The sequence below is a fragment of the Bdellovibrio bacteriovorus genome (assembly GCF_048286975.1).
GTDB classification, from domain to species: domain Bacteria; phylum Bdellovibrionota; class Bdellovibrionia; order Bdellovibrionales; family Bdellovibrionaceae; genus Bdellovibrio; species Bdellovibrio bacteriovorus_H.
This window is the reverse complement of record NZ_JBLVRT010000004.1, coordinates 226473-284143: the sequence shown is the minus strand read 5'-3', so window position 1 is coordinate 284143 and position 57671 is coordinate 226473. Positions and strand designations below refer to the sequence as shown.

The 57671-nt window shown below is 50.8% G+C and carries 57 protein-coding genes (2 of these 57 cut by a window edge); 22 read left to right on the top strand and 35 right to left on the bottom strand.

Annotated features, from left to right (window positions below; genetic code table 11):
• On the top strand, positions 1-246 hold the 3' end of the coding sequence (gene ychF, locus ACNQKP_RS14275; protein WP_417865400.1) for a redox-regulated ATPase YchF. The gene continues 855 nt to the left of window position 1, outside the view; 246 of the gene's 1101 nt are visible here — the last part of the coding sequence; its start codon lies off the left edge, out of view; the stop codon is at positions 244-246.
• A 51-nt stretch (positions 247-297) separates the two neighbouring features.
• A complete protein-coding gene (locus tag ACNQKP_RS14270; RefSeq protein ID WP_417865398.1) occupies positions 298-1767 on the top strand; it encodes an amidase in 1470 nt (489 codons plus the stop codon).
• A 1-nt stretch (position 1768) separates the two neighbouring features.
• Here ACNQKP_RS14270 and ACNQKP_RS14265 read toward each other — a convergent pair whose 3' ends face one another.
• The 3 genes from ACNQKP_RS14265 to ACNQKP_RS14255 are packed head-to-tail and all read right to left on the bottom strand — an operon-like array spanning position 1769 to position 5891.
• A complete protein-coding gene (locus ACNQKP_RS14265; RefSeq protein ID WP_417865396.1) occupies positions 1769-2593 on the bottom strand; it encodes an ABC transporter permease in 825 nt (274 codons plus the stop codon).
• Positions 2590-3477, bottom strand: a complete 888-nt coding sequence (locus ACNQKP_RS14260) for an ABC transporter permease (protein WP_417865394.1) — start codon at positions 3475-3477, stop codon at positions 2590-2592. Before ACNQKP_RS14260 ends, ACNQKP_RS14265 begins: the two co-directional genes overlap by 4 nt.
• A gap of 41 nt (positions 3478-3518) precedes the next feature.
• Positions 3519-5891 carry a transglycosylase SLT domain-containing protein gene (locus tag ACNQKP_RS14255; RefSeq protein ID WP_417865392.1) on the bottom strand — a complete coding sequence of 791 codons (2373 nt, stop codon included), beginning with the start codon at positions 5889-5891 and terminating at the stop codon, positions 3519-3521.
• A gap of 69 nt (positions 5892-5960) precedes the next feature.
• Here ACNQKP_RS14255 and radA point away from each other — a divergent pair, with 69 nt between their 5' ends.
• From radA to ACNQKP_RS14240, 3 genes are all read left to right on the top strand, one after another.
• A complete protein-coding gene (gene radA / locus ACNQKP_RS14250) occupies positions 5961-7352 on the top strand; it encodes a DNA repair protein RadA (RefSeq protein WP_417865390.1) in 1392 nt (463 codons plus the stop codon).
• Between the two features lie 25 nt (positions 7353-7377).
• Positions 7378-7770 (top strand): Crp/Fnr family transcriptional regulator, encoded by a 393-nt coding sequence (locus ACNQKP_RS14245; protein ID WP_011165107.1) that lies wholly within the window; start codon positions 7378-7380, stop codon positions 7768-7770.
• Between the two features lie 64 nt (positions 7771-7834).
• Positions 7835-8878: a substrate-binding domain-containing protein gene (locus ACNQKP_RS14240; protein WP_417865388.1), complete on the top strand. Its 1044-nt coding sequence runs from the start codon at positions 7835-7837 to the stop codon at positions 8876-8878.
• A 30-nt stretch (positions 8879-8908) separates the two neighbouring features.
• Here the strand turns inward: ACNQKP_RS14240 and ACNQKP_RS14235 are convergent, their stop codons facing one another.
• The 3 genes from ACNQKP_RS14235 to glpK all read right to left on the bottom strand — a co-directional run bounded on the left by ACNQKP_RS14235 (position 8909) and on the right by glpK (position 11918).
• Positions 8909-9643 (bottom strand): beta-sandwich domain-containing protein, encoded by a 735-nt coding sequence (locus tag ACNQKP_RS14235; RefSeq protein ID WP_417865386.1) that lies wholly within the window; start codon positions 9641-9643, stop codon positions 8909-8911.
• 81 nt (positions 9644-9724) lie between these two features.
• Positions 9725-10432 carry a flagellar brake protein gene (locus ACNQKP_RS14230; RefSeq protein WP_417865383.1) on the bottom strand — a complete coding sequence of 236 codons (708 nt, stop codon included), beginning with the start codon at positions 10430-10432 and terminating at the stop codon, positions 9725-9727.
• A 4-nt stretch (positions 10433-10436) separates the two neighbouring features.
• On the bottom strand, positions 10437-11918 hold the full coding sequence (gene glpK / locus ACNQKP_RS14225; RefSeq protein WP_417865381.1) for a glycerol kinase GlpK: 1482 nt from the start codon (positions 11916-11918) through the stop codon (positions 10437-10439).
• 27 nt (positions 11919-11945) lie between these two features.
• Between glpK and ACNQKP_RS14220 the strand changes: the two genes are divergently transcribed.
• Positions 11946-12716, top strand: a complete 771-nt coding sequence (locus ACNQKP_RS14220; protein ID WP_011165112.1) for a lysophospholipid acyltransferase family protein — start codon at positions 11946-11948, stop codon at positions 12714-12716.
• A gap of 17 nt (positions 12717-12733) precedes the next feature.
• Here the strand turns inward: ACNQKP_RS14220 and ACNQKP_RS14215 are convergent, their stop codons facing one another.
• From ACNQKP_RS14215 to gpmA, 9 genes are all read right to left on the bottom strand, one after another.
• Positions 12734-12913, bottom strand: a complete 180-nt coding sequence (locus tag ACNQKP_RS14215) for a hypothetical protein (protein WP_038449975.1) — start codon at positions 12911-12913, stop codon at positions 12734-12736.
• A 13-nt stretch (positions 12914-12926) separates the two neighbouring features.
• Entirely contained in the window at positions 12927-13334 is a 408-nt protein-coding gene (locus ACNQKP_RS14210; RefSeq protein WP_417865378.1) for a hypothetical protein, read from the bottom strand.
• A gap of 125 nt (positions 13335-13459) precedes the next feature.
• Positions 13460-14704 (bottom strand): imidazolonepropionase, encoded by a 1245-nt coding sequence (hutI, locus tag ACNQKP_RS14205; protein WP_417865376.1) that lies wholly within the window; start codon positions 14702-14704, stop codon positions 13460-13462.
• A 49-nt stretch (positions 14705-14753) separates the two neighbouring features.
• On the bottom strand, positions 14754-15200 hold the full coding sequence (locus ACNQKP_RS14200) for an Hsp20/alpha crystallin family protein (RefSeq protein WP_417865374.1): 447 nt from the start codon (positions 15198-15200) through the stop codon (positions 14754-14756).
• 139 nt (positions 15201-15339) lie between these two features.
• The gene (locus ACNQKP_RS14195) at positions 15340-16494 is read right to left on the bottom strand and encodes an EF-hand domain-containing protein (RefSeq protein ID WP_417865372.1); all 1155 of its coding nucleotides are present in this window, start codon (positions 16492-16494) and stop codon (positions 15340-15342) included.
• A gap of 25 nt (positions 16495-16519) precedes the next feature.
• Entirely contained in the window at positions 16520-17497 is a 978-nt protein-coding gene (locus ACNQKP_RS14190; RefSeq protein ID WP_417865370.1) for a pilus assembly FimT family protein, read from the bottom strand.
• Positions 17494-17982, bottom strand: a complete 489-nt coding sequence (locus ACNQKP_RS14185) for a type II secretion system protein (protein WP_416480246.1) — start codon at positions 17980-17982, stop codon at positions 17494-17496. The genes ACNQKP_RS14190 and ACNQKP_RS14185 overlap by 4 nt, the downstream gene beginning before the upstream one ends.
• Positions 17979-20684, bottom strand: coding sequence for a hypothetical protein (locus ACNQKP_RS14180; RefSeq protein ID WP_088564671.1), 2706 nt, complete (start codon positions 20682-20684; stop codon positions 17979-17981). Before ACNQKP_RS14180 ends, ACNQKP_RS14185 begins: the two co-directional genes overlap by 4 nt.
• A 262-nt stretch (positions 20685-20946) precedes the next feature.
• Positions 20947-21693: a 2,3-diphosphoglycerate-dependent phosphoglycerate mutase gene (gene gpmA / locus ACNQKP_RS14175; RefSeq protein ID WP_041577864.1), complete on the bottom strand. Its 747-nt coding sequence runs from the start codon at positions 21691-21693 to the stop codon at positions 20947-20949.
• A gap of 166 nt (positions 21694-21859) precedes the next feature.
• Between gpmA and ACNQKP_RS14170 the strand changes: the two genes are divergently transcribed.
• Genes ACNQKP_RS14170 through lpdA form a run of 3 tightly spaced genes read left to right on the top strand, consistent with a single transcriptional unit; the run spans position 21860 to position 27258 of the window.
• Complete coding sequence (locus tag ACNQKP_RS14170; protein WP_417865368.1) at positions 21860-24565, top strand: 2-oxoglutarate dehydrogenase E1 component; 2706 nt, start codon at positions 21860-21862, stop codon at positions 24563-24565.
• A 21-nt stretch (positions 24566-24586) separates the two neighbouring features.
• On the top strand, positions 24587-25846 hold the full coding sequence (odhB, locus tag ACNQKP_RS14165) for a 2-oxoglutarate dehydrogenase complex dihydrolipoyllysine-residue succinyltransferase (RefSeq protein ID WP_417865367.1): 1260 nt from the start codon (positions 24587-24589) through the stop codon (positions 25844-25846).
• Positions 25847-25848: 2 nt separating this feature from the next.
• Entirely contained in the window at positions 25849-27258 is a 1410-nt protein-coding gene (gene lpdA, locus ACNQKP_RS14160) for a dihydrolipoyl dehydrogenase (RefSeq protein ID WP_417865365.1), read from the top strand.
• 112 nt (positions 27259-27370) lie between these two features.
• On the opposite strand, the gene ACNQKP_RS14155 is transcribed toward lpdA, so the two are convergent.
• The 6 genes from ACNQKP_RS14155 to ACNQKP_RS14130 all read right to left on the bottom strand — a co-directional run bounded on the left by ACNQKP_RS14155 (position 27371) and on the right by ACNQKP_RS14130 (position 33542).
• Positions 27371-29827, bottom strand: coding sequence for a cell wall anchor protein (locus tag ACNQKP_RS14155; protein WP_417865363.1), 2457 nt, complete (start codon positions 29825-29827; stop codon positions 27371-27373).
• Positions 29828-29835: 8 nt separating this feature from the next.
• Positions 29836-29991: a hypothetical protein gene (locus ACNQKP_RS14150; RefSeq protein ID WP_417865361.1), complete on the bottom strand. Its 156-nt coding sequence runs from the start codon at positions 29989-29991 to the stop codon at positions 29836-29838.
• Positions 29992-30169: 178 nt separating this feature from the next.
• The gene (locus ACNQKP_RS14145; protein ID WP_417865359.1) at positions 30170-31183 is read right to left on the bottom strand and encodes a DUF4421 family protein; all 1014 of its coding nucleotides are present in this window, start codon (positions 31181-31183) and stop codon (positions 30170-30172) included.
• Positions 31174-31623: a hypothetical protein gene (locus ACNQKP_RS14140; RefSeq protein WP_417865358.1), complete on the bottom strand. Its 450-nt coding sequence runs from the start codon at positions 31621-31623 to the stop codon at positions 31174-31176. Before ACNQKP_RS14140 ends, ACNQKP_RS14145 begins: the two co-directional genes overlap by 10 nt.
• A 93-nt stretch (positions 31624-31716) precedes the next feature.
• On the bottom strand, positions 31717-32133 hold the full coding sequence (locus ACNQKP_RS14135) for a hypothetical protein (protein WP_417865356.1): 417 nt from the start codon (positions 32131-32133) through the stop codon (positions 31717-31719).
• Complete coding sequence (locus ACNQKP_RS14130) at positions 32103-33542, bottom strand: hypothetical protein (RefSeq protein WP_417865354.1); 1440 nt, start codon at positions 33540-33542, stop codon at positions 32103-32105. Before ACNQKP_RS14130 ends, ACNQKP_RS14135 begins: the two co-directional genes overlap by 31 nt.
• Positions 33543-33637: 95 nt before the next feature.
• Here ACNQKP_RS14130 and ACNQKP_RS14125 point away from each other — a divergent pair, with 95 nt between their 5' ends.
• Positions 33638-33916, top strand: a complete 279-nt coding sequence (locus ACNQKP_RS14125) for a hypothetical protein (RefSeq protein ID WP_417865352.1) — start codon at positions 33638-33640, stop codon at positions 33914-33916.
• A 53-nt stretch (positions 33917-33969) separates the two neighbouring features.
• On the top strand, positions 33970-35859 hold the full coding sequence (locus tag ACNQKP_RS14120) for a hypothetical protein (RefSeq protein ID WP_417865350.1): 1890 nt from the start codon (positions 33970-33972) through the stop codon (positions 35857-35859).
• Positions 35860-35867: 8 nt separating this feature from the next.
• Here the strand turns inward: ACNQKP_RS14120 and ACNQKP_RS14115 are convergent, their stop codons facing one another.
• The 3 genes from ACNQKP_RS14115 to ACNQKP_RS14105 are packed head-to-tail and all read right to left on the bottom strand — an operon-like array spanning position 35868 to position 38172.
• Positions 35868-36431: a hypothetical protein gene (locus tag ACNQKP_RS14115; RefSeq protein ID WP_417865348.1), complete on the bottom strand. Its 564-nt coding sequence runs from the start codon at positions 36429-36431 to the stop codon at positions 35868-35870.
• The gene (locus ACNQKP_RS14110; protein WP_417865346.1) at positions 36428-37447 is read right to left on the bottom strand and encodes a hypothetical protein; all 1020 of its coding nucleotides are present in this window, start codon (positions 37445-37447) and stop codon (positions 36428-36430) included. The genes ACNQKP_RS14115 and ACNQKP_RS14110 overlap by 4 nt, the downstream gene beginning before the upstream one ends.
• On the bottom strand, positions 37438-38172 hold the full coding sequence (locus ACNQKP_RS14105; protein ID WP_417865344.1) for a hypothetical protein: 735 nt from the start codon (positions 38170-38172) through the stop codon (positions 37438-37440). Before ACNQKP_RS14105 ends, ACNQKP_RS14110 begins: the two co-directional genes overlap by 10 nt.
• 129 nt (positions 38173-38301) lie before the next feature.
• Here ACNQKP_RS14105 and ACNQKP_RS14100 point away from each other — a divergent pair, with 129 nt between their 5' ends.
• The 3 genes from ACNQKP_RS14100 (at position 38302) to ACNQKP_RS14090 (ending at position 40865) form a co-directional block, all read left to right on the top strand.
• Complete coding sequence (locus tag ACNQKP_RS14100) at positions 38302-39609, top strand: hypothetical protein (RefSeq protein WP_417865342.1); 1308 nt, start codon at positions 38302-38304, stop codon at positions 39607-39609.
• 9 nt (positions 39610-39618) lie between these two features.
• Positions 39619-40314 carry a hypothetical protein gene (locus tag ACNQKP_RS14095; protein WP_417865340.1) on the top strand — a complete coding sequence of 232 codons (696 nt, stop codon included), beginning with the start codon at positions 39619-39621 and terminating at the stop codon, positions 40312-40314.
• 248 nt (positions 40315-40562) lie between these two features.
• Positions 40563-40865 (top strand): hypothetical protein, encoded by a 303-nt coding sequence (locus ACNQKP_RS14090; protein WP_417865338.1) that lies wholly within the window; start codon positions 40563-40565, stop codon positions 40863-40865.
• Here the strand turns inward: ACNQKP_RS14090 and ACNQKP_RS14085 are convergent, their stop codons facing one another.
• From ACNQKP_RS14085 to ACNQKP_RS14060, 6 genes are all read right to left on the bottom strand, one after another.
• Positions 40866-41666, bottom strand: a complete 801-nt coding sequence (locus ACNQKP_RS14085; RefSeq protein WP_417865336.1) for an ABC transporter ATP-binding protein — start codon at positions 41664-41666, stop codon at positions 40866-40868.
• Positions 41666-42487, bottom strand: coding sequence for an ABC transporter permease (locus ACNQKP_RS14080; protein ID WP_417865334.1), 822 nt, complete (start codon positions 42485-42487; stop codon positions 41666-41668). Before ACNQKP_RS14080 ends, ACNQKP_RS14085 begins: the two co-directional genes overlap by 1 nt.
• Before the next feature lie 6 nt (positions 42488-42493).
• Complete coding sequence (locus tag ACNQKP_RS14075) at positions 42494-43525, bottom strand: ABC transporter substrate-binding protein (protein WP_417865332.1); 1032 nt, start codon at positions 43523-43525, stop codon at positions 42494-42496.
• A gap of 289 nt (positions 43526-43814) precedes the next feature.
• Entirely contained in the window at positions 43815-45461 is a 1647-nt protein-coding gene (gene hutU, locus ACNQKP_RS14070; RefSeq protein WP_417865330.1) for a urocanate hydratase, read from the bottom strand.
• Positions 45462-45527: 66 nt separating this feature from the next.
• Positions 45528-47063 (bottom strand): histidine ammonia-lyase, encoded by a 1536-nt coding sequence (hutH, locus tag ACNQKP_RS14065; RefSeq protein ID WP_011165142.1) that lies wholly within the window; start codon positions 47061-47063, stop codon positions 45528-45530.
• Between the two features lie 211 nt (positions 47064-47274).
• Positions 47275-47802, bottom strand: coding sequence for a hypothetical protein (locus ACNQKP_RS14060; RefSeq protein WP_417865328.1), 528 nt, complete (start codon positions 47800-47802; stop codon positions 47275-47277).
• Positions 47803-47936: 134 nt separating this feature from the next.
• Here ACNQKP_RS14060 and ACNQKP_RS14055 point away from each other — a divergent pair, with 134 nt between their 5' ends.
• On the top strand, positions 47937-48476 hold the full coding sequence (locus tag ACNQKP_RS14055) for an NUDIX domain-containing protein (protein WP_417865326.1): 540 nt from the start codon (positions 47937-47939) through the stop codon (positions 48474-48476).
• Here ACNQKP_RS14055 and rpe read toward each other — a convergent pair.
• The 4 genes from rpe to lptG are packed head-to-tail and all read right to left on the bottom strand — an operon-like array spanning position 48422 to position 51721.
• On the bottom strand, positions 48422-49054 hold the full coding sequence (gene rpe, locus ACNQKP_RS14050; RefSeq protein ID WP_374035877.1) for a ribulose-phosphate 3-epimerase: 633 nt from the start codon (positions 49052-49054) through the stop codon (positions 48422-48424). The two genes, ACNQKP_RS14055 and rpe, sit on opposite strands and share 55 nt — an antisense overlap.
• A 1-nt stretch (position 49055) precedes the next feature.
• The gene (fmt, locus tag ACNQKP_RS14045) at positions 49056-50012 is read right to left on the bottom strand and encodes a methionyl-tRNA formyltransferase (protein WP_417865324.1); all 957 of its coding nucleotides are present in this window, start codon (positions 50010-50012) and stop codon (positions 49056-49058) included.
• A complete protein-coding gene (def, locus tag ACNQKP_RS14040; protein ID WP_011165147.1) occupies positions 50009-50614 on the bottom strand; it encodes a peptide deformylase in 606 nt (201 codons plus the stop codon). The genes fmt and def overlap by 4 nt, the downstream gene beginning before the upstream one ends.
• 27 nt (positions 50615-50641) lie before the next feature.
• Positions 50642-51721, bottom strand: coding sequence for an LPS export ABC transporter permease LptG (lptG, locus tag ACNQKP_RS14035; RefSeq protein ID WP_011165148.1), 1080 nt, complete (start codon positions 51719-51721; stop codon positions 50642-50644).
• Between the two features lie 54 nt (positions 51722-51775).
• On the opposite strand from lptG, the gene ACNQKP_RS14030 reads away from it, so the two are divergent.
• From ACNQKP_RS14030 to ACNQKP_RS14005, 6 genes are read left to right on the top strand one after another with little or no spacing between them, the layout of a single operon-like run.
• A complete protein-coding gene (locus ACNQKP_RS14030) occupies positions 51776-52876 on the top strand; it encodes a response regulator (RefSeq protein ID WP_417865321.1) in 1101 nt (366 codons plus the stop codon).
• A 50-nt stretch (positions 52877-52926) separates the two neighbouring features.
• A complete protein-coding gene (gene nadC, locus ACNQKP_RS14025; protein WP_011165150.1) occupies positions 52927-53751 on the top strand; it encodes a carboxylating nicotinate-nucleotide diphosphorylase in 825 nt (274 codons plus the stop codon).
• Positions 53751-54506: a biotin--[acetyl-CoA-carboxylase] ligase gene (locus ACNQKP_RS14020; protein WP_417865318.1), complete on the top strand. Its 756-nt coding sequence runs from the start codon at positions 53751-53753 to the stop codon at positions 54504-54506. The genes nadC and ACNQKP_RS14020 overlap by 1 nt, the downstream gene beginning before the upstream one ends.
• A gap of 11 nt (positions 54507-54517) precedes the next feature.
• Positions 54518-55069, top strand: coding sequence for a thioredoxin family protein (locus tag ACNQKP_RS14015; RefSeq protein WP_417865316.1), 552 nt, complete (start codon positions 54518-54520; stop codon positions 55067-55069).
• A 4-nt stretch (positions 55070-55073) separates the two neighbouring features.
• Complete coding sequence (locus tag ACNQKP_RS14010) at positions 55074-55610, top strand: GyrI-like domain-containing protein (protein WP_417865314.1); 537 nt, start codon at positions 55074-55076, stop codon at positions 55608-55610.
• Complete coding sequence (locus tag ACNQKP_RS14005) at positions 55610-56314, top strand: hypothetical protein (RefSeq protein WP_417865312.1); 705 nt, start codon at positions 55610-55612, stop codon at positions 56312-56314. Before ACNQKP_RS14010 ends, ACNQKP_RS14005 begins: the two co-directional genes overlap by 1 nt.
• Here the strand turns inward: ACNQKP_RS14005 and ACNQKP_RS14000 are convergent.
• Positions 56311-57030 carry an SIMPL domain-containing protein gene (locus ACNQKP_RS14000; RefSeq protein WP_374030810.1) on the bottom strand — a complete coding sequence of 240 codons (720 nt, stop codon included), beginning with the start codon at positions 57028-57030 and terminating at the stop codon, positions 56311-56313. The two genes, ACNQKP_RS14005 and ACNQKP_RS14000, sit on opposite strands and share 4 nt — an antisense overlap.
• 161 nt (positions 57031-57191) lie before the next feature.
• Between ACNQKP_RS14000 and ACNQKP_RS13995 the strand changes: the two genes are divergently transcribed.
• Positions 57192-57671: the 5' portion of an OmpA family protein gene (locus ACNQKP_RS13995; protein WP_417865310.1), read on the top strand. The gene runs 165 nt beyond the window's last position; only the first 480 of its 645 coding nucleotides appear in the window; its start codon is at positions 57192-57194; the stop codon falls past the right edge of the window.

The window sequence follows — 57671 nt, the reverse complement described above, 5'->3', positions numbered from 1 at the left end:
TTCACTGCCGGTGTGACGGAAGTGCGTGCATGGACGATCCGTGCAAACACCAAAGCTCCACAAGCGGCGGGTGTGATCCACTCTGACTTTGAGCGTGGATTCATCAAGGCTGAAACTTACCACTGTGAAGACTTGTTCAAGTTCAAATCAGAGCAAGCGATCAAAGATGCCGGTAAATACCGCATCGAAGGCAAAGAGTACGTTGTTAAAGACGGCGACGTTTTGTTCTTCAAATTCAACGTTTAATTTCTTCTTAAGAAGGGAAAAAGGGGCCGCAAAGCCCCTTTTTTATTTTGTATGAATGAACTACTGAAATTATCCGCATTAGATCTGCATAAAAAAGTTCAAACCAAAGAAGTCTCCCCGTCTGAAGTTCTTGAGGCGCACATCACGCATATCGAACAGGTGAACCCCGCTTTGAACGCCATGGTCGAAGACGACTTCGTCCGTGCCAGAAAATTGGCGCACGAACAGACTGAAACTTTGGCGAAGAACAATTCGGATCTTCCGCCACTGTTCGGTGTTCCTTTCACCGTCAAAGAAATGTTTTCTTACCAGGGCATGAAACGCACCGGGGGCAGTATTCATCACAAGAATGATGTGATGGACTGGGACGCCACTGTTGTCGCGCGTATGAAAAAAGCCGGTGGCATTCCCATGGGCACCACCAATGTGCCGGAACTGGGATTCTGGTTTGAGTGTTTCAATCCCGTTTACGGTCGCACCAGCAATCCCTATGACCTGGGCCGCACTTGCGGTGGCAGCAGCGGTGGCGAAGGGGCTTTGATCGGCGCAGGCGCTTCTCCGTTGGGTCTTGGCAGTGATATCGGCGGCAGCATCCGCATGCCGGCGTCCTTCTGCGGGGTCTTTGGTCACAAGCCGTCTCGCTATTTGTTGCCACTGACTGGCCACTTCCCGTTTGAACAAAATGACTTCCGCACGCTGTTGCTGGATCAAAAGTACCCTTACACTTCTATGGGGCCGATGACCCGCAAAGCCGTGGATCTGGCGCCGATGATGAAGATCCTGATGGGTTCTGATGATATCGATCAGCACACGCTGAAAAATCCGACCATGGAAGAACTGTCCCAGGAATGGAAAGGCCGCAAGGTTTTGATTTGTCCTAACCCCGTCTTCCACCGCGCGCGCGGAACGGATGATGAAATGGTGCAAGTGGTGAAAAACTGCGGAAAGCTGTTTGAGGAACTGGGCGCCCACGTTGAAGAACTGGATCCAAGATTCTTCGTCCGTTCTGCCGAACTGTGGTTTGCGGCGGTGAAAAACTCGAAGAACAGAAACTTGTATGAAACCCTGATGGGTCCCACCCAGCATCTGTCGATTGGGAAAGAGATCCTGCAACTGACTTTCGGTAAAGGTAACTACACCCTGCCAAATCTGCTGGTGTCTTTGGCTGAAATTTTTGACACCCGCAAAAAAGACTTCACTGAAGAAATGCAGGCCTTGGCCAAGATGAAATCCGACCTGGATGAAAAACTGGGAGCGGACGGAATCTTGATTCTGCCTCCACACCCACGTGTGGCGCCGAAACACAGAGCTCCGCTATGGTCCCCGTTTGATTTCATTTACACGGCGATCTTCACGACGCTGGGGCATCCAGCGACGTCCGTGCCCATGGGCCTGAACGAAGACGGTATTCCATTGGGAGTTCAAGTGGTCGGTCCTTACATGAAAGACCATCTGACGCTGGCGTGTGCGGAATTCCTGGAAACGACTTTCGGCGGCTGGCAGCCGCCCAAAAACCTATAGCTTAAATACGGTATTTGGTGCGTAGATGATCCAAGATGATGTGGAAGCTCCAGACAGTCAGGAACAAGATCAGGCTTGGATACAAGATCAGATGCGGGAAGCTTGAAAGAGTCTTCCACCCTTCGCGCACCAAGATGCCCCAGCTTGTGTAAGGGGGATGAATTCCCAGACCGATAAAGCTCATGAAGCTTTCATACAAAATATTGGTCGGAATCTGCATCGCCACCAGAATCAGCAGTGTTCCCAGCATATTCGGCAGCACATGGCGAAGCATCACGTGCACACGGCTGCCACCAAGGGAAATTGCCGCTTCCACGTAGGGCTTGCGTTTGATTTCCAAAACCATGCCGCGGGTGACGCGTGCAAGACTCATCCAGTGGGTCACCGCAATACTGATGCACAAGCCGATCAATGCCCGAGTGAGCGGATCTTCAAATGGAAGCAGTAACTGCAGACTTAAACACATCACCGAAACCAGAATGAAACTTGGCACCGCCATCAGGATGTCACAAAAACGCATCAAGATGCGATCGACAATCCCTTCAGACCAACCGGCAATGGCCCCGTAAATAAAGCCCATCACAAAAGCCAGGAACGAACCCACCAGGCCCACCAGCAAAGAAATGCGCCCGCCCATCAAGACCCGGGCAAACAGATCCCGACCCAGGGTGTCCGTGCCGAACCAGTGTTCTGATCCCGGTGGTAAAAGAATGCTTTCGACGTTTTGTTCAAGCCCCGAGCTGTTCAATACCCACGGATAAAAAGCCGTGGCCAGCACCAGAGTTGAAAGGAACAAAATGGCAAAAACCAAAAGCACCTTTTTCATGCACGCTCCTGCAGGCGCGGATCCGCCAGCTTCAGCAGCACATCAATGAAGGAATTCACCACAATCAATAAAGCCCCATAGAACAACGTCAGGCCCACAATCAAAGTGTAATCCCGGTCGTTCAAGGCGGCGATAAATTCACTGCCCAAACCAGGCACGGCGAACAAAACTTCGACCAGGAAAGAACCTGACAGTAAGGACACCGTCAAAGGACCGACATAGCTTAAAAACGGAATCAGCGAGTTTTTAAGCACATGATGAATCAAAACTCCCCACACGCCGACGCCTTTGGCTTTGGCGGTGCGGGCATAATCCTGATTCAGATTTTCGTTCAGAGAGTTCTTGAGCAAACGAATCAAGGAGGCCAGCGGTCGCACACTTAAAGTCACCACGGGCAAAATGTAGTGCGCTGGAGAAGACAAGAACGCCACGGGCAAAAGATTCCAATAAAAACCAAAGGCGTAAATCAACAGAGGCCCCCAGAACAGGCTGGGTAAGGACAAGAACGCGATCACGGTCTGATCGACCAGATTTTCAAACCAGGTTTCACGGAATCTTACGGCGGCCACGGCGATCACAAAGGCGCCCACCAAAATCACACAAAGCGCGATGGCATTTAAGGTCAATGTGTTACCCAGGCCCTGGCCGATGATGTCCACCACCGTGCGATCCGGTTTCGACATCGAGACACCCAAGTCCCCTTGCACGACGGACAGAAGATAGTTCCCTATTTGGGAAGGAAGGCTTTGTTCAAGTCCCCAGTGTTGCGCCAGCTTTTCACGCACCACGGGATTCAGGGCCGTCTCTTCATCAAAAGGACCGCCCGGAAGAGCTTTCAACAGCACAAACGTCAACGCCGCTAGGACCCCTAGCGACGCTGTCATTTCCACTGTTTTTTTAAAGACGAACCGAAACGCGTTGTCGATCAAATGTCATCCCAGTTTTCTTTCCCCGCCAGCTCGGCCTGGAATTTCACCGGAACCGCGCCTGCCATGTATGGGAAAAGATCTTTCTTGTTGCCGTACAGTTGAGAATAAATATAAGCGTTTGAAACCACACGTTTCACATAGTTGCGTGTTTCCAGGAACGGGATGTGTTCAATGAACTCATCGGTTTCCAGGTTACCGAAAGACGACAACCAGTTTTTCACGCGGTGCGGACCGGCGTTGTAACCTGCTGCCACCAATGGAATCGTGTTTTCAAATCGATCCATCAGACGTTTCAAATAGCGGCTGCCGATTTTCACCGAAGTTTCTGGTTGCAGCAACAAAGGCGCTTTGAATTCTTTTTCACCCAAAAGTGTCGCCACTTTGTGACCCGTGAATGGCATGACCTGCATCAGACCCAACGCCCCCACCGGAGAAATCGCATCGCGACGGTAATGGGTTTCTGCACGCATGATCCCCCATACCAGCTCTTCTGGCACGGCGAATTTCTTGGTGTATTTTTCAACATGCTCAGAATATGCACGTGGGTATGCAAACTCCCAAAGGTAACGAATGCCTTCCACACCGTGCGCCGCTCTTTGACCGCCGAAATTAATCTGGGCGATGTAAGAAGAACGGTTGTAGTGACCGGCAGTATTGTATTCGCTCATCAACGTGCGCAGATATTCGCGGTTGGAGGTCTTTCTTTCAATGTCATAAAGATCCCAGCGCGCCCATTCGTTTTCACCCAGGATCATCATGTCGCGGGCTCTTTCAAAACGTTTCATCAGGGCCGGGTTCGAGAATGTGGTCACCTTCTCGCCGCTGGCGTCCGGAACTTCATCTTCAGAAGTTGCCACTTCCACGGATTTCAAATCCGGGTTGTCAGCAGCTTCCGCTTCTTCTTCCTCACCTTTTTCGTCATCCGCAGAATACTGGGTCAGAACCAGTGTTTCTTCCGATTCAGAATCATCCCCACGATAGCTGTCAGATGAGTAAGGCATCAGGAACTCGCCAGCGGAGAATCTGGAAATCACACGGGGCTGCGTTGGCAGACTGGATTCAGCCAAACGCGGCACTTTTATTTCTTCCATTTTCTTCAGACGGCTTTGAGCGGCGATAGAGTAATAACCCAGCAAAGGATCTTTCGCCAAAGAGGACATCATGGCCTTGGCTTGCTCGACTTTCCCCTGACGGAAAAGGCTCATCGCCATCCAGTACGTCACGCGATCTTCCGGGAAGGACTTCCAGGCTTTGCGGTTTTTCTTTTTCGCCGCATTCAAGTTCCCCAGAGCTTTGTAAGCGCCCTGATAGTCCCCTTTAAGATATTTCAACCACGCCAGGTGCCACTGGGCATCGCGGTTCAGACCGGAGCTTGGATACGCCTTCATGAACTCCTGGAAACGGCGGGCCGCCCCGTCGTAATCCTGGAACTGATAAGACAGGAACGCGGACTGATACAAAGCCTGACGACCTGTTTTGGATTTCGGGCTGAGTTTGTAAGCGGAATAATAAGAACCCACCGCCAATTGCACTTCACCCGCTCTTGCTGCAGAAGACGCAAACAGAATCAGGAAGTCGAAGTTTCTTTTGTTCGCCTCATAGTAAGGCTTCAGCAATTCGACCGCTTTAGTGACTTCACCCTCTTGCAGATAGAACTGTGCCTGAAGTTTGTCAGCCAGGTACTTGTCAGACTTGGCCACTTTGGATTTCATGATATTGATTTCGCCCTGGGCTTTTTGATCCAGACCAGCCCATAGCAGGTAACGAACGCGCGTGCGGAAATCTTCCGGCGTGACTTTGCAGTCTGTCGGTTTGCCTTCAAATTCATTGATGGCCAGGTCCACATTCCAGTCCGCCACTTTCGGGTAAGCTGGATAGCGCTCGTACAATTTCACCAGCCATTTGCACATCTGCCCGTGACGGTTCAGACCTTTTTCCGCGATCGCCAGATTGTAAATCACATCCGGATAATCTTCGGTGTTGCGGGTTCTTTTTTCAAGTTTCACAAACTGCGTGCTGGCCAGTTTGTAGTTCTTCTTTTCAAGCGCGATCTGCCCCATCAGGTTTGACGCCTCGATGGACATTTTCACGTTCGGTGAAAGATCCAGAACTTTTTTTAGCTCCCCTTCCGCATCATCCCATTTGGAAGTTTTCATATAGGATTGCGCCAGATAAAAGCGCACGTATTCTTCCAGAGTGGTTTTCTCTTTCAGAATATCCTGAAGTGCGGGAATGGCCTGATCGTATTTCGCTGCGCGGAACTGATCCAGGGCCTTTTTAAAGGGCTCAAGGTCATTTTTAGTAACTTGGGCGCCGGCCACCGGACCGAGCAAGAGAGAAAACACAATACATTTCAGGGAGACCTTCATGTCCACCACTCCAATACGAAAAGTTGTACAGTCCTTGTAACCGTCATTTAATAATGATACCGAATATCTATGGCAAAATCGAAAACTAAAACGATCTATACCTGTCAAAATTGTGGGGCCCAAAGACCAAGGTGGGAAGGCAAATGCTCTGACTGCGGCGCGTGGAACTCTTACGTTGAAGAACTGCAGATGCCGGAAGTGAAAACTCGAGGATGGTCTACAGGGTCTGGCGAACGCGAAAGCACAGGCTCTAAGCCAGTCGCGCTGGACCAAAGACTTGAAGAAGTGAAGTTGGATCGTTTTGATACAAGTTTTGAAGAGCTCAATCGCGTGTTGGGCGGCGGTTTGGCCAAGGGAAGTTTCGTGCTTTTAGGGGGATCTCCGGGCATTGGAAAATCCACTCTTTTGCTGCAAATGGCCGGTGGTTTAGCCAACAACAAGCACAAGGTTCTTTACATTTCCGGAGAGGAAAGCGTCTCTCAAACCGGATCTCGCGCTCACCGCCTGGGCATCCGTTCGCCCCTGATTGAGGTCGGCTGTGAAAGCAATCTGACGGCCGTGATGGAAATGGCGCGATTCAAAAAGCCGGATGTTCTGGTTGTCGATTCTATTCAAACGATGTTCCTGCCTGATTTGCAGGCAGCTCCGGGCTCTGTTTCCCAGGTGCGTGAATGTGCGGGGCACTTGATGGGCCTTGCCAAGCACGATGGCATCACCGTGATCCTGATTGGTCACGTCACCAAAGATGGCAACATCGCCGGTCCCAAAGTTTTGGAACACATGGTAGACTGCGTGCTGTCCTTTGATGGCGATATTTCCTACAACTTCCGCCTGCTGCGCTCTTTGAAAAACCGTTTCGGGGCGGCTCACGAGCTGGGTGTGTTCCAGATGAACTCCAAAGGGTTGGAAGAGGTTTCCAATCCGTCAGAACTGTTCCTGGAAGAGCGCGGGGATCAACTGATTGGTTCAGCCGTGTTTGCTTCGATGGAAGGCACAAGACCTTTACTGTGCGAAGTTCAGGCATTGACGCTTTCAAGCCCCATGGCGATGCCCCGTCGCACGGCTTTGGGTATTGATATCAACCGTCTGCATCTTTTGACTGCCGTACTGGATCGTCACTTGGATGTGCGCCTGGCCCACAACGACATCTTTATCAACGTCGTTGGTGGTTTGAAGCTGGTGGAACCGGCGTCGGATCTGGCGGTGGCTGCAGCCATCTTGTCAACAGAACACCGTCGTGATCTTGACGCCAAGACTTGTTACTTTGGCGAAATCGGCCTGACTGGCGAAGTTCGTGGCGTGTCCTTTGTTGAGCAACGAATCAAAGAGGCCGATAAACTGGGCTTTAAACATTTCGTCATGCCGTTTTCAAACAAACGTCACCTGGAAGACGTCAAGCTTTCCAAGGACAAGAAGATTTCGTTTGTCAAAAACGTGCATGATCTGAATAAAATCATCTAAGGACCCAACAAAAAGGATTTCTGGCATGGACGCACAGAGCGCGATCGTAAAAGAGACATACAAACCCGGTGACTTCATCTTCTTTGAAGGTGACATCGAAAATCACTTTTACATTGTCGAAAGCGGTGTGGTGAGTATTTTCACCAAAGATCAAATGGGCAAACGAATTCCCATTTGCGACATCGTGGATGGTGAATCCTTTGGCGAGTTTGCTCTGATTTCCAAAAGCCCGCGATCCGCTTCGGCCCAAGCCGTTACGGACGTTGTACTGGTGAAGGTCTCTGAAGAGGGGTTCCAGCAACTTCTGTCAGAATTACCAACCTGGGCGGAGTGCATGCTGAAGTCCTTTACGGACCGCTTGCAGAACATGACGGAAAAGATCCGCGAAGCCGAACAGTTCCGCAGACGAGAGTCCTAAAAATCTAAAAATTGTAATTTCATTGAGTTGGTTATTTTCTTTTCCTGCTTGTATGCTGGAGAAAATGCTTAGCTCATTTAAACATCTTTTCTTAACAGTAGCTTTGTGGCTTTTGCCACTGTCTTTTGGACAGGCTTCCGCTTTGGAAGCTCCCGTCTGGGAGGGGCCTGTCGCGGGCCCGAAGGCGCAAGAAGGCCGCAAGATCATCTTTATTGCCTCAGATATGAAAAATGGCGGAGCAGCGGCCGTCAGCGAAGGTTTTCTATCAGCTGGGCGGGCTTTGAAATGGAATATCACGATCCGTGATGGCCAGGGAAGTCGCGCTAAAATTCAAAAAGCCCTTAATGAGGCCATTCAAGCGGGCACCGATGGAATTGTACTTGGGGGATTTGACGCCGCCGACTTCCGCCCTGAGATCAAAAAAGCCCAGTCCGCTCACATCAAGATCGTCGGCTGGCACTCAGCTCCCCGTCCCGGAAGCTCCAACCTGATGTTCTCAAACGTGACCACGGATCCATTGGTCGTAGCTGAAAAAGCCGCCAACCTGGTGTGTGACGGTTCAGGAAAGTCAGGCGTCGTGATTTTTACCGATAATGACTTTTCCATCGCACGGACCAAAACCCTGCACATGAAGAAAATCATCGATGAGCATAAAAACTGCCAGGTACTGGATATTATGGATGTGCAAATCTCAAAAGCCGAACATCTGATGCCAGGGGCCGTTTCCAAACTGAACGAACGCTTTGGAAAAAAATGGACTCACAGTCTGGCGATCAATGACATCTATTTTGATCACATCAATTTCCCGCTAAAAAAAATCGGCCGGAAAGATCTAATCAACGTCTCGGCGGGGGATGGCTCGGCCACGGCCCTGCACCGAATTAAATCCGGGCTTTCCCAGCAACTGGCGACGATCGCCGAACCTTTGAAGGCTCAAGGGTGGCAGGTCGCAGACGAAATGAATCGCGCTTTTGCCGGCAGCAGCGAAAGCGGTTTTACAACCGAGCCTTTGGTGATCACTCAGGAAACTTTGAAGAATTTAAAAGATGGAAATCTTGAATCGAAGCTGAACTACAAAGAAGCTTACTCGAAAATCTGGTATCCCTGAGGCCCGCAAAGACCCCAGGGTTTTTTTTAACTAGTAACGGATTGGGTAGATGGAAGGCGCGCCGTAGCTGGAAGTCACAGTCACGTTCAGATCAGAATTCCCACCCATGGATTCAGCACGGATGTCGATCGCAGTGATGCGCTCCCCGGCTGTCAGGTATTCAGAAGTCAGGCTGTAGTAGAATGTACCAGTGTAGCTCAACTGACGAAGCTGGATACGACGACCGCTTTGCGTGATCGCATAAGTCTCATGCAGTTGAACGCCGTTGAAGTACGGGTTCACACGTACATAGTCCACGTAAGAAGCATAGTTGAACGCCACACGCAGCCACTCACCGCCACTGCGGCGGGAAACGCCGTAGAAACGCACCGTGGATTCGCCGTAGTTATTCGGCGGACGTGGTGGGTTCGGATATGGAGGATATGGATCTGGGCGGTGTGGAGGATACGGTTGTGGATAGGGATCAGGACGAGGCCCTGGTCTTACTGGTGGACGATCCGGACGAACACCACCATGGCGGTGATCATCTCTGCGATCATTTTCGTAACGACGGTCATCACGGTCATTGTATTGATCTGGTCCACGGCGATCATCGCGATGGTCGTCTCTGCGATCATCACGGCGATCATTGTCACGACGGTCATCACGACGCTCGTCATTGCCGCCACGATCTGGCGGATTCCCCGGGCGGATTTGCGCACCGGCTACGGGACCTTGCAGCAAAACGGCTGCGGTCAAAAGGGCACTCAACATTGGTAGTTTCATAAAGACTCCTTTTTTTGAAGACGAAGGAGTTATTCCAAGATCCGTGCCTGGACAAAGTGACACCAAAGGGCCTGTCTGAATTTATTTCTTAGGGTACTTTAAGAATAGTTCGCGCTGCAAATCCATCATCAGACTCAATAGGCGCGTTTCCAGGATGTTGGTGACGTTCAGGAACTGTAAACCAGCAGTCTGAACGACCTGCCCGTCAACCTCCCGCTTCTGGGCAAAACGCACCTCCACATCAAACTCCATGGCGCGACGAACCCCTAAACGCAAAGCGCCCTTGATCTGATCCCCGATTTTAAGATCGGGGGCCGCACCTTTAAATTCGATCTTCAGGCCTCCCGCGCTGATATCACGCACCCGGCTTTCGACGAAATGCACCTTACCGCCATAGTGAAGAATGCTGAAAATGGCGTCGTATTTGCCCGGAATATCGATGCGAGCGTTGGCCCGTCTTTGCAGTTGGAAAAGATCCACATCGGTCCTTAACACCGCCCAACCGACGCTGAAGCTGAGCTCGGTCTGAAAGAAATAGCGCTCGCTCTTAAACGGAAAATTCACGACCACTTTCTGAGGTTGCGTGACATCTTTAGAATCGGCCGTGTGATGGCAAAGCAGTGTTTCATCCTTGTCGGTTTGCACCGCGATCAGATGAAACACATCTTCATTCACCGAGCCCTTCATCGACAATTGCAATTTGTCGTCAGCAATTTCACGGAAAAGCATTTTCTTTTCCGACACCGCGACTTTCTTGAAAATGGTCTGACCTGGCATGTTCACGGCCATGGGACTACACCCGCTCCAAAGCCTGTGCCCAGCGCTGCAAACGCTCTTTGCGTGCCTTCGGGGTCATCTTTACTTTAAATTCCTTGTTCACTTTCCACACCCGCTTGATCTCTTTCAGATCTTTCCACACACCGGCGCCAAGGCCCGCCATGAATGCAGCCCCCAAGGCTGTGGTTTCAAGATTTTGCGGGCGAACCACATTCGCTCCACAGTAATCGGCCTGCATCTGCATCAACAGATCATTGGCTGCGGCACCGCCGTCGACGCGGACTCCACGCAGTTTTTTACCCAGATCTCTTTGCATGGTGTTCAGGATATCCACGTTTTGCAAAGCCATGGCTTCCAACGTCGCACGCGCAATGTGTGCTTTGGTACTGCCGCGGGTAAGACCGCAGATCAGTCCGCGGGCTTCCGGTTGCCAGTGCGGAGCTCCCAGTCCTGTCAGGGCGGGAACAAATTCCACCCCATCAGTTCCATCGACTGTTTTTGCCAGAGCTTCAACATCCGAAGACTGCTGGATCAACCCCAGGCCGTCGCGCAGCCACTGAACCGCAGCTCCACAGACAAAGGCGCCACCTTCCAGGGCGTAAGTCATTTCGTGATTTTTTAGTTTCCAGGCAATCGTGGTCAGCAGCTTGTTTTTGGATTTCACCGCTTTTTTGCCAGTGTTCAAAAGCAGGAAGCTTCCCGTACCGAAGGTGCACTTGGAGTCTCCGGTTTCGAAACACGTCTGGCCAAACAAAGCCGCCTGCTGATCGCCGACGATCCCGGTGATTGGAATTCCATCCGGCATAAAACCCAGACCTTGAGTCACACCGAAATCAGAGTTGGAAGGACAGATCTCTGGCAAAATGCGTTCAGGCACACCAAAGATTTTCAAAAGATCTTCATCCCACCAGCCGGTGTGGATGTTCATCAACATCGTACGAGAGGCATTACTTACATCCGTCTTATGCGAATGCCCTGCGGTCAGCTTCCACAACAAGAAGCTGTCGACGGTGCCTGCCAGAGCCTGCCCGTCTTTGGCCTTCTTTGCCGCGTTCGGGACATTCTTTAGCAACCACTGGATTTTAGTAGCCGAAAAGTAAGGATCCAGCACCAAACCTGTCTTGGCGGTGATGATCTTTTCTTTTTTGTTTTTCTTGAGCTTTTCACACAGATCCTGCGTGCGGCGACACTGCCAGACAATGGCGTTATGCAGGGCACGGCCTGATTTTGCGTCCCAAAGCATCACGGTTTCCCGCTGATTGGTGATCCCAATCGTGCGAATCTGCGATCCTTTGATTTTTGCTTTTTCCAGTGCAAGACGCATGGACCTTTGCGTGGAGTACCAGATATCTTCAGGATCATGCTCAACCCAGCCTGGTTTCGGGAAGATTTGTTTGAATGCCTCACGAGCCTCGGCGACAAGACCTCCGGCTTGATTGATAATGCATGTTCTTGAGCTGGTTGTCCCTTGGTCAATGGCCATGATAAAAGAAGACATAAACACTCTCCAATCGATGTATTAATAATGAAGAATTTCCTGAAGAAACCCAACGAAAAAATCTTTGGCTTACGATCTCTGGATCGTGACACTTTGATTTTCCGTGTGCTGCCGCGTTTTCTTTTGGAGATCCTGCGCAAGTACTTCCGCTTGGAGATTGAGGGTGTTGAAAACATCCCTCGCCGCGGGGCCGTGATTCTGGCACCCAATCACTCTGGCTACACCGGGTTTGACGCTTTTTTGCTGGGCCACGTAGTGCAACAGGAAGCCAAACGCATTCCCCGCGTGCTGACACATCACTTCTGGTTTCTGACCGAAACGACCGCAATTCCTGCGAACAAAATGGGTTTCACCGAAGCCACTTATGAAAATGGGATCAATGCGCTGAAAAAAGGAAATGCGATTGTTTTGTTCCCGGAAGGCGAACAGGGCAACTTCAAACCCACGACCGAACGCTATCAGCTGCAGGAATTCAAGCGGGGCTTTGTGCGCATGGCCCTGGAAGCCCAGTGCCCGATAGTTCCGGTGGTGATCTTAGGCGCCGAAGAAACTCATATTAATTTGAAAAAGCTCAAATTCACCAAGTTCTTGAAGGGCTCGGTGATTCCACTTCCATTGAACGTGATTCCCCTACCCGCCAAGTGGCGCATCCGCTTCCTGGAACCAATCACCCTTCCTTACAAGCCTTCTGCGGTAGATGATGCAGACCTCGTCCATGAAATCGCGCAAGACATCCAGGAACGGATGCAAACTGCGGTTGAGGAGGAAATCCAAAAACGCGGCAACGCTTTCCTTTGATTTGAAAATTTTCGGGTTTACTTCTTGTCAGGCAAGTCATCAGCGATGACTTGTAAGATATTCTGCCATTTCGCCACGAGGATGCCCTCATTGCCTTCTTCCCGACTGACAAGTCGGCTTACCAGCAAAGCAGCAAGACTGACGGCTAGGACGAGGAGGAGCACGTACTCCACCACGATTTGACCTCGTTTATTCATGTTTTAAATTGTATCACACTTCGGCAGGAGCGGAAGCTTTCAACATGGCGGCTGGACGCCAGTTTTCCATTGTGAGACGCAGAGACTCGACCAGCAGGTCCAAGTTCTCGTCTGCGATCGGCCCGCGAAGGCCAATCACCACATCATCATGCCATTTCTCTACTTCCAGAGGGCTGATGTGCTTGGCGCCATCTTCAAAAGACAGCAAGAAGCTGTCTTCTGTCGGGTAAACCATCACTAGGATATTTGCCCCGGCAGCTTTGGAAATCTCTTTTGCTTTCGCCATTTCCGCACTCAGTTTTTGCTGAATCAGGAAATAGATTTTCAAAGCCAAAGCTTCGTGGAACTGGGCAAAGTAGATACGAACAGGGCCATCAAAGATGGCACTATTAAAAGCAGGATTAAAATATTTCGACTGCATTAACGTGGTGTATGACGACCTCATGTTGTAGCTCCCCCCTCCACAGACACACCCCAAGACTAGGAAGAAAACCCTTCCTAATTCAAAGGAAATTTTAAGAATCTTAAATTTTCTGACGCATCAGATTATTTAAGAGTGCCAAAAACCTTCTTTCCTCTCGAGAAAACCACCTTCTCAGAGGCTTCCCCTACACTGTAGAACAGCGTCTGCCAGTCTTGATCTGTGCATAAAATATCAGCAGACTTCCCGACTTCCAGAGAGCCCACTTCATTTTGCATATTCAAAGCATACGCCCCACCAACGGTGTAGGCGGCAATGACTTCCGGCAAACTCATCTTCATTTCCAAGCGTGCCAGCAAACCTACAAGATTCAAATTCTGTGTCGGTGATGTGCCTGGATTGAAATCCGTGGCCAGAGCCACGCGCACCCCCGCATCGATCATCGCACGAGCCGGAGGATATTTTGTTTTGGTATAAAGATCCGCTGTTGGCAAAAGCACGCCGGTCACTTCGCTTTGTGCGAGCTTTTTGATTTCCTTGTCTTCGATTTGCAGCAGGTGATCCCCGGACAATGCTCCGAGGCGCACGGCGATTTCGCTCCCGCCACTTAGGGACATCTGATCGGCGTGAATCAGGATTTCAAAACCCAGCTCTTGTGCGCGACGCAGATACTTTTCAGAAGCATCCGGCGGGAAGAATCCTTTTTCGATAAAGACGTCCACCCTTCTTGCCAGTTTCTTCTTGGCAACGACTGGCAGAACTTCGTCTGCCAGGAAGGTCAGATAGGCTTCGTAGGATTTAAATTCCGGTGGCAAAGCATGTGCGCCCAGGAATGTATTGACCGTGCGAATGCCTGAAAGCTTTTGTGCCGCCTGAAGCATCTTCATCTCATCTTTCAGGTTCAGCGCGTAACCGGATTTGATTTCAACCGTTGTCACGCCCTGGGATACGAAATGATCCAACCGTTTCTGCCCGGTTTTCACCAAATCATTCAAGCTGGAAGACCGGGTCTTTTTCATGGTCGAAAGGATCCCGCCCCCTTTGGCGGCGATTTCCTGATAGCTGACGCCCTGATTGCGCATTTCAAATTCTGCTGCGCGATCACCCGCAAAAATCAAATGGGTGTGACACTCAATAAAGCCCGGCAGCACCGTGCGCCCCTTCATGTCATATTCACGCAGAGCTTTCTTTCTGGAGAATTCCTTGGGAAGTTTCTTTTGCGGGCCCACCCAGGCTATCTTTTCTTTTTCAATGACGATGGCGGCTTGTTGCAAAAGGCTTAGATCCTCTTCCTGGATGCGACGGCCTTGTTTTGCAGCGGCGCCTTGAAGAGTCAGAAGTGTCGATATATTTTTAAGCAAAATACCCATGAGCTTATTCAAGCACATGGGTTTCTGGGATCAAGCTAAAACAGAGTTCCTACATAATCTTGATACTATGACTGCGTGCGCCCTCTGATTTGGGCAAAGTCAGGTGCAAAACACCATCTTCAAAGTGAGCCTCAATCTTTTCTGTCTGTACTTTGACCGGCAAAGTGAAGGATCTTTGGAAGCGTCCATAAGATCTTTCTGAATAGTGCCCTTCCGACTTGGTTTCGCGGGTGCGCTCTCCGGAGATCGTCAGGATATTGTCGTTCAGCTCAACTTTGATGTCTTCTTTCTTCATGCCCGGCAGGTCGGCGCTGACCAGATAGGCATTGTCCTTTTCTTCCACATCCACCGAGGGAGAGAAGTCAAATCCGGCCCGGGTCAGAGAGTTGGATTCACCACGGTCGAACTCATTAATAAAATCCTCAAACTGACTGAAGAGATCCGAAGACGGCAGACGACGGCGACCGCCCCAGGGACTTAAGCTTCGCATTGGCATGGCATCCTCCTTAGTGAGATGCCTTTAACCTAAGAAGACAGTGGGAAAGCGTCAAGAATGCGCAAGGACCAGTGTCAAAAGTAAAAAGCCGGAGTGCTGTCAGACACTCCGGCTTTTCCGTTTTGATTATCAATAAGACTTATTTCATTTTCGGCGAGAACCAAAGGTCGATCACACGACCTTCTTTCTTTTTGCCTTTTTCAACAAAGACAAAGGTGCTCTTTTCACGGATCTGGGCACGGTCCGCGATGCCGCTCACTGCCGAGTCATCGTATTTCAGGGACACGGATTCGATGCGGGATTTCAGCGGCACAAGCTCGCCTTTTTGCACTTTGCCATCGCCGTTTTTATCAAACCACAGCTGAAGTTTTGCAAAATCCTTGTCGTTCCTGTCGATCACGTTGTCTTTGTTTGAATCAAATTCGCGCAAAGCCTCAAAGCCGTTTTTGAACTTGTCACCCTGATTACCAAACAGTTCATCTTCCGTTGTGATCTGACCATCACCATTGCGGTCCACCGCAATGAAGGCCCCCGGCGCACCGGCTTCAGGCCACATGGTTTTCCCGGTCGGATTCAATGGGAAGTCGGTCACCGCCGTGAAGTTTGGCATCTTGTCGTCGAAGAACACCATCAGAGGCGAGAAGTAACCGCCGCAATAGCCATTTTCACCCGGGAAGAAGGCGGACACACTGTATTGTTTGCCGTCTTTGGAGTTGCTGGTATACACGGACGCAGAAAGCGGTCCGTTATAACCCATGTACTCCCCGCCTTGCTTTTGACCAGGCGCAAACACCTGCTCAAAGCTGACGGCTTCAAGCTTGGCTTCAAAGTCATTGGAGATATTGCCCTCTTCATCCACTTTCGTGGTGAAGTTCACCGGCAAAGTCACGCGCACACTGTTGCCTGCATACTGAGCTTTTACCCCTGCCGTGACATCCGAAACCTGCGTCACTTGCGCATCGTTACCCGCTTGGGTCACGACATTGGCGGGATATTTCACGGTATACGTTTTTAGCGCCCCTTTTTCCCGCAATGTCAGTTTAACTAACACGCTGGAAACCGGAGAAAGCGGATTGGAAACGTGTCTTAAGTTTGTACCAAAACACGTGTTTGAAATATTCACTGTGATTCCATCGACCGAAGCCCTAGCGGCCTGGCCAGAAAGAACAACCCCTTGAAAACCTGCTGAGCCCCCGGCTCCCGAATTCACGGCTGCAGGCTGTTGTTCAGTCTGTGCATACGCAGTGGATGACACCACCATGGCTGATGCACAAGCCCATCTTAACCAAAACATACAAGCCCCCTTTTGGTTTCCCCTTTTATTTCTTATCATTGCGCACGATCTTGAAATAAATCAAAGCATCGTGAGCACTCTTTCTGGAAAACTCCACTTTCGCCACATCCGAAGCGAAGAGCTGTCCAGGGCCGAATGCGCGACCGGTGTACATAGACCGATACACATTGACCTGATTCCCCTTAGAATCCTTCTGTAGATAATACTTGATTATACTGACCACTTTCAAGCGCACCAACGGGGCTGCTCCCCCCATAGGCGGTATATCCCTTAAGAACTTATCTTCATCACCGATTGTCTCAGATGGATACATCGGATTTGTCGTATTAATGAAACCCGGGATGTTCAAAGGTAACAAACGTGTGGCACCCGGAGCCTGCACACTGCCCAGGAAAATGGGCGATCTTGCAGGCTTGCTATAGTCAGGCCCACTGGCCGTCATCTGACGAACCATTGTTGGAGTATCCAGCATCAGCACGTTCCCCACCTGCCAGTAGCGTCCCAGCCCCTGAGGATCTGAAAACTGCACGATGCTGTCTTTATTTAAAGAAACAAATGTCAAAGAAGCCGCCACGAACGGATCCCCTGGAGGGTTTCCCACCTGATAGGCGTTCGAGGGAGCATACATCATTGAACCACCCATTTTTTCATTGGTGGCGATAAAGATAAATTCATTGCGACGACCCGCCTCAAGCGTCAATTTTCTGGGCGCATTGTCCACTGCGGACTGGGTCACATCGGCAACATAGTCAAAGAACTGACGGCCATTGTCGTCAGTAATAATAACGTTATTAAATGATGGCTCGGAATACTTCAGATCCCGCAGAATCATTCGCTCTGCCAGGATATTGTCGACCTTGTCTTCGATCTCGTTGGTGATTTCTTTTTTAGTCTTTGCAGTGAAGACAAAGAAAGAAGCCGCGACCATCCCCATGATCCCCATGAGGGCCACACCGACAATCATCTCTGCTAAAGTTAAACCGCGATTATTCTTAATCATCATTGTGAGTTCACCACGAATTGATAGTCCACATACCCATAAGACTTGGCATCACCGGCTGTCGCTGCCTTCTCGCCTTGCGCCCAATCCCGGTGGGTCAAACGCACGGTGACCAAATACAAACCTTTCATGCCAGGATAGGCCTGAATCACAAAGCCATAGCGCCCAGGACAGCCCGGGCAGTCTTTCGCCGTCGACATCATCCCGTTGCCCCACGCCATTGGAAGGTCTCCGGGATTCAGGGCATTTTCCCGCTCTTTGTCGGTCGTGAAATAGTTGATCTGATACATACGCACATTCGGACGAATGTTTTCGATAACGTCATTGATTTGTTTGTACAACGAGTTCTTGGTACCACTGTCCATGGCGACCTTTTTCATGCTCAGAATCCCTGAGATAAAGAAAGACCCAACCAGCGTGATCATCGCCAGACCCAGCAGCACTTCAAGGATCGACATCCCTTTTTGGTTTGATGCTATTTTCATCATATGCCGGACTCCCTGGAGACTTCGAGAACATAGAATCTCATCAGACGGTTTTTACACATTGTTGAGTTGCTATTGTTGATCAGACCACAATCCGGATCCACCGCCGTCCAGCGGAATGGATCGGCTTTGGCCCGCAACGACAGTGAATTACATTTATAAAGATTCGAAACGTCACGCATGCTCGGATATGGATGCCATACCGGATAACGGTTGATGGTCGTACAATCCTGCGCATTCAGACCTTTTAAGATTCCCGCCCGACGAAGCTCAAACGTCGCCATCGGATGATAGATCGTGCTCCAGCGAATGCCGTGTTTGTAGGCCTGCTCATCCACTTCAATACCCTGGGACACGATGATACTGCCGATAATTCTCAACTCAGAAGAACGGCTTTTGATCACCAGCTTTTCACAGTTCAGGAAACCACTGACCAGATTGGCGTCCGGCTCAATGATACAGCTCTTGGCCATGGAAACCACATGGAAGACTGCAGTCCCCGCCCCTCCCTGAGGTGCATAGGCATTACCAGCATTAAAGATGAGGTCCTTGCGATCTTCGTACTTGTTCGTAAACGACCAGGAATGCTTGGAGTTTGGTGCGAAGGATTTCGACCAGTCCGTTCCGGCAAAGGCCGAAGTGTTAGTACCCAGTGTTTTACAGGCCAGATCCAGGTTCACGTATGGATCTTCACCGTCTGGCAAACCACCTTTGGACTGCCCGCGGGAATCCAACAGAGTTTGCGACACATCAAAGCCGCCACCATCTGGATTAAACACCAAAGCTCCGCGGTTGTTATTAGACCACGGACGCATGGAATAACCTTTATAGTAAGCCACATCAAAGGCTTCAAATTCGAAAGACACAGGAACACGTTCTCCGTTGGAGTTCACCAACGCATGCCCATTTTCAAATTTAATTTCCAAATCCTTGAAAGAAGCATTGGTGTTTTCCGGATTGTCGCCCGCTTTCACCGGATTCTTCATAGTGATGTTGATTTTAGGCTGAATACCCATATTCGCACGAACTTCACTCAAGTCACCACGCAACGAAGACACACGCTTTTCGGCGTTCTCAACCTGCTGCTCCAAACGGTTCTTGTTGGCTTCTGCATTTCGCAGGTCATTCTGTGCGTTCGCCAAAGCATTTCGAGCCTGGTTCACTCTGCCTGGATCTGCTGGAACACGTCTGCGTGCGCTTTCCAGCTCATCTTCAGCATCATTAACATCGCGACGGGCTCTTTCCACGGCTCGCGCGGCCTGGTTCAAATCACGACGGGCATCATCCAGACCACCTTCAGCAGCACTCAGTTGACGCTCAATACTTCTTTCCAGGGGACGAAGATCGATTTTTGGCTCCAGGGTTACAGTTCCATCCAGAGGAACTTCCCCCTCCACTTCCAGGTTACCAAATCTCATGGTGAACTTGCTCACCGGTGTCGCACGACTTGTCAGACCCCAGTCTTTCAACAAATCACGAGAGAAGAAGTTTTTCACAGAAGGCCGATCGACTTCTTTGGTCTGCGGATTGAACAAGTTCCCGTCCGTCAAAGCCAGACGGTAGTTGTACTTGCCACCACTTTTACTAAGCAAAGCCCCCGTCAACTGACTGTTAGCGGTCGTATTTAGATTGTACTTGCGATCCTCGTGACGTTTACAAAGCGCCATCAAATTGGCGCTTGGATTACCAGCTCCGCTCGCATAACCGGACAAATAGTCCAGTCCCAAGTCACGCTCTCCGTCCACTTCAACACCTTTTTGGAATCCACCAAACTGACGGATGTTGGACCAGAACTGATCGACCTCATTTCCTGCCGAACGCGGACGGAACTCGACGTTTTCACGCTTGATCGGACCATACCCCAGAATGACTTTGTCTTTGAAAGTGACTGGCGTATAAACCGTGTCGCCCTCGGCAATGTCCACTGCCAGATCCGGAGCCTTGGGCAAATGAATCGCCCCATTCACAAACACCGGGGATTCAAAGGTTAGACCCGGATATTTGATCGTCTGTGCACGAGAGCCGTGCTGCTTAAAGTAAGCTCCCCCAACCCCAAGGTCAGAAGCGCTTTCCTTGTCCAGACGAAGATCTCCGGCCACCAGCAGGGCAAAACTTCCCACTTCACGAGGATACACACCAACAAAAGAGGTTGTCTCAAGCTTGCTGGAACCGACTTCGATAATCTTCTTCTGACTGTTCAAAAGACTCACAACAACTTTAAGATAGACCTCACGGCCGTATTCAGGAATGGCGGCACGAACATCGCGAGTGATTTTGATTTGAATGAATTCAACTGTGTAGCCCTTCAAATCTGCCACGATCTTGTAAACCGGATGCATCGTAGAAAAATTTGAAATATTAATGGTCTGATTAATCCCGTCCTTCAAAGGCACTTTTTCCGGATTGGCAATACCTATCGCACGCAGGAAATCCACGGACTCCTGCTTCATCAGCAAACGCTCAACCGAACGGGGGTGACTTAAAATCTCAATGGCTTTTGGAGGCGTGCTTGATCCACAACTTTCCTGCATCCAGGATTCAGAAAAACACCAGCGCTGACGGATACCGAAAAGTGTGTAGTCCACCATCGAATGCAACGCCAAACGTGCGGTGATGATGGAAGCAGTCTTGGTCACCTGACTGCGGTGTTTGATAACGGTAGGAGAAAGGAAGTAAATCATCACGCCGACAACGCCGACAGCCACAAGGGCTTGGACGAAGGCACTTCCTCGATTATTGGAGACTGTACGTCCCTTTGATCTGCAAGATTTCACGGTGGTTTCTCCCTGTATCTTGTATCGACATTTATCGTATCAAACTTAAGATTTCAGAGTGTGGAGCGACCCGTTTCAGAGCAAAAGGTGTCTCAGATCAGAACAATTATTGTATCAATTTTAGCTTGTTTACATAAAAAAAGCCCACGACCTGAAGGCGGTGGGCTTTGGGAAGAAATTTGCAATAAAAGGCTTACTTCGCCTTACCCTGGTTGGCCACAGCCTCAATCGCCGCCTTGACCTCGTCCGGATCGCCAATGAACTCCTTTTTCAGGACCTTCAAGTTTGCGTCCAATTCATACATCATCGGGATCCCGGTCGGCATATTGACGCCCATGATCTCATCAGGGGTCATCCCTTCCAAATGCTGCATCAAGGCGCGCAAACTGTTCCCGTGAGCCACGATGAGCACTTTTTTGCCTGATTTTACAGCAGGTGCGATCGTGCCGTCCCACAGAGGAAGGAATCTGGCCACGGTGTCTTTCAAGGATTCGTTGCTAGGCAAAAGTTTGGCGTCGACATTTTTGTAGCGAGGGTCATGGGAAGGATGACGAGGGTCGCTCACCTCCATTGGTGGTGGCGGAGTGTCGTAGCTACGGCGCCAGATCTTTACCTGCTCCTCGCCATGACGAGCCGCAGTCTCAGCTTTGTTCAAACCCTGAAGGGCTCCGTAGTGTCTTTCATTCAAACGCCAGTCTTTGTGGACTGGAAGCCACACTTGATCCACTTCATCCAACACGAAATTCAGAGTTTTAATCGCTCTTTTCAGCACGCTTGTGTAAGCCACGTCGAAACTGAAGCCTTTTTCACGAAGAGCTTTCCCACCCTTTAGAGCTTCCGCTCGACCTTTCTCAGAAAGATCTACGTCCTGCCAGCCAGTGAAGCGATTTTCCTGGTTCCACACACTTTCGCCGTGTCGAATTAGCACCAACTTATACACGCTTAAACTCCTTCATTTTGGATAGAAAAAGAGCTATCATGACAGCGTTTTAAATAACATCAATAGCTAGGCGTTTTGCTACGCATTAAGACGTGTCAAACCCCCGAGTTTTTGAAAAATTAACGAGCGTAATTTAACTACCCATTGCGACGTTTGAGGTTTAATCGTGAGCAACAGCGGCATCAACAGTGCGAATCTAGAATATATCGAACAACTCTACTCTGATTTCAAAGCGAATCCAGATTCCCTGGCAGTTGAATGGAAAAGTTTTTTTGAAGGTGTTGAGTTTGCCCAAGGTGGCAAGTTCGGAATGTCCGACAAGGAGCTGGCCGTCTTCCAACTGATCCAGGCGTATCGCGCTGACGGCCACACAGAAGCAAACCTCAATCCACTCTATGCTCCTCAAGCGGGTGAACTTCTTTCTTTGAAACGTTTCGGTCTGACAGAAAAAGATCTGACCGCGAAATTCCAAATCGGCTCTGTGATTGGCAAAGCCAATGCCACTTTGAGCGACATCATCAATCATCTGAAAGCCACTTACTGCGGAACTCTTTCTTTGCAGGCAGCCGACGCTTCCCCGAAAGAAGTGCAATGGCTGACTCAGCAGTTTGAAAGCAATCCGGCGAAACTGGCTTTGGCTGACAAGAAAGACGCCCTGTCTTCTTTGACCAAAGCTGAGACTCTGGAAAAATTCGTTCACACCCGCTATGTGGGAACCAAGCGTTTCTCTGTCGAGGGTGCTGACTCCATCTTGCCGATGATGGACACTTTGGTGAACAAAGGCACTTCCCAGCAGGTTCAGGAAGTTTACGTGGGCATGGCTCACCGTGGACGTGTGAACATTCTGGTGAACTTCTTCGGCAAGCCTGAAGAATATGTTTTCGGTGACTTCAACGGCCCACTGGAACTGGCAGAGCCTATCGAAGACTTCGACAACGACGTGAAGTACCACTTGGGTTATGTCACTGAAAAGAAAACCCCGACTGGCACTTGCAAAGTCACTTTGGCTTACAACCCTTCTCACCTGGAAACCGTGAATGCGGTGGCTTTGGGTATGGCTCGTGCGGCTCAGGATCAAATCGGCGCTTCTGGTAAAAAGAATGTCGTTCCGGTTCTGATCCACGGGGACGCGGCGTTTGCCGGTCAGGGCATCGTGCAGGAAACTCTGCAGATGGCTGGAGTCCACTCTCACTCCACTGGCGGCACGATTCACATCATCATCGACAATCAGGTGGGTTTCACCACCAGCGGCAAAGACACCCGTTCCACCCGTTATGCATCCGATGCGGCGAAGATGACCTTCACGCCGGTTCTGCATGTGAACGGTGACGACGTTGAAAGTGCTGTTCGTGCCATGGACATCGCCCTTCGCTATCGTCAGGAGTTCGGCAAAGACGTGGTCATCAACCTTCTGTGCTACCGCAAGTACGGCCACAACGAAGGGGACGAACCGGCCTTCACTCAGCCACAGATGTATGAGCTGATCAAAACTCACGCGACTGTGCGTGAGTTGTTCGCCAAGAAACTGGCAGCCGAAGGATCTGTGGACGCGAAGACTTCCGAAGACCTGTACAACCAGGCCATGGATCGTCTCCAGAAAATCTATGAAGACACCAAGAAGAACCCGCCTAAGCTTAAGAACTTCAAGTTCGAAGGCAACTGGAAGGGACTTCGCAAAGCCAAGGACGCTGATTTTGAAAAAGCAGCAGACACCGCTTTCGACCTGGCAAAACTAAAACAGATCGGCGAGAAAATCGGCAGCTACCCTGCTGACTTCACTCCGCATCCGAAACTGATCAAACTTCTGGAAGCGCGTAAAGCCATGGGTGCCGGCAAAGAAAACATCGACTGGGGCATGGGCGAACTTTTGGCTTACGGCTCTTTGCTTTCCGAAGGCACCTCCGTTCGTCTGACCGGTGAAGACTGCGTGCGCGGCACATTCACTCACCGTCATGCGGGTATGTATGATTTCAAAACTGGCAAAGCTTACTTCCCACTGGCGGATCTGAATCCAAAAGCAAAACTGCTGGTGGCTGAAAGTATCCTGTCTGAGTACGGCGTTATGGGTTATGAGTACGGTTACACCGTTCACGACCCAAAATCCCTGGTTATGTGGGAAGCGCAGTTCGGCGACTTCGTCAACGGCGCGCAAATCGTGATCGATCAATACCTTGCAGCCGGTGAATCCAAATGGCAGCAAATGAGCGGCCTGGTTCTGCTTCTGCCACACGGCTATGAAGGTCAGGGCCCCGAGCACTCCTCGGCCCGTCTTGAACGCTTCTTGCAGCTTTGTGCTCAGAACAACATGCAGGTTGTGAACCTGACAACTCCAGCGCAGATCTATCATGCTCTTCGCCGTCAGGTGTGCCGTGACTTCCGCAAACCACTGGTTGTGATGTCTCCGAAATCCCTGTTGCGTCACCCACGCGCGGTATCCTCTATCGAGGATCTGGCAAAAGGCCGCTTCCAGGAAGTGATTGCTGACACCATCGACAAATCCAAAGTGGACACCGTGGTGTTTGTTTCCGGCAAGCTTTACTATGAGCTTCTGGAAGAAAGAGAAAAATCCAAAAAAGAAAACGTGGCTTTGGTTCGCCTGGAGCAGATCTATCCATTCCCTGCAACTCAGGTGACGGAAGTTCTGAAGTCCTACCCTAAAGCGAAGACTTTGGTTTGGGCACAGGAAGAACCTAAAAACATGGGTGCCTTCCAGAATGTGTACTTCAAGTTTGTTGAGGTTGTTTCCAAAGCCGGCTTGAAACTGGGCTTTGAATACGTGGGCCGTCCGGAGAGATCTTCTCCAGCGACGGGTTCCGTCTACAGACACAGAACTGAACAAGCTGAGATTATTAAAGCAGTTTTTAATAGATAATTTTTATAAAAGGACGTTGCCATGAAACAAGAGATTAAAGTTCCCGCGGTTGGGGAATCCATCACAGAAGCAACCATCGGCAGTTGGACTAAAAAATCCGGCGACTTTGTAAAACGCAATGAAGTTCTTATGCTTCTTGAGACTGACAAAGCCAGCGTGGAAGTTGTCGCGGAAAACGACGGTGTTTTGACTATCAACCCAGGCTGCGAAGCCGGTGCGGTTGTTCAGATCGGCGCGACAGTGGCGACTCTTGATACAGACGCAAAACCAGCAGCGGGCGCAACAGCTCCTGCGGCTGAGACCGCAAAGGCAGCTGCTCCAGCTTCCGCACCTGCCGGTGCTGCAGCTATGCCGGCTGCCGCCGGGAAAGACGCTTCTGCGCACTTATCCCCTGCTGTTAACAGAATCGTAAATGAAAAAGGTCTGGACCCTTCAGCGATCCAAGGCACGGGTAAAGACGGCCGCCTGACTAAAGGGGACGTTCTTGATGCTCAGCCTGCAGCGAAAGCGGCGGCTCCTGCTCCGGCAGCAAAAGCAGCTCCAGCGACAGTCACTCCAGTTGCAAGCGGTCCTTCTAAGCAGGGCGACAAAAAGCTTGTTCCGATGACGACCATCCGCAAGCGTATTTCCGAAAAATTGAAAGAAGCGCAAAACACAGCAGCTCTTTTGACCACTTTCAACGAAGTGGACATGGGTAAAGTGATGGAGCTTCGTTCCAAGTACAAAGACAAGTTCAAAGAAAAATACGGCGTGAACCTGGGCTTCAACGGCTTCTTCGTAAAAGCCGTTGTTGAGGCACTGAAAGACTTCCCTGCAGTCAACGCATGGATCAACGGCACAGACATCGAATACCACAACTACTACAACATCGGTATTGCGGTTTCCACAGAGAAGGGCTTGATGGTTCCGAACGTGAAAGACGCGGATACACTGTCCCTGGCTGGCATTGAGCTGGCGATCCGTGATCTGGCGGCAAAAGGCCGTGATGGTAAAATCACTCCGAATGATCTGGGTGGCGGCACCTTCTCTATCACCAATGGTGGTGTGTTCGGTTCTTTGCTTTCCACGCCGATTTTGAACTTCCCGCAGTCAGCTATCTTGGGCCTTCACAAAATCCAGGATCGTCCAATGGCGATCAACGGCAAAGTGGAAATCCGCCCGATGATGTATCTGGCTTTGACTTACGATCACCGTATCATCGATGGCAAAGAGGCTGTGAGCTTCCTTGTTAAAATCAAAGAACTTGTCGAAGATCCTGAAAGATTGCTTCTAGAGGTATAATCATGGCAGACACTCAATTTGACCTAATTATTATTGGTTCCGGTCCCGGCGGTTACGTAGGGGCCATTCGTGCAGCTCAATTGGGTCTTAAAACGGCCGTGATTGAAAAAGATAAAACTTACGGAGGCACGTGCCTGAATGTGGGTTGCATCCCTTCCAAGGCCCTGCTTGAAAGTTCTGAGCACTATCAAGCGGCTCAGCACGACTTGGCTGCTCACGGTGTGAAAGTGTCCAAAGTTGATTTGGATCTTCCAACCATGCAGGCTCGCAAGGACAAGGTTGTAAAAACAAATACCGAAGGCATCGCCTTCTTGTTCAAAAAGAACAAGATCACTCCATTCAACGGCATGGGTAAAATCGTCGCCGCTGGCAAAGTGGAAGTGAAAGGTGCTGACGGCAACACCCAAATCCTGACGACCAAGAACATCGTAATCGCAACCGGCTCTGTTCCTGTGGAACTGCCGTTCTTGAAGTACGATGAAAAACGTATCGTTTCCAACACCGGCGCACTGGCATTGGATCAGGTTCCAAAGTCCATGATCGTTGTGGGTGGTGGCGTGATCGGCCTGGAGCTGGGTTCTGTATGGCAGCGCCTGGGCGCCAAAGTCACTGTGATCGAATATGCCAACCGTCTGGGCGGCACCATGGATCAGGACTGCATGAACGTGCTTAAAAAATCCATGGAAAAAGAAGGCATGAGCTTCCTTCTTTCCACGAAAGTGACTGGTTCTAAAGTTGGCAACGACGGTGTTGAAGTGACTTATGAATCTTTGACTGATGGTAAAGCATCCTCCATGAAAGCGGATGTTGTGCTTGTTTCCACGGGTCGCAAACCATTCTCTGCGGGCGTTGGCTGCGAAGAAATGGGCATCCAAAAAGACCCTCAAGGTCGCATCATCGTGGATAAACACTATCAAACCAACGTGCCGGGCATCTATGCCATCGGTGACGTTATTGCCGGCCCAATGCTTGCGCACAAAGCGGAAGAAGAAGGCGTGGCATTGGCAGAAATCCTGGCTGGTGGTGCGGGTCACGTGAACTACGACACAGTTCCAGGTGTGATCTATACTCACCCGGAAATTGCTTCTGTTGGTATCACGGAAGAATTCGCCAAAGAAAAAGGCCTGGAAATCAACGTGGGTAAATTCCCGTTCATGGCCAACGGCCGTGCCCGCGCGAAAGGCTACACGGAAGGTTTCGTGAAAATCATCGCAGACAAGAAAACAGACAAAATCCTGGGCGCTCACATGGTGGGTCCAAGCGTATCTGAGCTGATCCACGAAGTGATCGTGTGCATGGAATTCGGTGGCAGCAGCGAAGATCTGGCAAGATCCTTCCACGCCCACCCTACTTTGTCTGAAGTTGTGCGTGAAGCGGCCCTTGCGGTTGAAAAACGTCAACGCCAGATGTAAGCGGGCCCAGCCCGGCAGAGCTGAGTCGCCGGCAGGCGATTCAGCTGAAGCAGCAAAAACAAAACCCACAGTCACCGACTGTGGGTTTTTTCTTTTCCGCGTATTCAACCAGCTATAACTTCTTCAAATAGATTTGCATCTTATCCTGTCCAGGCACCGAAATGTCGGCACGGCAGTTTTTTGTGGCCGTCGTCGTCTGCGTCTGAACATAAAAGGTCAAATTCGTCTGGTCCGTGGCATAAGAGAACAACCCGGTCATTTGATAGATTTCACTTTGATAGGCCCCTGCCGTGCCCGAGTAGTTTGTGCCATCCCAAAGACGATAACGACAGTAAACCCCGGCATCCACTGGATACATCGAAAAAAGTAATACCGTCAGCTCATAGTCTCCCGCGGGAAGATTTGCGAAACGAATGCCCGGAATCTTGCCTTCCGTTGGAGCCGAAGCCAGCCCCGTCACCGTGGCCGTGTTACATGCTGTCACATTCGAAAAAGAGGCATACGAAGTATTGGCATGTTCCCACACGCACCCCGCCTTTCCCAGCATCGTCAAAGACCCCATCAGGGTGCTTGTCCCCGGGATGTTCACGTTACAGATAATGCCAGTTCCGGTACCATCTGAAGTACACATCTTATTCGCAGTCATACCACCCACACCCAAGACCGGGACATTGCCTGAAGTACTCCCCGTTGTCGCCACAGCCGCGGTTCCCAACCCCAAAGCTGTGCGGGCATTGGCCGCTGTCGCAGCCCCCGTACCGCCGTTTGCAATTGGTAAAACTGAAGTTCCCACAACATCCGCAGAAGCCAAATCAATAGCACCAAAGGTCGGTGCACCGCCACCTGCTGGCACACGCAAAATCTGATTGGCCGTCCCCGCTGCGGTCGATGCTATGGTTGTATTAGAACTAAAATAGGGAATTCCCCCGGAAGTTCCCGCGGTCAGGCCTGTACCGCCCTTCGTGACTGGTATGGTCGGCAACACGGAAGTGCCCACAGTCCCAGTCGCGATATTGCTGGCGTTGATATTCGTTAAAGCAGAGCCATCCACAGCGGGCAATTTGGAATCCGCCCCCAGCTTCACAATCTGGTTTGCGCCGGTCCCCGTGTTCACGCTGGCTAATCCGGATGCCACCGTCATCCCCGAGACATCCGCACTGGTATCAAAGCGCACAAGACCTTTTGCGGCGTAAGAGGCATCTCCCGGCGTTGTCCCGCCTGAGTCTGCAGAGCAGTCCCAGGTTTTTGCGGTGTTATTCCATTTTAAAATCTGCCCGTCTGTGCAGGCAGAAGTGCTGGCAGCCACCGTCAGTTTTGCCGCCCCATCATAGTATCTTAATGCCTTCAAATCTGAATTGTACCAGGAAAGACCTTTGTGACCGGCATTCAGCACCAGCGCATCTTCCTGGGCTTGCGTGAAGTTTCCGAGCAAAAGTGTTTTCGCGGCACTCATGGTGATGTGGCCGATGGCCAGAATGTCCTCGCCACCCATATTCAGATCGCCCGTCATCGTGCCGCCGTTCAAAGGCAATTTGGGATTGGCGGTGTCAGACGCACTAACCCGAGCATCCACCGCGGTGTTAAAGTCAGACATCTGACTGGCCGTGATGCTGATGTTGGAACAGGCAAAAGTGTCCGAGACTGAATTCCATATTGAAACCTGACTGCTGGTACACTGCTGCAGCAGACTCATTTGCAGACGATCATCCAGCGCCGTCTGCAGGCCGGTAATCTGGGAAATTGGCAAACTGCCGACACTTAAAACGCCAGCGCCATCGACCGACAAACCTGAACCCACTTGCACAATCCCGGTGCTGGCCGCTGTCGCCACCGGCACAGCACCCCCGGTATCAGTCACACACGAGAAACTGGTTCCATTGGATTTTAAAACCTCGCCCGCAGCACAAGTCGGCAGCGCGGATTTTGCAAAGGACTGAACGGTCGGATCATTTTCGTTGTTGGGAACTTCCGTCGCCAGATCCGTAAGTTTTGCGTAACTTGCTGCTGCGACTCCGCCCAGCTTATCGGCATCGCGAGCCTTGGCCGCTTCTTGTGCCACCATGGCGTAAGGAACTGTGCCGATTTGATGATAAGGCAAAATCGCACGAGGGCCACCTGTGCCCGTGTCAAACACGATCTTCACTTTACGAATGTCACCAGCGGCGGGAGTATAAGAACCCGGACAAACCGTGGACTCGGCTCCCTGGTGCTGTGACAGCAGTCCATTGGCGACAGCCGACTCATTGGAAAAGACCTTCAGGATGTTTTCACGTGTCTGCTCTTGCCCGGCAGTGGCATAGACATTCACCGCCGAACTTCCGGAGCCAATTGTCAGGGAAAAGCTGCCATCAGACGCTGATAGATCCTTATTCAGATGTTGCTCTTGGTACAACAGACAGTTGTCGGGGCTTAGAACTTTGATGGTGAAATCCACACTGCCCGCACTCAACGGAAGCTCGGAGGCCACATCCAGAATGCGCCCGGATATTTGAATGCCCTTAGGTCCACTGGCCCAGGCACCTGTGACAGAGATACTGAATGTTAAAATCGCCAGAAGCTGCTTCCCCATAACGTTCCTCACATGACTTGAAAGCGTATGTTGATTTCTGCCTGATAGACTCCATCATCGGAATAGGATTTGTCCGTCGTGGTGATTTCACCCACCACGCCTTCCACCCGGTATTGACCGGATTCATCCTGAGCGCTGATTTGTCGAGAGGGAGAAATAGCCATCTTGCCAGAAACGGAACGCAGAGGAACTGGCGACTCCTCCAGCGAAACTATAGACGCTTCCATCGAGCAACCCGACAGAAGACTCCACAGTATCAAGATGAGACAAGATTTTACAATAACGCGCATTTAGAAAATCTATCGGATTTTCCAGAGCGTGACTCAACAGGATTACGTTGAATTAATCAAGGAACGACGAAAGAGAATTCAACCCAGGCAGGTCCACATTTTGGAAGCGGTAAGAGTACGTCAGACGCATCTCCATTTGAATTGCATCCACCGTCCCTCCCAGGAAGTCCGTTGTCGTGTTATCAGAGTGCAACTGCAAATCCACAACGTGGCGTTCGCCATTGTAGCCTCCGCCGACTTTCGCATCTGAAAAATAGCCCACGAAACTTTCATCCAGATTGGCAGAGGTCGCAAACTTTCCATAGACCTTTTGCCAGGCCACGCCCAATGCCGCAAAGCCCGTCACGTACCAGGGTCCGCGAACCCAGACGCCACCAAGAGCTCCACCCAAGCCCGCCATTTGACGATCCAGTTCCTGCAGGTCTGCCAGCCGGTCAAAGCCCGAGGTCCCCGGAGGAATGAATGGAGAATCCCCGGTCATCTTGTTGTTGGAAATCATCGCACTGGCAAAATATGACCAGCCACTGACCTTCTGATGACCATCCTGACCGAAGGCAACACCCAGACTGTAATCATCTTCACGCAGATTCCAGTGCATCACGAAACTGATATTGTGGGTGCTGATATCACCGCGCTGATACTTGATCCCGGTCGGAGCTGAACCCGCGTTGACAGCTTCGGTGTTGTCGAGATAATAGCCCTTATAGGACTGATAACTGATTTCATAAGTACGCGTCCCATAAAAGCGCAGATGAAAATCCGTAGCTGAGCTTTCGCCTCTTTGCTGGACGGTGGAAGGATCCACCGGATTGCCGAGGCTAATGGAGGCTCCTAAATTTCTATAGCTGAATCCCAGATAAGTTTTGCTGCCCACGTTTGGCATAAACTGCGCTTCAGGCCCGCCATTAGGAGATTGAATGTCGATTTGATAAGAGGTGACCTGTGGTCCCAATGTGACCTTCACTTCGTCTGCACCCGCAGGGTCCCATTTGGATTCAGACCACGCAACAGAGGCCGACAAAAGAATCAAAATGCCCAGAGTTTTACTCAGAGCCTTTACTGACACAAAGACTCTAACACCTTCCAACCCGGCTGTACTGCGGGCTCTGTTGGCGCTTCTTCGGCAGTGGGTTCATACTGGTTGATCAAATCGTTTTCGTACTTGGCGCAGTCTTTTTTCTTGAAGTTCTTTTCAGATGGTATGGATTCCAGAACGGACACCATCAGATCCATGTGCGCCTCATCCTGTGCCCCTTGCGGCACACTATTGTCGCGTAACGAACGGATCTGGCCCACAATTCGATTCATGGCACGGTAGCGCTCTTTGTTGTTCTTGGCTTTGCCGACTTCTTTTTCCAGCATCTCGGTGTAGGATTCAACCTGCTGGCGCACACTGCGATTGCTGCGGACAGCGACTTCGCCAGCCCCCAGCCCTTCCGGTGGGATAATGGCATGAGCGTCCAGACTGCAGACCAATACTGCTGACAAGACCCAGATCGTTTTCATGCTCACCTCCAGCCCCTTTTATCTTATGATTCGAGATGTTTTTCAATCTCTAGCAGGGCTGAAGGCACCATATTAAGTGATTTTTTAATCTGCTTACTTACAGATCAGGTCCACGACATTGAAGGCTTTATCAACAAAAGGCTCTTTTTGATCCTTTGCATAGGACTTCATCATGTCATTCACTTCCTTTTTATAGTCCTTGCATTTGGACGCCTGGAAGTCTTTTTTCTCTGGCAAGAATGCCAATGAGTCCATGAATAGACTCATATTGATTTCTTTTTCCTCACCCTGTCGTGGGTTCTTGGATCTCAACTCACCCATTTCACGGTAATTCTTCAGGAAAATATCGTAACGCTTGGTCACGTCTTTTTCCTTTTTCAACTCCCCTTCAAGCTTCGTGATCTTTTTATTGAACTCAGCAAAAACGTCCACTTTGGCCGCTTGCGCCGCATTCACAGAAAGACCCATCAGTACCGCGACTACAGTTCCAAGAATTTGTTTTCTGTGCATGTGCCTGCTCCTAGTGCTTTATCCAATACGCGTGCTTGTGCTTTTACCGCTGGGATATAAAGAGAATCTTTATATGCGAACAGGTATTCCGCCAACGTCAAAGGTGTCTTTTTGCCAATCGCTTTGGCGCGGGCTTCCCCGGCCTTGGCTTTCAACTGAGCCCCTGTCGGCCAGTAATTCATGTCAAAGTCAGCTTTCGTGATCGGATACTTTTTCAGTGTCGCGATACGGTATTTCAACCACTCACGATAGAATACTGGCGGACGACCCGGACCCGAATTGTAAGCCATCACAAAGATCATCTCTTTGATGGACTCTTTGTCGAAGCTGTCAATTCCGGCGTCTTTCATCAACTGCTCAACACCTTTGAAATCCGGATTTTTAGCATCCGTGGAACGGTTCCACGCCCCGTTCGAATTTCTTTTGGTCGCATGATAGAAGATACCATAGTAAACCATACTTCTTAAAGGATTCGGCGGTGTAGAAATCGCATGGCAGCGCTGAGAATCCTCGGACAGGATTTCTTCTGCTTTGGCTGGAACCGCGCCTGGAATGCTGCGCAGTCTTTGGCAGGATTCTTTGGTGCTGTTGTTGATACGGCCTTTGAAGTTTTCAAAGTTCTGAGCCACATCCGCCAACGCCTGATCCGTGAACTGACCAATACCACCGTCATTCACCAGACCAAATGCATTCACGTGCAGACCGCTTTCATTGGAAAGTTTCGGCGCAATGAACTTCGCCGGAACTTCCAGACAGTCCGCCACATCAATCAAAGAGTTATAAACCAGATTCACATAGTTTTCTGTCACGCAAGCCTTGTGGCCATAGCGTTCTGGAGTGCCTGTGTCCTTGTCACACTTCGCGAACAGCCATGGGTCTTTTTTATAGTCTTTCACGTCTTTGACTTCACGCTGATTGGTCGGTGGAGCCGTGCGGTTGAACTCGATATCCGCCTCGCGCTTTTCTTCCGGCGTCAGCGCGCGGTCTTTCCAGAAACGCTTCATGATATAAAGAGCACACTTGCGTGGCAGAATTTCTGCGGTCTTGGAATAATCACGTCCACCCGCGAACAACCCCTTCGGATCGGCTTTTTTGAAAGCTTCAAACTGCTTCTGCAAATAGTTGCGCTCCGGCCCGCAGTTTTCAGGCTTTTCGAACGTGATCATGTTTTCCACATCACCGAAGTTACAGGTGCAGGTCATGTCGTCTTTAGCCGCCGTCGTTCCAATCCCCGTCAGGGATTTATTAACGGTCTGCAGCTTTTTAATCACCTGCTCTTCAGCACTGGAGGCATATTCGCCAGCACCAGCAGTTGGACGAGTGACTTCATACCAGCCAAATGCAGTAAATGAAGCCAGGCAACAGAATGTGTAAAACCAAAAGGATGTCCTTGAACGTTGCACGATCATCTCCTCTTTCCATAATTATCAATGTCTTATCTGTTTAAATGCGCGAAAACTGAACGCACTAAAGTCCAGTTCCTTTCGTCCGATAAGTATTATGAATGCTTAAACTGTCTTTAAGTCTTTTTAGTGCGTTGCTGTTCTTGGGGGGATGTTCCGACGTCACCCCTCAGGTCAGCTTTTTAAAAGGACAGACTCCCGCCCCTAGCACAGGCAGCCCTACGGGAGCCTCTTTTATTAAAACAGATCTGGCCAGCCATGCGGTTTCCACTTCAGCTGGAGGTTATAAACTGGAGGCCACTGTTTCGAAAGAAGACAGAAGCACCCAGTTTGTCTCATCTCAAGGCTACCTTCTGATTCTTAATGAAGATGCCGACTAAAATACGGTCAAAATCCTAAGGATTTATCCTAATAATTCCGAATAAGTTATGGAATGAAACCAAAGCACGTTCGTTATCCTTTGTTGATAATCTCGCTTTTGTTTGCCTTTGCCGCAAAGGCGGATGGCTATAACGTTTCAGGGAAGATTATTCGCCCTGATGGCGGTGATTTGGAATCAAGAGCCGTCAGCTTCAATCTTGAGGTCCTGTCCCCTGACTCCACTTGCGTAGTATATCAGGAAACAATCAATAATCTGGACATGGGTGGATCCAAAGGCCGCTTCAATCTAGTGCTGGGATCTGGCACACGAGTTTATTCAAGCGGCGATATGCCTTTGGAAAAAGTCATTTCCAACAGTGCGACACTGACTTGTAAAGGTGGCGGAAGCTTCACCCCTGGCCCTGCGGATGAAAGATCTCTACGTATTTCTTTCTATGACGGAACTGCTTGGCAAAGCTTTGCGGCGCAAAAGCTAAAAGCTGTTCCCTTTGCCACGGAATCCCAGAATGCCCAGTCTGCAAACAAACTTGGCAACTACGACTCCACAAGCCTTTTGCGTGTTGACGGCGGAACCGCTCCGGCGATGACACCGACTCAGATGGCAGCTTTGCTGTCGGTGGTTGGGGACTACGATAAATTCATCAAAACGGAAACTGACCCGACGGTGAAGGCCTTTGCCAAGGCATCACTGCCGACTTGTGCCGCAGGAAGTATTCTGACTTCCAATGGAACTACCTTGTCTTGTGTGACCGACACAACTGGCAACAATTTCGCACTTCCAACGGGCACCAGCGGCCAAGTTCTGAAACACAACGGCACCCAGTGGGTTGCTGGGGCACTGGCCATCACGGAAGTCAGCAATCTGAATGCAGAACTGACTTCGAAGCTATCCAAAGCGGCGATGCCGTCTTGTGGGCCTCAAGAGACCATGTACTACAATTCCGTTGGTGACTCCATGAACTGTCAGGCGATTGCTTTAAGTCTGGCTGGCGATGTCACAGGAACTCACAATGCAACTCAAGTCACCCGCTTGCGTGGAGTGAACGTATCAGCGGCAACGCCAACCAGCGGCCAGGTGCTTCGCTACAATGGCACGGACTGGGTTCCAGCGACAGTCCCAACGGGAACTGGCACAGTGACTTCCATCGCTGCAGGTACAGGCCTTACGGGGGGCACCATCACAGCCACGGGCACCCTCTCTTTAGCTAACACCGGCGTGACAGCCGGAAGCTATGGAAGTGCCACGCAGATTCCTTCTTTCACCGTAGATGCTCAAGGTCGTTTAACCTCAGCTGGCGGAACCACAGTCAATATTATCAGTGGAGTTACCAGCGCCAATGCCTACATTACAGTGGCTAACGGCAGCACCGCCCCATCCATTACCGCCAACGTCGGTACTACGGCCAATACTCTGGCCGCCGGAAATGATGCCCGCTTCAGCGACGCCCGTACACCTGCGGGAACCGCGGGTGGCGATCTGTCGGGAACTTACCCTAATCCGACTATTGCAAAAATCCAGGGCAAGCCTGTGAATGTGTCCGCTGGATACTTTGACGGTGGCTCCTTGGTCTACGACTCTGCTTTAGCTGCATGGAAAACAACCAATCCCTGTGACTCGGGTTGGACTTTGATCAATAAAGGGGACCCGTTCTGCGCTCAAAAGCTGTCCAGCACCGGAACGAACTTCGCCGCTTCCATGACTCAATGTCTGAATGCAGGGGGCAAACTTTGCGACCTGCAGCAAGCTGTCGGCTTGTGCCAATCGGACTTCATCGCAACTGACACCAGCTTGTGGATTGGACAACTCAGCGACAACTCCAGCGCGCACGTCATTCTCTGCTCGGCCGCAAGCAACACCTGGTCTGCAGGAGCATTCACCTTCGGAACAACACAAGACGGTTCACTACCGATTGTCCCTTACTGCTGCAAAAACCGCCGCTAATTATTAAATTAAAAACTGTAGGTCACCGCCAACAAGGTGTTGGCTCCGCCCAGGAAATAGAACACAGAGCGCACGTCGCTGTTTTCCTCCTGAGTCGCACTATAGATATTGGCAGCAGCCAGCAAGGCATGCGTGGCCACCCGGATCCATTTGCGCTTTTCTTTTTCTTCGCGCTCTTTTTCAAGGAATCTCTGCAAAACTTCATTCTTTTCTGCCAGCGATAACGAAGACCCATCGATGGCATAAAAGAACGAATCCATCTCGTTGCCGGTGTAATAATACGTCGCGCCCAATCCTATCGCCGCCAATCCCACGTTTGAGGTAATGGCAAAAATGGTGCGGCTGAAAATTTCCTCTGATTGCTGATAACCGACCGTACCGCCGATAGCCGCCACTGCACCGGAGATCATGTAAGCCACACCCGCCTGCTCGTCTTCTTGCTGCTGCTTTTGAACAAAGGCGCGGAACTCATTCCAGTTGGACGGCCCCGAATAGTCCACATCACGGCGATCGCCCGCGAAGGACTCTCCACTTAAAAACACCAAAAAAACCACGAAGAGCAAAAGCCTCACAGGCTCACCCCGAACTGCACAAAGACGGACTTGTTCGTGCGCTCACTCCAATATGAAAGCCCCGTGGAAAAACTTTTGTACGTCGCCAAAAACGCCGCCGCCTGATCATACTGGGAAGCACTAAGAACCCCTTGAAGCACACCCAACTGATAGGTCACGGCTCCGCGAACTGCGTCCTGGAAGTTTTCAGTTTCGTTGTGCACCTGAAACTGCACCCCCACTTCCAAAAGTCCCAGCGGAACTGCAGGCTTTACGGAAGCCCCCAGCAAACCTTGAGGACGGATGGGATACTGCTCGGATTTTTTATCGCTGACACCCCATTGGGAAAGCATCGCAGAAATCTGCGGCTCCCACAGGACGTCTTCCCAGGCATATAAAAGACCTGGCTCGACATACAAGATATCCTGATTGTGAATTTCAAAAAGTTCGTCTCGGTCCCCGGCCACCGCTTCAACCACCGAGAAATAATTGCCGACATACTTCACATGCGTGTAGCGAAGCTGCAGGCCCGCATAGAAGTTTCCGGAGGTGAAACTGGCAAGCTGCGCTTTGAAGCTTTGTTCTTCCGAAGCAATCATGTCCACCATGGGTAACGACGCGTTTTCAAACTGATAGACATACACCAGTCGGTACGGTTCAACGGAAATGCCCCAGGTCGGACGTTGAAAGGAAGCTTCGATGGAAATTTCCCCGTCCACAGCTTCGCGGCGGGAAAACATTTTTGCAACCGATGCTTCGTCGCTGTTTCCATTCAGCAAGGCCTCTGCTTCGCGCAGGTATTCCATATTGCTGCCCAATAGCAGATCAGTATCAAAGCGCGGGGATTTTTCTTTCGCGACATAAGCTGGATTGCACGGAAGTCCCCGGCGCAGACTGTCCATGGAATAGCAAGCACTGCCCAGTGAGCGCGCCAAGAAACGACTGCCCCCATCACGAATGGCTGGAGAATACGTCGCTGCTTGTGCGCATACGGAAGCGAACGTCAGAGTGATCGCCGAAAGAATTCTTAGAAGCATACTTTTTCCTGAGGCCAGGGAATAGCTTCGGCTTCTTTTTTGAAACGCAGCAGATCTTGGGTGTAACGGCTGAATTCAGATTTTTTTTCGGGGAACGCGGAAGTCAGATCCTCACTGATCACGATCAAATGATCCACCAACTGCAAAGCCCATTCAAAGTAAGGCTGAACCAGATCCGAACAGACCTTCTGGCTGCGCACTACCTGCCAGTTCAAAAGACCTTCATTGACGACGGACTTTAAAAGCACCACCCGCAAAGTCGCGGCATAAAGGCGCGCCCCGGCTTCCGGTTGTTCGGCCAGCACTTGCAAGGCACGAGTTAAGTCCTCACGACCTTCAGATTTTACTTCCGGGATTTTCTCCCACTGGGCGGCATACCGGCCCAGGGACTGCATCAGTTCCTGAGTTTTTTGATCCACGCGAACCGCGCTTAATGAAACAGCCATTGGCTTCAGATTACGGACCGTCACAAAGGAGTAGATCTTTTCGATGCGCACCCCGGCCCGGCCCGCAAAGGCGGATGCCAGCGCCAGTCTTACGTGCAGATGCGGATCCTGCTGCTCTAGCTTCGACAAGTACTCAATTGCCTCATCCCAGCGCCCCTGATCGATCAATTGGTGCCCCTTGGAAAGACGGCTTTCCCGAGTGACAGGCTCCTCTTTTGACTGACAAGCCAAAAGGGACAAAATGACCACAAAAAAGGTGAGCTGGATGAATGTTCGCATAGATAACGCGGCATACTAGCGAGCTGCGGTATAAAATTCGAGATGACACACGACGCTCTATAATAATTCCATTGATCCTTACCTGCCAGCAATATACCCCTGCCCCGGTGTAACACTCGAGGGGGTAAAATGCTTCGTAGTCTCTTAGTTTCTGTAATGTTGTTGATGGGAACCACGGCCAACGCGGCTGTTTGGACTGAGGTCAACGAATGGTCCCAAACCTATGAAGACCGCTATGCGGAATGGGTTCGTACTGAATGGCGCACGGACTTCTTCTCTCGCAAGTCTTTGCGCAACGGGCAAACCAATCCTTATTATGGTCTGCGTGTCGACTGTGCTGACACTGTTTATTCCATGCGTATCATCTTCGCCTATGAAAACCGTCTGCCATTCGTGGCTCAGGATCCTACAGCGGCGGGTAAAACCATCTCTAACAAAATGAGCCGTTGGGATGGCCAAAGCGAAAATCAGCGCGTGCGCAACTTCCTTTGGTATATCTATGGTGTGATGTCCACGCGTTCCCTTCCGAACGACACTTATCCAGTGGCAATCAACCGCAACACGATCCGCTCTGGCGGTTTGATGGCGACCAGCAAAAAGAACCACCACTCCTGGACGATCAAAGAGATCCTGCCGATCGGTGTTCCCTACCTGGTTTACAACTCTGTTGTGGGTGCGAACTCTGGTTTCGGTCTGCAAGAACGTCAGTCCTGGCCAAATCCAGACTGGGTGTTTGAGGGCGATTACTCTGTGAACAGCGGTGCGGGCTTCCGTTACTGGAGACCGGCTTCAGCGTTGAACAAACCAGTATGGCAGTCCCCGGGCTACAGCGATGAGCAGTTCAAAATTCCTTTGAACAAATGGGTTCGCCACGTGCAAAGCCGTCTGGCCCTGCGCCAGGAAACCGATGACCAGTTGGTGGCTCGTCTGATCAAAACCACTTGTTCTGGCTTTGCGGACCGCGTGACTTCCATCAATGAAGGTCTGGACTATTTGAAACGCAACAATAAGTGCATGGACTATGCTACTTATGACACATACTCCACGCCAAACCGTGACCGTCGTATCTTTGACGACTTCATGTCTTTGCGTCGCGCTTATAAAGAAATCCTGCAAATCAACGGTGGCAACCAGTTGAGCGCTTCCACAAAAGCTCAATTGGACAAAATCTTCCCGGCGATTTCTTTGTCTGCGGCTCAGGAAACCTCCCGCATGGCAGCTCAGGCTGTGACTTCTGCTTCCGTGTGCGTGGTGGACTACCTTCCAGGCCGCAAAATGGATCTGGCAGAGTTCAAACGCCGTTTGTTCCAGGGTCTGATTTCCAACAATCCACATGACAGTGGTGAGTACCGCTGGGGTGAAGCTCGTGGGCCTTCGCAGCGTGCAAGAACCTGCCAATCATGGGACCATTGGGCTCCGGATTTAACTCAGGAATAAAAAGGAACTATGAGATCGACTAAACTTAGCACATGGATCACTTGGGGCCTGGTGCTTTTCGCACTGGGCGTGGCAACGGACTATTACTTCCTGCATATTCTTTTCCATCAAAAGCAGCAGGAAGCTTTGCAAGTGGCGGAAGGTGAAAAGGCCGCAGCGACGGCGGCTACTCCGGCGACCACTGCGGGCGACGACAGTTTCCTGGGTGAAAAAGGCAATGCGCAAGTTCAGAACGATTCCGGCAAAGACACCTTCCTGGCTTCTTTGCAGGCCTGCGCTCCGGAAGTGGCAGCTCAAGCTATCGCCACCCCGGAAGCCCTGATGGAATACCTGCAAAAAAGTGTCGGTGTTGCCAAAGAAGAAATCTCTCTTGAAAACTACCACCTGACTTTGCCGGATGGATCTTTGCGCCGCGTGCACTTGATCACCGCCGACAACACCAATGCGAAAGACAAAGTGGAAATCCGCTTCTTCAAACTGGATGCGGAAGGCTACCCAGAGCGTCTGGCCCTGAAGGGCGATGAGACTTTAGAGTCCCTGCTTGCCCTGGGTAAAGTCAGCAAACACGAAGTGAAGTCTGTCCTGGAACTCAAAGACAAGACCACCGTGAATCTGGAAAAGCACGACAACGTCGTGTTCGAGTTCCAGTACAACAACCACGGTAAAATTCTGTCTTGCCGCTATAAGGAATGCCTTTGCCAGTAAGACTTAGGACCTGCTCTTAGGTCCTGACCGGCATTAATAATCAGTCACAATATTTCAATCCACAGACCCTCTGTTAAGATTAAACCTAGAGGGTCTATTGCATGACAAAAAGCGGTTCATTTTTGCACAGCCGAAGCTTGTGGGTCTATTACACCCTCTTTTTTTCGGGCTCGCTGGTCCTTGTGTATCAAGCGCTGAACTGGGAGATCATTGGCGACTCCGTCAACTTCCTGTGTCTGCTATTTCTCATGAATGGCCTGCTGGCGCGCAGATTCATCCACATTCTGGAAAACTCTTTGCTGATGACCCTGGGATACATCCTGCCGCTCTTGATTCGTAACAGTCTGAAGCTGTCCTACACCGAAGCACCCTCGATCAAAGAATTCTTAAATCTGGCATTCGTATCCACGACGACGACACTGGTTTTGGGAGTTGGTTTTTCATTCTTGGGTATGCTGTTGCACCACTTCGGACACAAACTGCATCAAATGAGCCGAAGCCGCGTGACCACAAACAACAGTGTGACCACCGGCTCCCCTACGGACGAATAATCAGTCTCCGGTCGAGCCCGACATCTGGGCCATTTCGAAGCGATTTTGCTCTGCCATCACCATCTGTGACAGTTCACGTTTTAGATTGTTGAAATCAACATCTGCGGGATTGCGCGGACGCGGGATTTGAACAATCACGTCTTTTTTCACGGTGCCCGGACGATAGCTCATCACAATAATACGATCTGCCAGATAAATGGCTTCTTCAATACTATGTGTGACGAACACGACTGTTTTTTTCAGCTCGCTCCAGATCTTCAACAGTTCATCCTGCAGGCTTCGGCGGGTCAAAGCATCCAAGGCACCGAACGGTTCATCCATCAGCATGATCGGCGGGTCCAGCGCCAGCACGCGGGCAATAGCCACACGCTGCCTCATCCCCCCGGAAAGATCTTTCGGGAAGCGCTTGCGGAAGTCCGTCAGCTTCAGCGTTTTCAAAAGCTGCTGCAGCTTTTGTTCAATCTGATCCGGCGGCGCGTTTTTGATTTTAAGACCGAAGGTGATGTTATCCTCGACCGTCATCCATGGGAACAAAGCGTATTCCTGAAACACCATGCCGCGGTCCGGGCCGGGCTCGACGATCTTATGTCCCCCGACGAAGACGTCTCCGTCTGAAGGTGCTGAGAATCCGGCAATGGCATTCAAAAGAGTGCTCTTGCCACAACCCGAGGGACCCAACAGACACACGAACTGACCTTCCGGGATATTGAAATCAATATCTTTCAGGGCAATCACATCCTGCTCGGATCCTTTAAAGACTTTGGAAACATGTTTGATTTCAATTTGTGTTGGATTCGACATTACTCAAGACCTCGATGCCAGCGCAGCAGATAGTTATTCAAACGGCTGACGACAGTGTCAATCGCAAGCCCCAGCAGACCGATAGAGAACATTCCGGCGATGATCTTGTCCGACCAGAAGTACTCACGTGCTTCCAGAATGCGATAACCCAGACCGTTGTTCACCGCGATCATTTCAGCCACGATCATACAGATGAAACCTGTCCCGATACCGATGCGCACACCACTGAGGATGTACGGCATCGCTGCCGGCACGATGATTTTTCTGAACATCAAAAAGGATCCCGCACCCAGATTTTTTCCAGCGCGGATATAGATGCTGTCCACTGCCCGCACACCCACAATGGTATTCATCAGGACCGGGAAGAACGCCCCCAAAGCAATCAGGAACACCGCCGGAGGATTCCCCAACCCGAACCACAAGATCGCCAAAGGAATGTAGGCAATTGGCGGGATCGGACGCAGAACCTGAATCAGCGGATTCATATAATCATAGATACGCTGGCTGGCGCCCATCAAAAGACCCAGCGGCAAAGCCAGGCCCCCACCGATCACAAAGCCCAGGAACACACGATAGAAGCTTTCCCAAAGATCGCGAATCAGTTCGCCCGAGAAATACCAGGCAAACTTCGAACCTTGCGCCGGATCGTAAGCTTCTAGCGGCATCAGGTACTGATACCATTTTACAAGGACCGCCGAGGGAGCCGGAAGGACCTGAGGATTCACCCAACCTGCTCGCACCACGACTTCCCACAAAATCACCACAATCGCCGGTACCCAGACACCTTTGAGTTTAGACAGCAATCCTTGATCCTTATTCATACTCACCTACTTCACACCCAATGCCTTCTTGGCATCCGTTAACAGATCCAGCTTCACCCAGTCAGCAGCCTTAGGCGGCTTCTGCATACGACCCACGCCGTATTTCACCATGAAGTCTGTGGTGATCTGAATGTGCTCTACGGTCAGATCATAAGTGTATGGAGAGTTTCCGATAGCATCCTTGAAGTCCTGGGATGAAATCTGGTTTTTGAACATTTTTTCGATCACGTATTTTTCAGCCAGTTCTGGTTTTTCAATGAAGGCTTTGGTCGCTTCCACGAAGCACTTCATAAATCTTTCCGCAACAGGCTTTTTGGTGTTGTACATCTTTTCAGTCATCACCAAAGTACGGATGGGTTCACCCATTGGAGTGTCGTACGGTTTCAACAGTTCCACACCGAAGCCCTTGTTGATCGCCTGAGAAGCCTGCGGCTCACTCTGCGCCATGGCGTCGATGTTCTTTGCCTGCAATGCCTGATTCAAATCGGCGAAGGCCATGTACACGATACGCACGTCTTTACCCGGCTGGTCGGACCAGGTCAGGTTGTGCTTGGCAAGTTCTGCCAGCAACAACAACTCTTGTGCTCCACCACGAGCCACACCGACTTTTTTACCTTTAAAGTCTTTCACCGATTTGATGCCCAGATCCGGACGGATCACGATGCGCGCGCCACCTTCAGCAAAACCAGCCACAGCATAGATAGGCACTCCACCGGAACGACCGGCAATCGCCGCATCCGCCGCACTGGCTGCCACGTCGATTTCACCCGCGATGATCGCAGGCATAATATCAATGCCTTTGGCGAACACACGCTCGGTCACCTTCAAGTTGTACTTGGAGCAGTATTCGCTCATGTAACTGATGGCACCATAGTGAGCGAACTTCAGATTCCCAACTCGCACGACATCCGGAGTTTGGGCTTTTGCTTCAAAGTTGAATACAAACAGAAGCAACAAAACAAAAAGGCTTAGCAGCAGCTTCACGGCCTTCACATTTACAGCGCGAGAAATCGCAACTGCTTTCGCGGTGGTTTTCATAGGAGTCCTCCTAACAATTAAAGAGCGTCATACAATAATGGTCTGATGAATAGCAGAGGTTGGCAAGACTTTCGGGTCTCATTTGAGCACGATGTGAATATGAGAAGAAAATCAGAGAGGACTCACGAAATTTATTTTTTTGTGAAACCACATAAGCTTCAGAGTCCGAAATAAAAAAGGCGCTGAAGAATTCCAACGCCTTTGAGCATTCATTTATGTGATCGCATACAGTGCGAGAGCTGCTTCAGCTTTCACACCTGCCGGCGCTGCAGCACTGTGGCCGCAGGCCCTACAACCAAAGACTGCGGACACCGCGTTCTTTCGCTACGTCGTGAGCCAATTCATAACCTGCGTCCAAATGTCTAAATACACCCATTGCTGGATCGGCAGTTAACACTCTTTCCAAACGACGTGCGGCTTTCTCCGTACCGTCCGCAACGATCACCTGACCCGCGTGCTGGCTGTAACCCATGCCCACACCACCACCGTGGTGCAAGCTGACCCAAGTGGCACCGCAAGCCGTGTTCACAAGGGCATTCAGCAACGCCCAGTCACTGACAGCGTCAGATCCGTCTTTCATCGCTTCCGTTTCACGATTTGGTGATGCCACAGATCCGCAGTCCAAGTGATCACGACCGATTACGATCGGCGCTTTCACTTTACCTTCAGCCACCAGCTGATTGAACATCAAGCCCGCTTTCGCACGCTCTCCATACTCCAACCAGCAGATACGTGCTGGCAAGCCCTGGAAGGCAATGCGCTCTTCAGCCATGTCCAACCAGCGCAGCAGGTCTTTCTTGTGCGGGAATAGTTTTCTCATCGCATCGTCAGTGACTTTGATATCATTTGGATCACCCGACAAAGCCACCCAGCGGAACGGACCTGAACCTTTGCAGAACAAAGGACGGATGAACGCCGGAACAAAGCCTGGATAGTCGAATGCATTTTCGACACCCGCTTCCTGAGCACGCGCGCGCAGGTTGTTACCATAGTCAAACGTCACAGCACCGCGATCTTTCATCGCCAGCATGCCGCGAACGTGTTTTGCCATGGAATCATAAGCCGCTTTCAAATAAGCTTTTTGGTCTTGTTCGCGGAAGGTCTTCGCGGTCTCTACAGTGTAACCCTCTGGGATGTAGCCCACCAGCGGATCGTGCGCAGATGTCTGATCGGTCAAAAGATCCGGAGTGAAGTTCTTTTCGATCAACTGGTGGATCACCGTCGCCATGTTACCTTGCAAAGCAATGGATTTGGCTTCGCCGGCGGCTGTGTACTTTTTGATGCGCGCCAAAGCGTCGTCAAGATCTGTCGCCACTTCATCCACGTACTTGGTTTCAAGGCGTTTTTGAATACGAGTTGGATCGATTTCAACCGCTAGAACGCAGGCACCGGCAAAGACACCCGCCAGCGGTTGTGCGCCACCCATGCCACCCAGGCCCGCTGTCAAAATCACGCGGCCGGTAAGGTTACCGCCAAAGTGCTGACGACCGGCTTCCACGAAGGACTCATAAGTCCCCTGGATGATCCCTTGTGTTCCGATATAGATCCAGGAACCCGCCGTCATCTGACCGTACATCATCAGACCTTTTTTATCGAGTTCGTTGAAGTGCTCCCACGTCGCCCATTTAGGCACAAGGTTGGAGTTCGCCAGAAGCACGCGAGGAGCGTCTTCGTGTGTTTTCAGAATACCGATAGGTTTACCGGACTGAACCAAAAGAGTTTCATCGTTTTCAAGCTCTTTCAAAGCTTCCAGAATCTTGTCGAAAGATTCCCAGTTACGAGCTGCTTTACCGATACCACCATAGACAACCAAATTTTCCGGGTGCTCAGCAATCACCGGATCCAGATTGTTCTGAATCATGCGATAAGCCGCTTCCTGCAACCACCCCTTACACACCATCTTGTTGCCCGTAGGGGCCTTAACTACTCGAGACATAATCCCTCCCAAAAGGTACCTGCTTACTTTTGCTTAAGCAGTGCGACAGACATTAACTTAATAAAACTACCATTCCAGTTTGCCGACCGCGTTTTCCACGACGGCCATCAGTTCTCCAGACACCATCATGGCTTTGATCGCCTCGACGTCTTTAGAGAAAATGCGGTCTTCTTTTGCAAACGGCACAGTCTTGCGAATGTGCTCGTGTGCAGCCTTCACCGCAGCAGACGGTTTCAGCGGAGCCAACAAATCCAAAGCCTGAGTTGCCGACAGCAATTCCATCGCTACGACATTTTCTGCGTTACGCAGAATCTGTGCGAACTTACGGGCAGCAATCGTACCCATGGAAACGTGGTCTTCTTTTTCTGCCGACGTCGGGATGGAATCCACGCTCGCCGGGTGCGCCAATACTTTGTTTTCGCTCACCAAAGAAGCGGCTGCCACCTGCACGATCATGTGACCGGAATTCAAGCCCCCGTTGGGGGTCAGGAACGGAGGAAGCTCACTCATCTGGGTGGAAATCATTTTGGAAATACGGCATTCGCTGATGCTCGCCTGGGAAGACAACGCAATCCCCGCAAAGTCCATTGCGTGCGCCACTGGCATCCCGTGGAAGTTACCGCAGGAAAGAACTTTGTTCGCATCCGCAAACACCAGTGGATTGTCGGTGGAAGAATTCGCTTCAGTTTCCAGAACCTTCACCGCGTATCTCAAAGCGTCTTTAGCGGCGCCATGAACAGCAGGCATACAACGCAAAGAATACGCATCCTGAACACGCGGATCATTGACGGCGTGGCTTTCAGCGATCGGGCTGGTTTCGCCCATAAGTCTAATCAAATTGCGGCCGGTCTTGCCTTCACCGGCGTGAGGGCGGCTGGCTTGAATCAATGGATCAAATGGTTTTCTGGAACCACGCAAGCCTTCCAAAGACATCGCACCGGCAAGATCCGCCAACCACAACAGGCGGCGATTTTCCCACAAAGACAAAAGACCGATGGAAGTCATCACCTGACAACCGTTGATCATGGAAAGACCTTCTTTGGCTTTCAGCTCCAGTGGAGTGATGCCTTTTTGTTTCAACAACTCAGTCACATGCACTGGCTTGCCGTCAGCACCCCACGCTTCGCCTTCACCAATGATGGTCAACGCCAGATGAGAAAGCGGAGCCAAGTCCCCAGACGCGCCCACAGAGCCCTGAGAAGGAACCACCGGGATGATGTCGTTGTTCAGGAACTCAAGAATTTTTTCTACAACCAGTGGACGAATACCGCTGTGGCCTTTGGCCAAAGCATTCGCACGCAGAACCATCATCGCGCGAGTTTCCGTTTTCGTGAACGGAGCACCGATACCCATGGAGTGGGAACGAATCAGATTTCTTTGCAGCTGTTCAATTTCAGCATCCGAGATGCGCACGGAAGAAAATGCACCAAAGCCGGTATTCACACCGTACATTACTTCACCACTGGCAATACGACCCTCGATATAGTCGCGGGACTTTTGCATATTGGCTCTTCCAGAAGCAGACAGCTCCGCTTTGATGGAAGGGTTGTGAGCGATTTCATATAGGTTTTCGAGCGTGATATTCTCACCAGTAATTTGCATATTCAGAGCCTCTCTTAAGAAGCCCGCATCCTAACGCAAACACTCTAAAACTGGCAAAGAATCGAAAAGGTGCCTAGTGACTTTTTACGTCTACAGCGCAGCATTTTCAGCCCTTTTTGACGCGGCGTAGGTGTAAAAAGTCACCAGGCACCTTTTAAACGAAAAAAGCCACTCCAACGGAGTGGCTTTTGGATTGGAATTTTGGTGTTTTTTAGAATTCCAGAGGCAATGAAACAGAGAACATAACAGTTTCGCTCTGAGCATCTGTGGCAAGGCTGTTGCCATCCAGCTCATCAAATGTGTCTTTCAAATATTCCAAATTCAAAGACAGGAATGGCAGACCAGTGAACCCTACGCCTAGCTTTGTACTCTTACCGCTCAGTTTTCCGGAATCTTCCAGATCAACTTCGTTCTTCAGACTGACTCCCAACCATCCACGCAGCAAGATCGGCAGATCAATCCCCACAACACCATAGACTGATGATCTTTTTGATGTCTCATCACCGCCAGCATCCGGCTTGGAAGTACCACTCAAACCGAAAGCACCGTCAACGCCCACCCACAACATAATCGGGGTTTTATACGCCACACGGGCACCGAACACAGTTCCATCGATCTTTCCATCTGGATCTGTGGTTTTACCTGTCTCGTAACCAAGATACGGCTCTAGCAGAATGTCTGCGTGAGATACGCTCCCGAAACCCATAACAACAGCCAACATGACCAAGAGCTTTTTCATAAAGTCTTCTCCTTTTGTAACCCAAAAAATTTAGGCATCCTTTAGAATTTTGAAGAGACTCTTTCGCAGGGTCAACGACCGAAACCCCACCCTACCGAAAGCCCAGTCCAGATACACACGACTTTGGAGCGCTTATGTTACGAAGTTACAAAGATGACCGCGAATACTATGCCTCATTGCCAAAAAAACGCATTGGTGTGGGCGCACTGCTTTTCTATAAAGGCGATCTTTTGATCGTACAACCCACCTACAACCCCGCCTGGATTCTGCCCGGAGGCACTGTCGAAGCCGAAGAGTCCCCCAGCGAAGCTCTGCAGCGGGAGCTCAAAGAAGAACTGGGATTGAATATTCAGGCAGGCTCGCTGCTGGCGGTGGACTATGTCAGCAACCGCGACGTCAAAGGCGAATACATGCAGCTGCTTTTTTCCGCCAAAGATCTGACTGAACATCAGGCGCAAAACATCCGTCTGCCCATGTATGAAATAAAAGACTTCAAATTTGTCGCCGTTGAAAAGGCCCTGGAAATGCTCACCCCGATTGTCAGTCGCCGTGTGCACAGCGTGATGCTGGCGCAAGAACAGGGGCTGGGAGCTATTTATCTGGAAGAGGGTCGAGCGTTTTACGACCCTTTAAGACTGGCAATCGCTGATCCGTATTCCTTGCCAAAGACATAACTGCCGGCAACGAACACATCCGCCTCGTGGCAAATCTTCGCGGTTTCCGCATTGATTCCGCCATCGACTTCAATCAGGCAGGACAAATTCTTGGAGGAAATTTCCTGACGCAGACGAGTGATTTTCGCCACCTGATCATTCATGAAGGACTGACCACCGAAGCCCGGCTCCACCGTCATCACCAGCACCAGGTCACACAATGGCAACAGAGGCAGAACCTCTTCCACCGCCGTGCGCGGGCGCAATGTGATTCCGGGTTTGGCGCCCAATTCACGAATGCGCTTCAAAGTGCCTGCGGCGTCTTTGGTGGACTCCACGTGAATGGTCAGATAGTCACTGCCCGCTTTCACGAATTCTTCCACATAGCGCTCTGGTTCTTCGATCATCAGATGCACATCCAACGGAAGTGGCGACACTTTTTTCAGAGCCTTCACCACCGGAATGCCAATGGTGATATTCGGCACAAAGCGCCCGTCCATCACATCGACGTGAATCCAGTCAGCCCCCGCCTGTGCGACCGCCTTGATCTCTTTTTCAAGATTGGCAAAGTCCGCCGACAAAATGGAAGGAGCCACCATCTTAGACGCCAAGTTGATCCCCCACTTTCAAAGCATGACCTTTCAGGAAATCAGCAATCGCCATGCGGTTGCGGCTTTCAGGCTGAACTTCAAACAGTTGCAAAACACCGTCACCGGTCGCAACAGAAATATGATCTTCATGAACAGCGGTGATCATGCCGGGCTTGGCACTGCCGATAGAGCCGCCGTCACGAGTGACCGTGGCTCTGTGCAGTTTCAGTTTTTTCCCCTGCAATAAAGTGTAAGTGCCCGGGCCATAGACAAAGCCGCGGATCTTTCCGTCGATCGCCTTGGCAGACGTGCTCCAGTCAATCTGGGATTCCATCTTTTCGATTTTTTTCGCCAGCGTCACCTTGGATTCATCCTGAGGTGTCGGCGCCAGATTGCCACGAACATAGTCCATCAGTTCCACTTGCAGAAGTTCTGCGCCCAACTGGGCCAGCACATCGTGCAACTGCAATGCGTTCATGTCCGGGGTGATTTTCACACGACGAATGCCGATGATGTCACCGGCATCCAATTTTTTGACCATCTTCTGCAGGGTCACGCCGCTTTCGACGTCACCGGCTTCGATGGCTCTTTGGATCGGAGCCGCCCCACGCCAGCGTGGCAAAACAGATCCGTGCACATTCACGCAACCAAAGCGGAAGGAATCCAAAAATTCCTGGGTCAGAATCTGACCGAAGGCCACAACCACCGCCACCTCAGCACCCCAGGTTTTGATTTCCTGAAGCATCAGTGGATTGGCTTTCAAGGACTCGGGAGCCAGAACCTTCAGGTTGTGGGCTTGAGCCAAAGCTTTTACGGGACTTGGAGTCAGTTGGAGTTTACGACCGGCAGGACGGTCAGGCTGGGTGACAACACCCACGACCTCAAAGTGCTCATCAGACAGAAGAGCTTTCAAAGAGGTCACGGCAAATTCAGGGGTTCCTAGAAAACAGACGCGGACCTTGCTCACACTTCACACTTTTCTTCGTCAGCTGTTGTAGCATCCCCTTCTTTTTCTTTTTTAACCGGGTAGCCGTACTTCTTGATTTGATTTTTGATTTTGTTGCCCTTGACGAAGCTCAGGTGATCGATGAACAAAGTGCCTTCAAGGTGATCCATTTCGTGCTGCATGCAGATCGCAAGCAGACCGTCGGTTTTCACGATGTACTCTTTGCCATTCACATCGAATGCTTTCATTTCGATGTAGTTGTAGCGCTCCACTGTTTCGTAATAGCCCGGGATGGACAGACAGCCTTCATCGAAAGTGGTCTTGCCTTCGCCTTTGACGATTTCCGGGTTGATCAGGATCAGCGGCTGTTTTACAGCGGCTTCCAGTTCCGTCATTTCTTCGTATTTATAGCGGCGGCCTTTTTCGTCTTTGGGACGAGTGTCGATCACGACCATGCGAACCAGCTCGCCTACTTGAGGGGCTGCCAGACCGATCCCGTTGGCGTGGTACATGGTTTCAACCATGTCTTCGGCCAATTTGGCGATTTCAGGTCCAAAAGTCTTCACCGGCTGCGAAACTTCACGCAACTTCGGGTCTGGGAATGTGAGGATTTTCATGATCATAAGGGCCTCCGGGAGGCCCCCATTATATCAGCGTTTCAGCTTTTTGAGAAGAACGAAGGCCACACCCAACATAACTATGTTGGGAGCCCAAGCCGCCGCCACTGGAGGCAGGGTCCCGTGCTGCCCTAAAGTAATCCCTGACGAATAGAATACGTAATAGGCGAAAACCAGGGCCAGACAGATCCCGACATTCAGCATGGTGCCCCCGGACCGGGCCCGGCCCACACTGAAAGGAATACCCAAAAGGCACATGACCAGGCCGGCAAAGGCGAAGCTGATTTTGGAATGATAATCCACCTCATAGGCCACGGTATCCAGGCCCGCCGCCTTGTTCTTGTCGATGAAGTGTTCCAGCTCTTTTTGTGACATCATATCGGCGGTCTGACCGGCACTTTGCAGGTCCTTGGAATCCTCGGCCATCACGATGCTTTTCGTTTTAAATGGGCTGGTCAGCGGGAAGCTTGAGTCCTTGTTAAAGATCGTCACTGTCCCCTGCTCCAGCAGCCACTGCGCCCCCTGGATTTTGACCTGAGCGGCGGTGATCATCTGCACCAGATCCCATTCGTCGCTGAAGAAGTACATCGTCAGCCCCTGGGCCCCGTCCCCTTTGGCATTGAGGGTTTTGATATTGAAGATCGAGTTTTTAGAGCGGTACCAGATACGGTCCGTGCGGATCGTGGAAAAACGATGCGGCTCTTTTTTCAGGTCATAGTACAAAATGTAATTCTTCTGTTTGGTCGCCCGAGGCAGAACCCGGTCGGCCGCCATGTACCCCAAAGCTGAAATCACCGCCACCAACAAAAGCATCGGCACCGCGATACGAATCAGGCTCATCCCGCTCGCAAATAACGCAACGAGTTCATTGGCTTTATTCAGGCTGGTCAGGGTCAGGATCACCCCCAGCAAACAGGCCACCGGCAACAGTTGCGAGATAATTCCGGGGAACGAATAGAGGTAATAATTCACCAATGCCGAGGGAGCGACATCCTTGTAGTTGACCATTGTGGACATCGCGTCAACCGCGGTGAAAAGAGTCAGAAACACCAGAAGGCCACCCACGAAGTAACCTACGAAGAGCCAAGCTGTATAACGATCGATCCTATTCACGGCAAATCCCTTAAACTCATTGACTGGCGGCGGAAATCCAATTTAACTTTGATTATGGCTTTACGCGTCTTGCTTGCAGATGAGAGTTCCACAATCAAAAAAGTAATGCAACTGGCATTGTCTGACTTCGGGGTTGAAGTTAAATCGGTCCCCGTGGGCCTTGATGTATTGCAAGTAACTAAGACCTTCAAACCGGATATCGTGTTCGCCGATGTGTTGTTGACCAAACGTTCAGGCTACGAAGTTTGTGCGGATCTGAAAAACGACGCTGAAACTGTCAATATTCCGGTTGTGCTGATGTGGAGCGGTTTCATGGAAATCGACGAAGCCAAGGCCACCGAATGTCGTGCGGACCGTCGCCTGGAAAAACCTTTCGATGCCGATCACCTGCGCTCTCTTGTTTCTGATCTGGTGCAAAAAACGAAATCCAATCCTGTTTCCAATTTCCTGACTTTCCCGGAAATGCCAGAGTTTGAAGAAACTCCGGCTGAAAACACCCCTGCAGCAGAGCAGGAAGTTTACGCTATTCCAGAGGAAAAAAGCGATTTCCTGAACATCCCGGAAATCGACGCTGAAGAAGCCAACCTGCTGGAAGTTTCCGGCGAGGAATTCGCGGCCGTGCCGTTGACCAATCCCAAAGCGGAAGACGAACACGACGAGGGCGGCTGGGCCCATCAGGATCTGACTAAATTCAAAATCCAGATCCCTGAAACTGACAGCAATGACTTTGCCTCCAAATTTGTGATTCCTCAGGATGACGAGCTTTCCGGCCACATCGAGATGGATGGCGACTTTGAAGAAATCAGCTTTGTGAAATCCGCTCCGGAAGTGACCAAAACCAAAGCACCTTCAGCTGCTGCGGACTCCTTCATTTCCAACGTGGAAAAGTCCGTCAAAGATCAAATGATGGAAACCCTCAAAAAGGGTGCAACAAAAGTCACCAACACTGGCGCGGCTCCGCAGCCCGCTTCTAATGCTAAGCCCAATACTCAATCCAAGATGGACTTAGACCCCAATATGATGGAAAAGATTATCCGTGAGGAAGCTCGCGAAGTGATCGAATCCATCTGCTGGAAGGTCCTTCCGGAGATTGCTGAGCGCATCGTGCGCGAAGAAATCAAAAAGATCCTCCGCGAAACTGAAAAGTCCATTTAAGAGGCCGTCCGTACAGCGTCGACCTCTTTTGCAAGTAAGAGGTCTTAATTATGACGTTGCTGGAGCTGATCCGCGCTGCCATCAAAGAAGACATGCCTCATGGCGATGTCACCACTGAATCCCTGGCCCTGAAACCCCGTATGGGACGCGCCCGCCTGAAAGCAAAGGAAGACATCGTTCTTTCCGGCGCCATGGCATTTGAACAATCCATGCAGGCTTTGGAACCCACCTGCCGTATCAAGTGGCACTTTGAAGAAGGCGATGAAATTCTTAAAAATCAAATCATCTGCACGATCGAAGGCGATCTGGTGCAAATCCTGAAAGCCGAGCGCGTGGCCTTGAACTTCCTGGGTCATCTGTCCGGGATTGCCACCCACACCCGCCGCTTTGTTAAAAAAATCGCGGGCACCAAAACCAAAATTCTCGACACCCGCAAAACCACTCCGGCCTTCCGTGATCTGGAAAAGCGCGCCGTGGTTCACGGGGGCGGCGTCAATCACCGCATGAATCTGAGCGATGCAATCCTGATCAAGGACAACCACATTTCTGTCATGGGTGGCATCACCAATGCGATCAATCGCGTGCGTGAACACAGCAATCTTCCGATTGAAGTGGAAGCGGGCACCGTGGAGGACGTTAAAGAAGCCGTGGCCATGAAGGCGCACCGAATCCTTCTGGACAACATGGATAACGACACTTTGAAAAAAGCTCTGGAGATCATCCCTGCTGAAGTGGAAACCGAAGCCAGCGGCAACATGAATCTGGACCGTGTGGCGTCCGTGGCGGCCTTGGGCGTGAATTATATCTCTGTCGGCGCGCTGACACATTCAGCTCCGTGCGCGGACGTCAGCCTTGTCTTCCAGTGGGAGGACTAATGGCGAAAGACAATCCGGTTTCTGACATTCGCATTGGACAAGTCACCTCCCAGTGGGCCGAAGGCAATCACCTGTATGTGGCTTATCAAAAAGAAATGACCAGCACCAACGCCATCGCCAAGGAAGAGGCCTTTGCCGAAAACCTGATGGAAGAATCCTTGTGCCTGTATGTGACGGACCACCAGACCGCGGGTCGTGGCCGTGGTAAAAACACCTGGATTGATGCGCGCCCAGGCAGTTCTCTTCTGAGCTCGTGGTCTTATCTTTTGGGTGTAAAACCCCAGCCGACCACATCCTGCCTTATTGGGCTTGCGGTGTATCGTGCGTGCTCGACAACCTGGCCGTTTTTGGCCTGGAACCTGAAAGCTCCCAATGACATTTACATCGGCGACAAAAAAATTGCCGGCATCCTGCTTGAAAACGTCGCCCAAGGTGATGAGGTTCGTCTGGTGATCGGCCTGGGTCTGAACGTCACAGATTCTCCGGAAGATGTCGACACTGCCACCAGCCTGATTGAGTCCCTGCCCGTTGGCGCTCCGCTGTTGGGTCAGGACTATATGGCGTTCCTGGATCGTTTGATGTTTGAACTGACGGATGCTGTTTCACACGCAGAAGAATCCTTGAGCCCGACAGATCAACTTTCTTTGCTGACGGCTTTGAACCTGCATCCTTTACTGAAAGAAAAGTACACAGGCATGGAGGCCGACGGCAGTCTGTTGATTGGTGATAAAAAAATCAACTGGTCCGCACTGTAAGGAACAAAACCATGGCACTGACTTTCACCCCTTTTCCGGATCTTGGAAACAAATGCCCCGACTTCACCCTGCCTGCGGTGGATGGCAAAACCTATTCGCTGAAAGACTTCAGCAATGGTCAGCCGTTGGTGGTGATGTTCATCTGCAATCACTGCCCGTATGTGCAGGCGATTGAAGACCGTTTGATCCAGCTGGGTCATGATCTGAAAAAACAGAACGTGAATGTGGTTGCCATCTGTGCCAACGACGAAGAAAGCCACAACCGCGAAGATTCTTTCGAGAATCTGCAAAAGCGCGCTCAAGAAAAAGGCTATCCGTTCGTTTACCTGCATGACAAATCCCAGGCGGCGGCTCACGCTTTCGGAGCCGTGTGCACGCCGGACTATTTTGTGTACGACAAGGACCTGAAGCTTGCTTACCGCGGACGCCTGGATGATTCCTGGAAAGATGCTGCGAAAGTGACCAAACGCGAGCTGTTTGACGCCGTTCAAACGCTTTTGAAAAACGAAAAAGTATCTGAAGAACAAACAGCCTCTATGGGCTGCTCTATCAAGTGGGTTTAAGACGATGAAGTATATTTTGGTATTTGTTGCAGTAACGATGATCTCTTTCGGCCTTTTCCTGGCGAACTATCTGGGTGCCTTTAAAGGTGTTGATATTTCTGAATCCGTTCAGGGTCCTTTCAAGATCGTCTATGTTGAACACGTGGGTCCTTACCACAAAGTGAACAAACAGCTTGAGCGCATTGAAAAGTACATGACCTCCCAGAACATGACCTGCGGCCGCACCTTCGGTGAATACCTGGATGATCCCCAAGTCGTGGAAGAAGCCCGTTTGCGTTCCAAAGTGGGTTGCATCATCACGGGCGAGCCACCACAGCTGGTGGAAGGCCTGCAAGTGGGTGAAATCCCGCAACGCAAGTACGTGATGGCGGTATTCACAGGGTCCCCGGGCATCGGGCCATTGAAAGTTTACCCTCGCGTGAATGACTTCATGGTGAAACAAAACCTGAAACAAACTGGCGCCGTGATTGAGATCTATGAGATCCACTCCATCACCGAGAAAAACGCCATGACCACCACTTACCTGTTCCCGGTTCAATAATGAAGGCGGTGATTTTATCCGCACTGCTGCTGACATCAGGGCTGGCTTTTGCCGAAGCTCCTTGTCCGACCAGCTGTCAGGGGCCGTCTTCGACCCCGGATAAAATCACCCTGTCCAAAATTGATTCCACTCCGGCCTGCCTGACGCGCAAGAACGACGAAAGCAACGAAGAGATCGTTCAGCGCGAAAATCTGACGGACTTTGAAGTGCTGGCCCGTTTGGTTTTTGCGGAGGGCATTTCGACCAATCTGGACAAATGCTCCAAATACGAAGATTCGCTGTTTGCAAGCCTTGCTTGGGGTGTGCAAAACCGTGTGGCACTAGCGGATGCCCAGCCCCGTTACGCCAAACAATTTGGCAAGGGTCTGCACGGGGTGATCTTCAAGAAAGCCCAGTTCAATCCGGCGGTCTCGAAAAAATCATCTTATTCAAAACTTTTCCTGTGCCCAAGTGAACACCCGCAATGGCAGAAGCTCTGGGAGCTTTCCAAAAAAGCCGCCGATCAGGCCCTATCCCACCCGCAGAAAAATCCGCTGCCAAAATCTGTGACTCATTTTTATTATCCGCAAAGCACTCAGGCGACGAATCCGCCCGTGGCGTGGGCTGACCTGAACAAGGATGCCGCCAAAAAGGCGTACATGAAGGACGTCAAAATTGAAGGCACCCGCTATAGCAACGAGTGCATTCAATTCTTTTCTTATTAATTAATCTCGTATTCTGCTGTGACTTCAACACGAACTTTGATCTGACCTGCAGCCACATCAGTGGAAGCGGCTTCCGCCATCATTTTGGCGCCGCCAAAGTTTCTGAACACCGGTTGTGGAGGCAAGCCGCCAGACACGCCGTGGCTGATCTTGGAAACACCTTTGATCTTCACACCAGCCGCCTTGGCGATTTCATCAGCCTTGGTGCGAGTCGCACGAACAGCTTCACCCAAAGTGGCCGTTTCCGTCTGATCACGCTTGTCTGAATCCCAGGACAGTGACGAAACGTTGACACCCGCATCCATGGTCTTTTTCTCTGCAACCAGGGCATCCAGGAAGTTCCCGGCGTCTTCAACCTTACGCAATGTCACCGTCAAAGACTGGGACACACGGAAGCCGACCATTTTATTCTGACGAAGTTTTTGATCGTATTCATATTCCGGATTCAAAGAATAATTGTCGGTCTGGATATCCTCTTTTTTAATCTTGAAATCTTCCAGAGTTTTTCTGACCTGCTTAAACTGGTTCGCCGCCAGTCCTTGAGCTTGCTTCGCGGTGGAGGCCTTGCTCCAAACTTCGATATTGAGGTTGACCATATTTGGGTCCAGTCCTCTTTCTGCAAAACCGCTGACGATAATGTAGCGACTGTCGGCCAAAGCTTGGGCCCCGGATACCATAGAGACAGCCATAAGGCCTGCCAAAACGTACTTCTTCATTCTTCTCCCCTTTCCTTGGGTCAAAGCACTAGCATAAGGGACAGTTTGTCCATGGACAAGCTGCTTCAGCTTCCGCGGCTGGCTGGGCCGAATGCATTAACAATTGCGAACTAACAAAGTTCGGTCATAATTGGAGGCTCAACTTTCAAGGAGTTTCCCAAATGAAAAAGATGCTTTTAATCGGCACAGCAGTAGCAATGATGCTTTCTGGCTGCGCAACTACACAAGAAAACCCAAACACAGCTAAAGGTGCTGGTATCGGTGCAGCGATTGGTGCTGTTGCAGGTGCGGTGATTGGTCACCAAACTGGTAAACGCAACGAAGGCGCTTTGATTGGTGCGGCTTTGGGCGCTGGTATCGGCGGGACTGTGGGTCACCGCTTGGACAAACAACAAAAAGAACTGGCGAAAATCGCTGAAACCAAAAGAACTGAGCAGGGTCTGATCACGAAGCTGAAAAGCGACATCCTGTTTGACACTGGTAAAGCGGATTTGAAACCAGCGGCACAAACCAACATCAACCAGTTGGCTGCGATCATGAAGAAATATCCAGAAAATATTCTGACTGTAAAAGGTTACACTGACGACACTGGTACTCAGATGGTGAACAACCCATTGTCTGAACAGCGTGCAAAAGCCGTC

Coding starts and splice junctions, on each gene's coding strand:
- ACNQKP_RS14270 (WP_417865398.1), top strand. CDS start 298: ATGAATGAACTACTGAAATTATCCGCATTAGATCTGCATAAAAAAGTT.
- ACNQKP_RS14245 (WP_011165107.1), top strand. CDS start 7,378: ATGGACGCACAGAGCGCGATCGTAAAAGAGACATACAAACCCGGTGAC.
- ACNQKP_RS14140 (WP_417865358.1), bottom strand. CDS start 31,623: ATGAAAACGATCTGGGTCTTGTCAGCAGTATTGGTCTGCAGTCTGGAC.
- ACNQKP_RS14060 (WP_417865328.1), bottom strand. CDS start 47,802: ATGAAAAAGCTCTTGGTCATGTTGGCTGTTGTTATGGGTTTCGGGAGC.
- ACNQKP_RS14075 (WP_417865332.1), bottom strand. CDS start 43,525: ATGAAAACCACCGCGAAAGCAGTTGCGATTTCTCGCGCTGTAAATGTG.
- ACNQKP_RS14185 (WP_416480246.1), bottom strand. CDS start 17,982: ATGATGAAAATAGCATCAAACCAAAAAGGGATGTCGATCCTTGAAGTG.
- ACNQKP_RS14055 (WP_417865326.1), top strand. CDS start 47,937: ATGTTACGAAGTTACAAAGATGACCGCGAATACTATGCCTCATTGCCA.
- glpK (WP_417865381.1), bottom strand. CDS start 11,918: ATGTCTTCTTTTATCATGGCCATTGACCAAGGGACAACCAGCTCAAGA.
- ACNQKP_RS14080 (WP_417865334.1), bottom strand. CDS start 42,487: ATGAATAAGGATCAAGGATTGCTGTCTAAACTCAAAGGTGTCTGGGTA.
- ACNQKP_RS14100 (WP_417865342.1), top strand. CDS start 38,302: ATGCTTCGTAGTCTCTTAGTTTCTGTAATGTTGTTGATGGGAACCACG.
- hutU (WP_417865330.1), bottom strand. CDS start 45,461: ATGTCTCGAGTAGTTAAGGCCCCTACGGGCAACAAGATGGTGTGTAAG.
- ACNQKP_RS14240 (WP_417865388.1), top strand. CDS start 7,835: ATGCTTAGCTCATTTAAACATCTTTTCTTAACAGTAGCTTTGTGGCTT.
- odhB (WP_417865367.1), top strand. CDS start 24,587: ATGAAACAAGAGATTAAAGTTCCCGCGGTTGGGGAATCCATCACAGAA.
- ACNQKP_RS14210 (WP_417865378.1), bottom strand. CDS start 13,334: ATGCAGTCGAAATATTTTAATCCTGCTTTTAATAGTGCCATCTTTGAT.
- lpdA (WP_417865365.1), top strand. CDS start 25,849: ATGGCAGACACTCAATTTGACCTAATTATTATTGGTTCCGGTCCCGGC.
- ACNQKP_RS14105 (WP_417865344.1), bottom strand. CDS start 38,172: ATGCGAACATTCATCCAGCTCACCTTTTTTGTGGTCATTTTGTCCCTT.
- hutH (WP_011165142.1), bottom strand. CDS start 47,063: ATGCAAATTACTGGTGAGAATATCACGCTCGAAAACCTATATGAAATC.
- ACNQKP_RS14220 (WP_011165112.1), top strand. CDS start 11,946: ATGAAGAATTTCCTGAAGAAACCCAACGAAAAAATCTTTGGCTTACGA.
- ACNQKP_RS14200 (WP_417865374.1), bottom strand. CDS start 15,200: ATGCCAATGCGAAGCTTAAGTCCCTGGGGCGGTCGCCGTCGTCTGCCG.
- ACNQKP_RS14125 (WP_417865352.1), top strand. CDS start 33,638: ATGCTTAAACTGTCTTTAAGTCTTTTTAGTGCGTTGCTGTTCTTGGGG.
- ACNQKP_RS14230 (WP_417865383.1), bottom strand. CDS start 10,432: ATGGCCGTGAACATGCCAGGTCAGACCATTTTCAAGAAAGTCGCGGTG.
- ACNQKP_RS14150 (WP_417865361.1), bottom strand. CDS start 29,991: ATGGCTATTTCTCCCTCTCGACAAATCAGCGCTCAGGATGAATCCGGT.
- ACNQKP_RS14120 (WP_417865350.1), top strand. CDS start 33,970: ATGAAACCAAAGCACGTTCGTTATCCTTTGTTGATAATCTCGCTTTTG.
- ACNQKP_RS14005 (WP_417865312.1), top strand. CDS start 55,610: ATGAAGGCGGTGATTTTATCCGCACTGCTGCTGACATCAGGGCTGGCT.
- ACNQKP_RS14130 (WP_417865354.1), bottom strand. CDS start 33,542: ATGATCGTGCAACGTTCAAGGACATCCTTTTGGTTTTACACATTCTGT.
- ACNQKP_RS14235 (WP_417865386.1), bottom strand. CDS start 9,643: ATGAAACTACCAATGTTGAGTGCCCTTTTGACCGCAGCCGTTTTGCTG.
- ACNQKP_RS14255 (WP_417865392.1), bottom strand. CDS start 5,891: ATGAAGGTCTCCCTGAAATGTATTGTGTTTTCTCTCTTGCTCGGTCCG.
- rpe (WP_374035877.1), bottom strand. CDS start 49,054: ATGGTGGCTCCTTCCATTTTGTCGGCGGACTTTGCCAATCTTGAAAAA.
- ACNQKP_RS14265 (WP_417865396.1), bottom strand. CDS start 2,593: ATGAAAAAGGTGCTTTTGGTTTTTGCCATTTTGTTCCTTTCAACTCTG.
- ACNQKP_RS14085 (WP_417865336.1), bottom strand. CDS start 41,666: ATGTCGAATCCAACACAAATTGAAATCAAACATGTTTCCAAAGTCTTT.
- ACNQKP_RS14215 (WP_038449975.1), bottom strand. CDS start 12,913: ATGAATAAACGAGGTCAAATCGTGGTGGAGTACGTGCTCCTCCTCGTC.
- ACNQKP_RS14110 (WP_417865346.1), bottom strand. CDS start 37,447: ATGCTTCTAAGAATTCTTTCGGCGATCACTCTGACGTTCGCTTCCGTA.
- ACNQKP_RS14135 (WP_417865356.1), bottom strand. CDS start 32,133: ATGCACAGAAAACAAATTCTTGGAACTGTAGTCGCGGTACTGATGGGT.
- radA (WP_417865390.1), top strand. CDS start 5,961: ATGGCAAAATCGAAAACTAAAACGATCTATACCTGTCAAAATTGTGGG.
- ACNQKP_RS14195 (WP_417865372.1), bottom strand. CDS start 16,494: ATGTTTTGGTTAAGATGGGCTTGTGCATCAGCCATGGTGGTGTCATCC.
- ACNQKP_RS14095 (WP_417865340.1), top strand. CDS start 39,619: ATGAGATCGACTAAACTTAGCACATGGATCACTTGGGGCCTGGTGCTT.
- ACNQKP_RS14020 (WP_417865318.1), top strand. CDS start 53,751: ATGGCGAAAGACAATCCGGTTTCTGACATTCGCATTGGACAAGTCACC.
- ACNQKP_RS14015 (WP_417865316.1), top strand. CDS start 54,518: ATGGCACTGACTTTCACCCCTTTTCCGGATCTTGGAAACAAATGCCCC.
- ACNQKP_RS14000 (WP_374030810.1), bottom strand. CDS start 57,030: ATGAAGAAGTACGTTTTGGCAGGCCTTATGGCTGTCTCTATGGTATCC.
- nadC (WP_011165150.1), top strand. CDS start 52,927: ATGACGTTGCTGGAGCTGATCCGCGCTGCCATCAAAGAAGACATGCCT.
- ACNQKP_RS14030 (WP_417865321.1), top strand. CDS start 51,776: ATGGCTTTACGCGTCTTGCTTGCAGATGAGAGTTCCACAATCAAAAAA.
- ACNQKP_RS14260 (WP_417865394.1), bottom strand. CDS start 3,477: ATGACAGCGTCGCTAGGGGTCCTAGCGGCGTTGACGTTTGTGCTGTTG.
- ACNQKP_RS14190 (WP_417865370.1), bottom strand. CDS start 17,497: ATGATGATTAAGAATAATCGCGGTTTAACTTTAGCAGAGATGATTGTC.
- ACNQKP_RS14090 (WP_417865338.1), top strand. CDS start 40,563: ATGAATGGCCTGCTGGCGCGCAGATTCATCCACATTCTGGAAAACTCT.
- hutI (WP_417865376.1), bottom strand. CDS start 14,704: ATGGGTATTTTGCTTAAAAATATATCGACACTTCTGACTCTTCAAGGC.
- ACNQKP_RS14155 (WP_417865363.1), bottom strand. CDS start 29,827: ATGGGGAAGCAGCTTCTGGCGATTTTAACATTCAGTATCTCTGTCACA.
- def (WP_011165147.1), bottom strand. CDS start 50,614: ATGATCATGAAAATCCTCACATTCCCAGACCCGAAGTTGCGTGAAGTT.
- ACNQKP_RS14010 (WP_417865314.1), top strand. CDS start 55,074: ATGAAGTATATTTTGGTATTTGTTGCAGTAACGATGATCTCTTTCGGC.